Source organism: Thermogemmatispora tikiterensis, from assembly GCF_003268475.1.
GTDB classification, from domain to species: domain Bacteria; phylum Chloroflexota; class Ktedonobacteria; order Ktedonobacterales; family Ktedonobacteraceae; genus Thermogemmatispora; species Thermogemmatispora tikiterensis.
The window spans coordinates 4090742-4148412 of the sequence record NZ_MCIF01000002.1 but is presented as its reverse complement, the minus strand read 5'-3'; the positions used below and the strand labels follow the sequence as shown (position 1 = coordinate 4148412).

42 protein-coding genes and 1 riboswitch (2 of these 43 running past the window's edge) are annotated in these 57671 nt (G+C 60.8%); of the genes, 18 read left to right on the top strand and 24 right to left on the bottom strand.

Annotated elements, in window-relative coordinates:
• The 8 genes from A4R35_RS16575 to A4R35_RS25010 all read left to right on the top strand — a co-directional run.
• Positions 1-675, top strand: the final stretch of a protein-coding gene (locus tag A4R35_RS16575) for a TIR domain-containing protein (protein WP_112431277.1). It extends 1389 nt beyond the left edge of the window; the window shows 675 of its 2064 coding nt (coding positions 1390-2064); the start codon falls outside the window, past its left edge; its stop codon occupies positions 673-675.
• 619 nt (positions 676-1294) lie between these two features.
• The gene (locus A4R35_RS16570) at positions 1295-2242 is read left to right on the top strand and encodes a class I SAM-dependent methyltransferase (RefSeq protein ID WP_112431275.1); all 948 of its coding nucleotides are present in this window, start codon (positions 1295-1297) and stop codon (positions 2240-2242) included.
• 64 nt (positions 2243-2306) lie between these two features.
• Positions 2307-3239: a class I SAM-dependent methyltransferase gene (locus A4R35_RS16565; protein WP_112431274.1), complete on the top strand. Its 933-nt coding sequence runs from the start codon at positions 2307-2309 to the stop codon at positions 3237-3239.
• A gap of 78 nt (positions 3240-3317) precedes the next feature.
• Positions 3318-4265, top strand: coding sequence for a class I SAM-dependent methyltransferase (locus A4R35_RS16560; protein ID WP_189361941.1), 948 nt, complete (start codon positions 3318-3320; stop codon positions 4263-4265).
• Positions 4266-4305: 40 nt separating this feature from the next.
• Positions 4306-5235, top strand: a complete 930-nt coding sequence (locus A4R35_RS16555) for a class I SAM-dependent methyltransferase (RefSeq protein WP_112431270.1) — start codon at positions 4306-4308, stop codon at positions 5233-5235.
• A 78-nt stretch (positions 5236-5313) separates the two neighbouring features.
• Positions 5314-6243: a methyltransferase domain-containing protein gene (locus tag A4R35_RS16550; protein ID WP_189361939.1), complete on the top strand. Its 930-nt coding sequence runs from the start codon at positions 5314-5316 to the stop codon at positions 6241-6243.
• A gap of 477 nt (positions 6244-6720) precedes the next feature.
• A complete protein-coding gene (locus A4R35_RS16545) occupies positions 6721-7668 on the top strand; it encodes a class I SAM-dependent methyltransferase (protein WP_189361938.1) in 948 nt (315 codons plus the stop codon).
• A gap of 1248 nt (positions 7669-8916) precedes the next feature.
• Positions 8917-9045, top strand: coding sequence for a hypothetical protein (locus A4R35_RS25010; RefSeq protein WP_262982337.1), 129 nt, complete (start codon positions 8917-8919; stop codon positions 9043-9045).
• Between the two features lie 68 nt (positions 9046-9113).
• On the opposite strand, the gene A4R35_RS16535 is transcribed toward A4R35_RS25010, so the two are convergent.
• A complete protein-coding gene (locus tag A4R35_RS16535) occupies positions 9114-11801 on the bottom strand; it encodes a helix-turn-helix domain-containing protein (protein ID WP_112431261.1) in 2688 nt (895 codons plus the stop codon).
• 269 nt (positions 11802-12070) lie between these two features.
• Positions 12071-12235, bottom strand: coding sequence for a hypothetical protein (locus A4R35_RS24345; RefSeq protein ID WP_189361936.1), 165 nt, complete (start codon positions 12233-12235; stop codon positions 12071-12073).
• Positions 12236-12307: 72 nt separating this feature from the next.
• Between A4R35_RS24345 and A4R35_RS16530 the strand changes: the two genes are divergently transcribed.
• Positions 12308-12808, top strand: coding sequence for a hypothetical protein (locus A4R35_RS16530; RefSeq protein WP_112431259.1), 501 nt, complete (start codon positions 12308-12310; stop codon positions 12806-12808).
• A gap of 325 nt (positions 12809-13133) precedes the next feature.
• On the opposite strand, the gene A4R35_RS16525 is transcribed toward A4R35_RS16530, so the two are convergent.
• Both A4R35_RS16525 and A4R35_RS16520 read right to left on the bottom strand, forming a co-directional pair.
• On the bottom strand, positions 13134-13622 hold the full coding sequence (locus A4R35_RS16525) for an NUDIX hydrolase (RefSeq protein ID WP_112431257.1): 489 nt from the start codon (positions 13620-13622) through the stop codon (positions 13134-13136).
• Between the two features lie 132 nt (positions 13623-13754).
• A complete protein-coding gene (locus A4R35_RS16520; protein ID WP_146747243.1) occupies positions 13755-14342 on the bottom strand; it encodes a hypothetical protein in 588 nt (195 codons plus the stop codon).
• A gap of 525 nt (positions 14343-14867) precedes the next feature.
• Between A4R35_RS16520 and A4R35_RS16515 the strand changes: the two genes are divergently transcribed.
• The gene (locus A4R35_RS16515; RefSeq protein ID WP_112431252.1) at positions 14868-15554 is read left to right on the top strand and encodes an RNA polymerase sigma factor; all 687 of its coding nucleotides are present in this window, start codon (positions 14868-14870) and stop codon (positions 15552-15554) included.
• A gap of 301 nt (positions 15555-15855) precedes the next feature.
• Here the strand turns inward: A4R35_RS16515 and A4R35_RS16510 are convergent, their stop codons facing one another.
• The 3 genes from A4R35_RS16510 to A4R35_RS16500 all read right to left on the bottom strand — a co-directional run bounded on the left by A4R35_RS16510 (position 15856) and on the right by A4R35_RS16500 (position 18504).
• Positions 15856-16053 carry a hypothetical protein gene (locus A4R35_RS16510; RefSeq protein ID WP_052890818.1) on the bottom strand — a complete coding sequence of 66 codons (198 nt, stop codon included), beginning with the start codon at positions 16051-16053 and terminating at the stop codon, positions 15856-15858.
• A gap of 510 nt (positions 16054-16563) precedes the next feature.
• Positions 16564-16938 (bottom strand): DUF488 domain-containing protein, encoded by a 375-nt coding sequence (locus A4R35_RS16505; protein WP_189361934.1) that lies wholly within the window; start codon positions 16936-16938, stop codon positions 16564-16566.
• Between the two features lie 39 nt (positions 16939-16977).
• On the bottom strand, positions 16978-18504 hold the full coding sequence (locus A4R35_RS16500; RefSeq protein ID WP_223258371.1) for a gluconokinase: 1527 nt from the start codon (positions 18502-18504) through the stop codon (positions 16978-16980).
• 433 nt (positions 18505-18937) lie between these two features.
• On the opposite strand from A4R35_RS16500, the gene A4R35_RS16495 reads away from it, so the two are divergent.
• Positions 18938-21292: a xanthine dehydrogenase family protein molybdopterin-binding subunit gene (locus A4R35_RS16495; protein ID WP_223258370.1), complete on the top strand. Its 2355-nt coding sequence runs from the start codon at positions 18938-18940 to the stop codon at positions 21290-21292.
• A 246-nt stretch (positions 21293-21538) separates the two neighbouring features.
• On the opposite strand, the gene A4R35_RS16490 is transcribed toward A4R35_RS16495, so the two are convergent.
• Together A4R35_RS16490 and A4R35_RS16485 are read right to left on the bottom strand one after the other, a co-directional pair.
• Positions 21539-22114: a thiamine pyrophosphate-dependent enzyme gene (locus A4R35_RS16490; protein WP_112431250.1), complete on the bottom strand. Its 576-nt coding sequence runs from the start codon at positions 22112-22114 to the stop codon at positions 21539-21541.
• A 65-nt stretch (positions 22115-22179) separates the two neighbouring features.
• Positions 22180-22701 carry a thiamine pyrophosphate-binding protein gene (locus A4R35_RS16485; RefSeq protein WP_112431248.1) on the bottom strand — a complete coding sequence of 174 codons (522 nt, stop codon included), beginning with the start codon at positions 22699-22701 and terminating at the stop codon, positions 22180-22182.
• Between the two features lie 516 nt (positions 22702-23217).
• On the opposite strand from A4R35_RS16485, the gene A4R35_RS16480 reads away from it, so the two are divergent.
• Both A4R35_RS16480 and A4R35_RS16475 read left to right on the top strand, forming a co-directional pair.
• Positions 23218-24015 carry an SDR family NAD(P)-dependent oxidoreductase gene (locus A4R35_RS16480; RefSeq protein WP_112431246.1) on the top strand — a complete coding sequence of 266 codons (798 nt, stop codon included), beginning with the start codon at positions 23218-23220 and terminating at the stop codon, positions 24013-24015.
• Positions 24016-24380: 365 nt separating this feature from the next.
• Positions 24381-25757 carry a hypothetical protein gene (locus tag A4R35_RS16475; protein WP_112431244.1) on the top strand — a complete coding sequence of 459 codons (1377 nt, stop codon included), beginning with the start codon at positions 24381-24383 and terminating at the stop codon, positions 25755-25757.
• A gap of 67 nt (positions 25758-25824) precedes the next feature.
• Here A4R35_RS16475 and A4R35_RS16470 read toward each other — a convergent pair whose 3' ends face one another.
• Complete coding sequence (locus A4R35_RS16470; protein WP_112431242.1) at positions 25825-27042, bottom strand: acyl-CoA dehydrogenase family protein; 1218 nt, start codon at positions 27040-27042, stop codon at positions 25825-25827.
• 83 nt (positions 27043-27125) lie between these two features.
• Complete coding sequence (locus tag A4R35_RS16465) at positions 27126-27848, bottom strand: dienelactone hydrolase family protein (RefSeq protein ID WP_112431240.1); 723 nt, start codon at positions 27846-27848, stop codon at positions 27126-27128.
• Positions 27849-28038: 190 nt separating this feature from the next.
• On the opposite strand from A4R35_RS16465, the gene A4R35_RS23940 reads away from it, so the two are divergent.
• Positions 28039-28299 carry a hypothetical protein gene (locus A4R35_RS23940; RefSeq protein ID WP_146747242.1) on the top strand — a complete coding sequence of 87 codons (261 nt, stop codon included), beginning with the start codon at positions 28039-28041 and terminating at the stop codon, positions 28297-28299.
• Between the two features lie 348 nt (positions 28300-28647).
• On the opposite strand, the gene A4R35_RS16455 is transcribed toward A4R35_RS23940, so the two are convergent.
• Positions 28648-28866, bottom strand: coding sequence for a hypothetical protein (locus A4R35_RS16455; RefSeq protein ID WP_112431236.1), 219 nt, complete (start codon positions 28864-28866; stop codon positions 28648-28650).
• Positions 28867-29087: 221 nt separating this feature from the next.
• Between A4R35_RS16455 and A4R35_RS16450 the strand changes: the two genes are divergently transcribed.
• Complete coding sequence (locus tag A4R35_RS16450; RefSeq protein WP_112431234.1) at positions 29088-30296, top strand: helix-turn-helix domain-containing protein; 1209 nt, start codon at positions 29088-29090, stop codon at positions 30294-30296.
• Between the two features lie 202 nt (positions 30297-30498).
• Here the strand turns inward: A4R35_RS16450 and A4R35_RS16445 are convergent, their stop codons facing one another.
• Together A4R35_RS16445 and A4R35_RS16440 are read right to left on the bottom strand one after the other, a co-directional pair.
• Entirely contained in the window at positions 30499-33036 is a 2538-nt protein-coding gene (locus A4R35_RS16445; protein WP_112431232.1) for a DNA polymerase domain-containing protein, read from the bottom strand.
• A 441-nt stretch (positions 33037-33477) separates the two neighbouring features.
• A complete protein-coding gene (locus tag A4R35_RS16440) occupies positions 33478-34971 on the bottom strand; it encodes a hypothetical protein (RefSeq protein WP_189361932.1) in 1494 nt (497 codons plus the stop codon).
• A gap of 901 nt (positions 34972-35872) precedes the next feature.
• Here A4R35_RS16440 and A4R35_RS16435 point away from each other — a divergent pair.
• Entirely contained in the window at positions 35873-36280 is a 408-nt protein-coding gene (locus A4R35_RS16435) for a zinc-ribbon domain containing protein (RefSeq protein ID WP_223258369.1), read from the top strand.
• Positions 36281-36750: 470 nt separating this feature from the next.
• Here the strand turns inward: A4R35_RS16435 and A4R35_RS16430 are convergent, their stop codons facing one another.
• Complete coding sequence (locus A4R35_RS16430; RefSeq protein WP_189361930.1) at positions 36751-37854, bottom strand: phospholipase D-like domain-containing protein; 1104 nt, start codon at positions 37852-37854, stop codon at positions 36751-36753.
• Positions 37855-38140: 286 nt separating this feature from the next.
• Positions 38141-40408: a protease pro-enzyme activation domain-containing protein gene (locus A4R35_RS16425; RefSeq protein WP_223258368.1), complete on the bottom strand. Its 2268-nt coding sequence runs from the start codon at positions 40406-40408 to the stop codon at positions 38141-38143.
• A gap of 613 nt (positions 40409-41021) precedes the next feature.
• Between A4R35_RS16425 and A4R35_RS16420 the strand changes: the two genes are divergently transcribed.
• Complete coding sequence (locus tag A4R35_RS16420; protein ID WP_112431228.1) at positions 41022-42335, top strand: MFS transporter; 1314 nt, start codon at positions 41022-41024, stop codon at positions 42333-42335.
• A gap of 29 nt (positions 42336-42364) precedes the next feature.
• Here the strand turns inward: A4R35_RS16420 and A4R35_RS16415 are convergent, their stop codons facing one another.
• Positions 42365-45076, bottom strand: a complete 2712-nt coding sequence (locus A4R35_RS16415) for a BACON domain-containing protein (protein ID WP_146747241.1) — start codon at positions 45074-45076, stop codon at positions 42365-42367.
• 542 nt (positions 45077-45618) lie between these two features.
• Between A4R35_RS16415 and A4R35_RS16410 the strand changes: the two genes are divergently transcribed.
• Positions 45619-47700 carry a serine/threonine protein kinase gene (locus tag A4R35_RS16410; RefSeq protein WP_112431224.1) on the top strand — a complete coding sequence of 694 codons (2082 nt, stop codon included), beginning with the start codon at positions 45619-45621 and terminating at the stop codon, positions 47698-47700.
• Between the two features lie 43 nt (positions 47701-47743).
• On the opposite strand, the gene A4R35_RS16405 is transcribed toward A4R35_RS16410, so the two are convergent.
• The 7 genes from A4R35_RS16405 to A4R35_RS16375 all read right to left on the bottom strand — a co-directional run.
• On the bottom strand, positions 47744-50995 hold the full coding sequence (locus tag A4R35_RS16405; protein ID WP_112431222.1) for an ABC transporter permease: 3252 nt from the start codon (positions 50993-50995) through the stop codon (positions 47744-47746).
• A gap of 139 nt (positions 50996-51134) precedes the next feature.
• On the bottom strand, positions 51135-51827 hold the full coding sequence (locus tag A4R35_RS16400) for an SGNH/GDSL hydrolase family protein (RefSeq protein WP_189361928.1): 693 nt from the start codon (positions 51825-51827) through the stop codon (positions 51135-51137).
• A 460-nt stretch (positions 51828-52287) separates the two neighbouring features.
• On the bottom strand, positions 52288-52650 hold the full coding sequence (locus tag A4R35_RS16395) for a 4a-hydroxytetrahydrobiopterin dehydratase (protein WP_112431218.1): 363 nt from the start codon (positions 52648-52650) through the stop codon (positions 52288-52290).
• A 384-nt stretch (positions 52651-53034) separates the two neighbouring features.
• Positions 53035-53460 (bottom strand): flagellar biosynthesis anti-sigma factor FlgM, encoded by a 426-nt coding sequence (locus A4R35_RS16390; RefSeq protein ID WP_112431216.1) that lies wholly within the window; start codon positions 53458-53460, stop codon positions 53035-53037.
• Between the two features lie 305 nt (positions 53461-53765).
• Positions 53766-54749 (bottom strand): ABC transporter substrate-binding protein, encoded by a 984-nt coding sequence (locus A4R35_RS16385; RefSeq protein ID WP_112431214.1) that lies wholly within the window; start codon positions 54747-54749, stop codon positions 53766-53768.
• A gap of 147 nt (positions 54750-54896) precedes the next feature.
• Positions 54897-55194: riboswitch (cobalamin riboswitch) on the bottom strand.
• A 98-nt stretch (positions 55195-55292) separates the two neighbouring features.
• Positions 55293-56060, bottom strand: a complete 768-nt coding sequence (locus A4R35_RS16380; RefSeq protein WP_112434259.1) for a DUF72 domain-containing protein — start codon at positions 56058-56060, stop codon at positions 55293-55295.
• A gap of 350 nt (positions 56061-56410) precedes the next feature.
• Positions 56411-57671, bottom strand: the 3' portion of a protein-coding gene (locus A4R35_RS16375; RefSeq protein WP_112431212.1) for a PP2C family protein-serine/threonine phosphatase. 281 nt of this gene lie beyond the right edge of the window; the window shows 1261 of its 1542 coding nt (coding positions 282-1542); its start codon lies off the right edge, out of view; it ends in the stop codon at positions 56411-56413.

Sequence of the window (57671 nt, the reverse complement as noted above, 5' to 3'; positions counted from 1 at the left end):
TTACAGCAGGAGGAGCCAGGACGCGCTCGCGCCCACGACCTGGAGCGCTTCTTCAAGGAAAGCTGGCCTCAAGCCATCGCTTCCTATCCCGATCTGGCGTATCATCTCTTCTGTGATCCCACCGTTGGTGTGCTGCTGGCGGAAGATCCGACCCTTATTTTCTATCTACGCCACAGCAATTTGGAGCAGCTGGCTCGTAAGGTCGGCAAACGCCCTGCACCAAGCAGACAGCAAATCTTTATCTGCTATGCTCGTAAAGATAAGCGGTGGCTGGAGCGTTTGCGTAGCCATCTGGCTCCTCTTGAACAGAAGGGAGTGTTCGATGTCTGGGACGATACGCTGATCAGCGCTGGCAGCCGCTGGGAGCAGACACTGGAGGATGCCATCTTGCGCGCGGGCGTGGCCGTTGTCCTGGTCAGTGCCACGCTCCTGGCGTCCGACACTATCATGACTAGGCAGTTGCCAAGGCTTTTGGAGAAGGCCCGCCTTGCTGGCACCTTGATTATCCCTATTATTGTCAGCCCCTGCCTCTTTGAAGAGAGCGAGCTGCAGAGCTTCGAGCCTGCTAACGATCCCCAGAAGCCGCTTACTACTCTACCTCCTGCGGCTCGGGAGCAAGCGCTCGTGAGTATTGCTCGTCGCATTAGCGCTGCCGTGACTCAGCAGCCACAGTGATTCTAAGCTACTCTGTCATACCAGTTACAAAGCAGGTGCCTGCTCATCTCCCAGTTATTGTTTTGCATTGCTTTGCCACCGGCCACGTGCACTCTCATGTGAAGCCGTCCTGTCCCCGCTTCCATATCTCTGGCAACGGTGCATTAAAAATCTGTTAAAATTGATCGCATCCCTCGTTTTCATTATATTCAAATTGACAGATGACATTCATCTTTTCTAAACTCTAAGCGAAGAAGCCGTACCGGTCAAGGCTATCCGTTTTCGGCGAGAGCAAGCGATATCTATGGCCACACTGGCTCTATTGGGAGTGTGGGCGTTTCTGTGGAGAGGCAACAGTCTCTGGTGCCAGACTATCGAATTCTCAGATACGGCTCAGGCCAGGCAGCAAGCTATAGGCGGGACCAGACGAATCACGCATGATTCTCCCGCGAGTAGCAGAGCCTGGCTTCTCTTTTTTCAGCAGCGGTACACGAGCTGTCCTGGACCGCAAGCAACGCAGATGACCAGAGGAGTCTCTTCAATTGCCTGATCTGTTTCATAGAGAGCTATCGCTGTTACTCTTACGCAAGCGATTAAGAGTAGACTCAGGAGTGCTTTGAAGAAGAAAGGAGTCTGTTTCATGCCCTGGTGGTTCTTCCGCCGCCGCTCTCGTGGTTCTCTCTCCGCTGCTCACGTCGCCGACCTCGCTCAGCCTTCCAGTGGCTGGCTGCCTGGTGAGGTCGCTCTTCCTCGCCTGCAGGGGTCCCGCCGCTATCTGCAGGAACAGCCCTATCTGCTCCCCAAAGATTTAGGTGAGGTTAACCGCCTCGACTTTCAGCACTACGCCCTCCGCGCTGCCCTGCGCGGCAACTACCTGGCACCGATCGAGCAGCCGCGCCGCATCCTCGACGTCGGCTGCGGTACCGGCCAGTGGGCCTTCGAACTCGCTCACCAGTTCCCCCAGGCCGAGGTCGTCGGCCTCGACCTCGAACAGGTCAAGCCCTCGGCTTCCCCACCACCCAACTATCGTTTCGTTCAGGGGGATGTTCTAAAGGGCCTCCCTTTCGACAATGACTCCTTCGACTTCGTTCATCAACGCTTCCTTGTTCTGGCCATTCCTCAAGCGGCCTGGCAGGCGGCTGTCCAGGAGCTGGCTCGCATCACCGCCCCCGGCGGCTGGATCGAACTCGTTGAGGCAGGCACTGCTCTGCAGGATTTTCTTCCTTCTGGCCCCGCGACCCAAGAATTCCACACACTCTCAGCTCAGCTTCTCGCCCTGCGGGGACTTGACGCTGAGGGCCTTGTGATGCGCTCCCTAGCCCACTATCTGGAGGAGGCTGGCTTCGTCAACGTCCGCTACCAGCCCTTCGATGTCCCCCTGGGCGAATGGGGCGGGCGTCTCGGTTCCCTGCTGGCCCTAGACATGCGCGAAGCCAGGAAAGCTGTGAGTGCTCCAGTCGCTGCCCGGTTCGCTCGCTCTGAACAAGCCGTCCTGCAACTCATTGAGCAAGCCTATCAGGAGTGGAACCAGTTCCGAACACAGTTTCACTTCGCCGTCGCCTATGGCCAGAAGCCCTTGACACGCTGAGGCCGCCTGCACTCAGGCTCTCTGCCTCTCGACTGCTCATCGACTAGTAAGGAGGATTGTGATTATGCCCTGGTGGTTCTTCCGCCGCCGCTCCCGTAACACCGTTCGCACAGCTCCCTCTGCCCAGCCCTCTTCCGGCTGGCTGCCTGGTGAGGTCGCTCTCCCTCGTCTGCAGGGGTCCCGCCGCTATCTGCAGGAACAGCCCTATCTGCTCCCCAAAGATTTGGGCGAAGTCAACCGCCTCGACTTCCAGCATTATGTCTTGCGCGCCATCCTGCGCGGCAACTATCTGGCCCCCATCCAGCAGCCGCGCCGCATCCTCGACATCGGCTGCGGTACCGGCCAGTGGGCCTTCGAACTCGCCCAGCAGTTCCCCCAGGCCGAGGTCATCGGCCTCGACCTCGAACAGGTCAAGCCCTCTGTTTCCCCCCCTCCCAACTATCGCTTCGTCCAGGGGGACATCCTGCAAGGCCTCCCTTTCGACGACAACTCCTTCGACTTCGTCCATCAACGCCTCCTTGTTCTGGCCATTCCTCAAGCGGCCTGGCCGGCGGCTGTCCAGGAGCTGGCCCGGGTCACTGCCCCCGGCGGCTGGCTCGAACTCGTCGAGGTGAGCATTCATATCAGCGACCTTATCAGCCCAGCAGGTCCAGCTAATGAGCAGTTCGTATCGCTCCTGGGACAGCTCTCCGCCCTACGCGGGATCGACAGTGAAGGGACGGTCATGCGCTCCCTCGACCAGTATTTGGCCCAGGCTGGCCTCATCAATATCCAGCGCCATCCCATCCAGGTCCCGATCGGCGACTGGGCTGGACGCATCGGCGCCTTGTCCGCTCTTGACATTCACGAAGCATGGAAGGCGATCAGCGCTCCCCTGGCCGCACGGTTCCATCTCCCCGAGCAGGAGATCCTCCAACTCATCGATAGAGCCAGACAGGAATGGAACGAACTCCACTCCTACGGTACCTTCACTGTCGCCTATGGCCAGAAGCCTTGACCCGCTGACGCTTCCTGCTCCCAGCGCTCAGCCCGTCCGGCTGCCTCTCATCGACGACATAGAATGGAGGTCTGTACTATGCCCTGGTGGTTCTTCCGCCGCCGCTCTCGTGGTTCTCTCTCCGCTGCTCGCGCCGCCGACCTCGCTCAGCCTTCCAGTGGCTGGCTGCCTGGTGAGGTCGCTCTTCCTCGCCTGCAGGGGTCCCGCCGCTATCTGCAGGAACAGCCCTATCTGCTCCCCAAAGACCTGGGCGAAGTCAACCGCCTCGACTTCCAGCATTACATCCTGCGCGCCATCCTGCGCGGCAACTACCTGGCACCGATCAAGCAGCCGCGTCGCATTCTCGACGTCGGCTGCGGCACCGGCCAGTGGGCCTTCGAACTCGCCCAGCAGTTCCCCCAGGCCGAGGTCATCGGCCTCGACCTCGAACAGGTCAAGCCTTCTGTTTCCCCCCCTCCCAACTATCGCTTCGTCCAGGGGGACATCCTGCAAGGCCTCCCTTTCGAGAGTAACTCCTTCGACTTCGTCCATCAGCGCCTCCTGGTGGGTGCCATCCCCCTGGCCGCCTGGCCGGGCGTCGTCCAGGAACTCGCCCGCGTCACCGCTCCCGGCGGCTGGGCCGAACTCCTGGAAGTCGGCACCGCTCTGCAGGACTATCTGCCCTCTGGCCCCGCCACCCAAGAGATCAACAGGCTCGGAGCTCAGCTTGCTGCTCTGCGAGGCCTCGACACTGAGAGCATCGTTCTGCGTTCCCTAGGTCGCTATCTGGAGGAGGCAGGCCTTGTCAACATCCGCTACCAGCCCTTCTCCGTTCCCCTGGGCGAATGGGGCGGACGCATCGGCTCCCTGATGGCCCTGGACCTGCGCGAAGCCTGCAAGGCCATCAGCGCCCCTATCGCTGCCCGCTTCGGGCGCTCTGAGCAAGCTATCCTCCAACTAATTGACCAGGCGTACCAGGAGTGGAGTGAGTTCCACACCGAATGGCATTTCGCTGTCGCCTACGGCCAAAAACCTTTGACCCGCTGATGCTGCCTCTCACCGAGGAAATAGAAAGGAGGTCTTGCACATGCCCTGGTGGCCCTTCCGCCGCCGCTCCCGCAGCGGCTCTCGCCCAGCTACCCCCGCTTCGTCTTCCGGTGGCTGGCGCCTGGGCGAGGTCGCCCTGCCTCGCCTGCAAGGCTCCCGCCGCTACCTGCAGGAACAGCCCTATCTGCTCCCCAAAGACCTGGGCGAAGTCAACCGCCTCGACTTCCAGCATTACATCCTGCGCGCCATCCTGCGCGGCAACTACCTGGCACCGATCAAGCAGCCGCGTCGCATTCTCGACGTCGGCTGCGGCACCGGCCAGTGGGCCTTCGAACTCGCCCAGCAGTTCCCCCAGGCCGAGGTCATCGGCCTCGACCTCGAACAGGTCAAGCCTTCTGTTTCCCCCCCTCCCAACTATCGCTTCGTCCAGGGGGACATCCTGCAAGGCCTCCCTTTCGACGACAACTCCTTCGACTTCGTCCATCAACGCCTCCTTGTTCTAGCCATTCCTCAAGCGGCCTGGCCGGCGGCTGTCCAGGAGCTGGCCCGGGTCACTGCCCCCGGCGGCTGGCTCGAACTCGTTGAGACAAGCATCCATATCAGTAACCTTACTCCTTCTGGGCCAGCCAATCAGCAAGTAGCATCTCTCATAGGCCAGCTCGCTGCTCTGCGAGGCTTGGATAGCGAGGGCGTCGTCGCACGTTCCCTCGATCAGTATCTGGCCCAGGCTCGTCTGAACCAGATCCAATGTCATCCCATCAAGATCCCTGTAGGGGAATGGGGAGGCCGCATCGGCTCTCTACTCGCTCTGGACTTCCGCACGATGTGGACAGCAATCAGTGCCCCGCTGGCGGCTCGCTTCCAGATCCCTGAGCAGGACGTGCTCCAACTCATTGACAGGGCCTGCCAGGAATGGAATGAGCTGCATTCCAGCTGCTCTTTCATAGTGGCCTACGGCCAGAAGCCTTGACCCGCTGACGCTGCCTGCTCCCAGCGCTCAGCCTGTCCGGCTGCCACTCATCGACGACATAGAATGGAGGTCTGTACTATGCCCTGGTGGCTCTTCCGCCGCCGTCGTGCAACCAACGCTTCCGTCAATGCTAGCGCTGCCAAACCGTCTGTAGCCCGCCCGGCCTCCGATGAGGCTGCCCGTCGCTATCTGGACGAGCAGCCCTATCTGCTCCCCAAGGACCTGGGCGAAGTCAACCGCCTCGACTTCCAGCATTACATCCTGCGCGCCATCCTGCGCGGCAATTATCTGGCCCCCATCGGGCAGCCGCGCCGCATTCTCGACGTCGGCTGCGGCACCGGCCAGTGGGCCTTCGAACTCGCCCAGCAGTTCCCCCAGGCCGAGGTCATCGGCCTCGATCTAGAGCCGACCAGCGCTAAAGCTACCACTCCACCAGCTAACTATCGCTTTGTCCAGGGCGACGCCCTCAAGGGCCTCCCTTTTGAAAATGGGACCTTCGACTTCGTTCACCAGCGTTTTCTCTGGCTGGCTATCCCATTGAGGGCCTGGCCGGGCCTTGTCCAGGAGCTGGCTCGCCTCACCGCTCCTGGCGGCTGGGTCGAACTCGTCGAGTTTGGAACAGGAACCGCTGATTTTACCCCCGCTGGTCCTGCCACACAGCGATATCTACACCTGGCAGGGCAGCTGGCAGCCCTGCGCGGTCTTGACACTGAGGGAGTGATCATGCGCTCTCTCGACCGCTATTTGCGCGATGCCGGACTGGTCAGCGTGCAGTCTCAATCCTTTGAGGTACCACTGGGCCAGTGGGGAGGACGTCTTGGCTCTTTGCTAGCGCTCGACTTTCGCGAGAGTTCAAAGGGACTCAGCGGCACTATAGCGGCCCATTTCCAGATCTCAGAGCAGGAAGTCCTTGACCTGATCGAAGCAGCCGTAGGAGAGTTCGATGAATTCCATACTTGCTACCGGCTGGCCGTCGCTTATGGGAACAAACCACCAACCACTACCTAGACTCACGCTCATGAGAGTGCCACAGGAGCTGGCTGGCCCCGTCCCATCCTGGTGGTTAGGCCAGATTCCTCGCAGAAGGCCCAGTTTGAGGCTGAGGCTCTCGATCGAATAGCGACTGCAAGGTTTCACGCCTCCCTTAGCTCGCCTTCAGCGGCAAGAGATCTTGCCGCCACTCACTAGCAGCTTCTCGCCCTTCCCGGGGGCGAGTCAGGGGACATTGCCGCTTCTTGACCGCCTTCGCCCTGGGTGAAGCCCGAGAGATCATCAGTGTAGCCGAGCAGGTCGTTTCAGCAGATCTGAGCAGGAAGTGCTAGCCATCATTGACCATGCCTGTCAGGTCTGAAACCAGCTCCGAACACGCTGTTACTTCGCTGTGACCTATGGGCCAAGCCCATTCACGCGATGAACAAGGCGTTGCCTAATGCTGTACTATTTAGCTCGTATGAGGTTAAACTTGCCCGCAAGGAGGAATGTCTCATGCCCTGGTGGTTCTTTCGCCAGCGCCGCGTGACAAACGCTTCCGTCACTCCTGCTGATTCGGTTCAGCCTACGCCTCGTCCCACAGTTAGCGAGGCGCCCCAGACAGGTTCATTGGCCTCGCGCCGCTATCTTGACGAGCAACCTTATCTGCTCCCCAAAGATCTGGGAGAGGTTAATCGCCTCGATTTTCAACATTACGTTCTGCGCTCCGCGCTGCGCGGCAACTATTTAGCACCCATCGTCCAACCCCGCCGCATTCTCGATGTCGGCTGCGGCACCGGCCAATGGGCCATTGAAATCGCTCAGCAATTCCCCCAGGCCGAGGTCATTGGCCTCGATCTGGAGCCGGCCAGAGCCAAAGCCACCACTCCACCAGCTAACTACCGCTTTGTCCAGGGCGACGCCCTCAAGGGCCTCCCTTTTGAAGATGAGATCTTCGACTTCGTCCATCAACGCCTGCTCGTGCTGGCTATTCCCCTCGCGGCCTGGCCGAATGTTGTGCGAGAACTTGCTCGCGTCACCGTCCCCGGAGGCTGGGTCGAGTTGGTCGAGGCGGGTACCCATGTCAGTCATTTCAATCCAGCTGGACCAGCTACCCAGCAATTTCTCTACCTCATGGGCCAACTGGGTGCCCTGCGCGGCCTCGACAACGAGGGTGGAGTCCTCCGCTCTCTAGACTCTTTCCTGCAACAGGCCGGGCTGATCCAGGTCAACCGCCAGGATATCGATATTCCACTTGGTGATTGGGGCGGGCGCGTCGGTTCTTTACTCTCTCTGGATCTGCGCGAGGCCGGTAAGGCCATCAGCTCTCTCATCGCAGCTCGCTTCCAGATGGAGCAGCAAGAGGTCCTCGCCCTCATCGAACAGGCAGGTCAGGAGTGGAATACGCTGCAGACGCGCTACCATGTCGTCGCCGCTTATGGCCAGAAACCGTATCACGGTTGAGCAGTGGGTCCTCCCTGATTCACAGCGATGCTATTGCCCAATGCAGTAATGCAACCACCTGGGTCTGGGTGAGGACCATCTCCTCCGGGACCGCACCCCCTTGATTCCTTCCCTGGCTCCGCTCGCTCAGCCTGGCAAGCTGAACGAGCGGGGTGTGATGGCCAGGCTGTCTTCTTCAAGATTCTTCGTGAAGGCGATAGTACTTTCGATGGATTCCTTGGGGGAGATCCTGAAGGTTGGCGAATCATCGGGTAATCTTCCCGAGTGTGAGAGATGTGCGTATCGAGAAAACGGTACGCCAGGTTGCTAGGAAGGACTGAGCGGCCCGGATCTATCGGTGGGGAGGAGAAAGGCCGCTCGTGCTGGTCAGTCGGGGCCAGCTATCCAGGGTGCAGTGCCGATAGCGCTGCCCCACCCGCTCAGGATAGCCGGTCCGTCCAGACCAGAGTACCTTGAACAAGACGATTGCATCGTTGTGGCTCAGTTTGCAGGTCGGTCGTCGGTGGCGCGGCGGCTAGCTCTCCTCGCAGGGGCCTGTCGTCAGTGGTTCGCGCCACGGTGGTATAAGATCTTCGCCCCATTGGCTCCAGGGGCAGCCAATGGGCAGCCGGGATCAGGCCGAGGTAAAGGGCTGGCCAGTCAGCTGAGCAGGGTGAGCAGGCAATACCGGCCCTCGTTCGCAATTGCAACTGCGTTTGCCAGGCCGTCACGTAACCAAAGGGCAGGCCATAAGTTGGTTGGTCGGTCGGTCGGTCGGTCGAGTCGCCTGAACCAGTCGTAAGCCAGTGCATCATTACCACAGAACAGCCCGCTGGTTACGGAAAGTGGTCGCGTCGCGCCTTGATGGTGCAGCAGAGCAGTGGGGCTCGTTACAGCCGAGGGGCCGCTACCTTTGCTTGACTCAGTTCAGCTCAGCTGATCCGCTCGCTCGTCCGTTCGCTCACTCACTCACTCATTGAGCAACAAGCAGGCTTCTCCAGCAGGGCGTCGAGTGCCTGAGAGCTGAGAAGCTGAGCGCCTGGGACGTGGGACGAACCAGGCAGGGCCTGACCGCTAACGCTGCGAGGAGGGCTATCCGTGCGCGCCACCGCCGCCGGCCCTGGCCAGAGCCTGGATCAGGCAGGCCAGTCGCAGCTCGCTTACTCACTAGGTACGCCTGTTTGCCATACCATTCACCTCGCGTTCCTGCGAGGGTCTACGGCTCACTCTGTCGAGATTCCGTTATTTATCGATTGGGGAGGTTTTACAATGCTGAAGAAGAATCTGCGCTGGATCGTTCCGCTGGTTGTCCTGCTGGCCGTCGTCGCTCTGGCTCTGACGATTACACCGCTGGCGACACACGCGGCAAGCCCGAATATTGTCGTATGGGCCCGTTAGGATTCTCCAAAGAACGACAGGAGGAGGTCCGAATCCCAGTATTTTGCCTTTCGGACCTCCACTCTTCTCTAAATACTCTTTAATGATTTTAACCACTCAAGTACCTCCTTGGCACTTCTGTGGCCAAGAGCTTTCAGTATCGCGACGCTTTCATTAGCGAGTTGGCGAGCAATCTCAAGATGCCCCTCAGAAGCCTCTACCCTCGCTAGGCCATACTTAGCAAGAGCTATAGCATCGATTCCTCCCCTTGGAGCAATACTAATTATTTCAACAAAAGCATTCCTTGCATCATCAAAACGCCTAAGGAAGAGGCAGAGATTTCCATACTCATAGAGACCTTCGTAAAGAAGATAAGATATTCCTAAATTTCTGGCAATATTCAATCCCTCCTTAAAAGCAAGTTCTGCTCGCTGATAATCTCCCCGTTTCCGGGCCACAAGCCCAATGTTAAGAAGGAAAGCACTAATGTACTCTGGATGTTCTATTTGACGTGCTAATTGCAAAGCTTCTATAAAGAAGTGCTCTGCCTCATTATAGTCTTCTTGACCCAAGCAAATATCACCTAGATTATTTAATAGAGCGCTCATTAAACTTCTATGACCTATATCCTTAGCAATAGACAAGCCTTGTTCAAAATACTTTTTGGCACTAATAAACATTCCTTGTTCAGAAGCCGAAGCGCCAAGATTTAACAACAGTGTACATATACGCTCTCGATCACCAATTGCTTGGGCTAACAGCAAGCCCTCTTGCAGATAGGTGTCGGCCCGGACATAGTTTCCTTGGCGAGCTGCCAGGGCCCCTAGAGTCGCAAGCACTTCACACAATTGTTCCCTATTCCCGATGCTGCGGGCCAGCCACAAACCTTCCTGCAGATAGCTCTCTGCATGACCATACTCCCCGCGCTTCCACGATACCATTCCCAAATCCGCCAGCAGTGCACAAATACGCTCCTGATCGCCCTGGGCGCGGGCCAGCTGCAACCCCTCCTGATAGTAGCTCTCTGCGCTCGTATAATCCCCCTGGCGCAGCGCAATCTGCCCACGGTAGAGCAGTACCCCTGTCAGCCCGCGCTGATCACCCAGGGCCTGGGCCGCCGTCTGCGCGCGCTGCAGCCATTGCTCGGCCACACCATACAGAGCACGCACCAGCAAGAACGGCGCAAACGTCACCACCCCACGCACCAGCTCCTCCTGCCGTCCCAGCATATAGGCCGCCTCCAGCCCCGCCACAATCACCGCGCTCTCTCGATCCAATAACTCGTAGTCCGTGCGATGCTTCTCAGCATAAGCGATCGCATACTCCACCAGGCGCCCAAAAGGGGCCTGCGCCCTCGCCTCCTCCTGGGCCTCCAGGCGCGCCCGCGCATAATCGGCAATCACCTGATGCAATAGATAGCGATCGCCCCCGTTGCTCTCCAGCAAGCCGGCATCCACCAGCGCATCCAGCTCATCCGTCGAGCAGGCCGCCACCGCTAAAGCCGCCTCCTCAGAAAAACTCGCTGGCTTCGGCGGAAAAACCGAGAGCGCGTACAGCGCCGCGCGCGCCGCCGCGCTCAACTGCTCATCCGACACCGCAATCACCGACTGCAGCGACAGCGCCGGCTCCCCCTGCAGGCTCGAATGCACCTCCACCGGTCCCCGCAGCTCCGTCAACCCCAGGCGCACCCGCGCATCGCTCAGCCGCTGCAGCGCCGTCCGAATACGCCGCACCTGCCCCGTATAACTCTCCTTGCGCAAATAATTCCCAATCAACGTCAGCGCCAACGGCAAACCGCCGACCGCCCGCACCAAAGCCCGCACGCGCTCCGGCTCCAGATCCACCGCCGTCGGAGCCAACAAACGTAGGAGCTGCAGACTATCCTCCTCCCCCAACTCCGCGATCGCCGCCGCTCCCTCCACCGCGAACTCTGTCGCCACATGCGCAAAGCGCGTCGTCAACAAATGCGCACACTGGGCCCCGCCCACCTTCAACGCCAGCGCCTCCTCAATCCGCCAGGCATCATCGATCACCAGCAACATCCGCCGCGGCCCGATCGCCGTACGCAAAGCCCTGGCCCAGGCCTCCAGGCTCGTCAACCCAGCCACCTCCGTCGCCGGTAAACCCAGCAACGCCCCCCAACGGCTCAACAACCCCGTCATATTGGGACGCGGCCCGAGCGCCGCCCAGAGAATCCCATCCTTGAAATAAGCACGCACCTCGGGATCATGCGCCAGCGCCACCGCCAGCGAAGTCTTGCCCACCCCAGGCAACCCATTCAAGGCACTCAGCGCCACCGCCTCACCGGCAAAAAGACGCCCCTTAATACGCCGCAGCTCGGCATCGCGCCCCACCAGGCGCACCGGCGGCGGCAGAGGGATCATCGGATCAATAACCGCCTCAGCCGGACGCCCACCCGCGGCATCCCCCAGCGGACCAGAGTCAGGGCCACGTTGCAGATCTTGCTCACCCCGTCCCGTTCCACCACCACCCGTCTCCACCGCCACCCCATCCCCTACCTGCGCCCCCCGCCCCGGGATCTCAGGCCCAGCGGGCGCCAGATCCAGCTCCTCCTCCGTTAACCCGAACAGCCGGCACAACTTGCGCCGGAAATATGGATTGGGCTTCGTTACCCCGCGCTCCCAACGGCTCACATTGACATGCGTCGTCCCCAGTCGCTCAGCCACCTCCTGCTGCGACCAGCCACGGCTCATGCGAGCCTCCACGAGACGCACGCGGGGCCGCGGTGGCTCCTCCACCGACCGGTTGCTACTCATGGACAGGCCTCCCCCGACGCCCAAAAGAAGAGAACCCCTCGAAATGATAAAGATGTCTAGGGAAATGATAACATAAGTACTTTCTGATGTACATGGTCGCTCGGCATAATAAAGTAAAGAACACGTAGGGAAACGGTGGACGCCCTTTCAGGGACGGGGCGCCCGCCGCCAGGTGAGGCCAATGCCACCCGCCGCAGGACCACGGCGCGTCTCACCCCAGGGACCCTACCATTGACCTCGCCCCCTGCGTGCTCTTCTTCTTTTACCTGTCACGTGCTCACTCGCTCGTGCATTCTGGCGCCTCCTAGCAGCTCGCCAGGCAGCAGGAGCAGGAGCGGATTGTACCCGTAATCATGGCCACCAGCTGTGGCCCAGTAGTTGGCCAGCCACAAGCGCGAGGGATTGCCATCGCCGCGTCGCATCCGCGGCGCCACGCCCCGATCCGCGCGTCTACCGGTCAGGGAGTACTGTCCAGTCATATGCAGCAACGAACAAGGAGAATCGCCATGCAAATGATCGCTTGCCGAGAAGAGGCCCGCGTCGCACGTAAACTTGTCCACGATCGCGAGCACATCAAGCACTACACGCTGCATGGCGTGCTCTCAGAAGGATACGTCCTCGCCCTCAATACGGCCTTCGGCACCCTCTCCTGCCTCACCTATCTCGACAAACAACCAGCGCTGGTGCTTCAGCAGCAGTTCACCAACAACGAGATGAACGTCCTTCGTCCGCTGCTGGACTCCTACCCCTACTACTGTCCGTACGAGGTGCTCTTCGCCCACTTCTACCACGGCGAGGTCAACGAGCGCACCATTGAGCGCTGCCGCGCCAACCTGCTCAAGTCCCTCGAAGACGGCACCTGGGAACAGGCCACGCGCCCTATTCGCAACGTCCTTTCGCGTGTGCGCATCAAGCTGCGCATCTTTGGCATTAACATCGTCTCCATCTTAGAGACTGGCTATATACTCAAAGCGGCCCCGGCGCCGGCCTCAAGCACGGTCGCCTGAGAGGCCCACCAACTCACACGTCCGTAGCAGCGCCAGCCTAATCTGCTGGCCCTCTTCGGGGAGAGAAGAGAACATACCGGCGAGGACGGGGAAGCCCCCCAACCACGATGAGCAGATACTTCTCCCTTCTCCCCCGACGACCCGAGGCAGAAGGCTGCTCACCTCGCGTTCGGCCCCCCGCCGGACCGATGGGGAAGGTGAGCAGCCTTCTGTTGGTCTTGGCTGGCTCACCGGCGGTCCGCTACAGCGGGCAGGCCGCAGGCGGAACAAGATACCTCCTTCAGGCCAAGCCGCCGGCGGACCACCACCCTACCACTACCCTCACCTAAACCCGCACATACGACCAGCTCTGTGGCTGACCATTGTGATAAGGCATGCAGCCATGAAAAGCCCGCGGATCATCATCGAAAACCATCGACAGGAAGTAGCGATCGCCAGGCCAGAGTGGCAGCCTCTCCAGCTCGGCCAACGGCACCCACACCAGTGTCCCTTCATGGTTGCCAGCATGTGGCTGCCCAGACCAGCGCTCAATGCGGAAAATAAAGCCAAACCAATCCTCGCCATTCTTGCCAAAACCTGGCCAGGAGATCGTCCCCCGCAGGACCAGCTCTTCCGCCTCCAGGCCAGACTCCTCGCGGATCTCACGCCGCATCCCGCTTACAATGTCCTCATGCGGCTCCAGCCGTCCGCCCAGGCCATTGTACTTGCCAAAATGCAGGTCATCAGGACGCTTGTTGCGCTGAATCATCAGCACCTGCTGGCGATCCGGCGACAGAATATAGCCGAGCGTTGCCAAAACCGGTCGAAACAAGATCAGCTCGCTCCTTTACTAGCAGGCAGAATCCGGGCAGCACCCCATCAGACAGTCAGCCGACCAGCCAGCCCCTTCACCCCTACCCCACCGCGGCTGGCCAGAGCTGAACACCAGCAGCGGCGCCGCCCCGGCTTAGATTCTATCAAGCGAGGCAATCTTCCAACTCCCACCCAGATCCTTGAAAACCAAATGCGAGTGATAGGCCGCGAGATTGCTACGAGAAATCGTCATGATAATGATCGTAGGACTATTGGCATCAACCTCAGCCGAAAAAGCCGTGACCTTGCCCATCGTCTCATCCAGCGAGCGCGCCGTCTGCACAAAGTGATCCCTGGTCAGGGGCTGAGGACGATCACCCGTGGGATTAATGGTAACATCATTGGCCAGGTAACTATAGGCCCGAGCGTAGTCCTGGGCCTGGACAGCGGCATAAAAGCTCAGAGCCACGCTGACAATCGAGGCCTGCACCGGCCTCGTCGGCGCCGCTGTCGCCGTAGGCGAAGCCAGAGGAGCTGAGATCGGAGCCGCGGTCGGCGTCGGCCCCTCCCCACCAACAGGCGCAGAGGCCACAATCTTCGGCCTCACGCCCGACTCCACCGTCGGCGAAGTCCCCCTCCCCGATCCAGGCAAGGCCGGCAATGCAGCACTGCCACAACCGCTCAAGAGCACAAGGCTCGTCGCCCACCAGAGAAGCACCAGGTACAAGTTCCACCGTCGCATCTCTCTTTCCACCCTTCTTTCCTTCCTTCCTTCCTTAGACTCACCGAACCAGACCGGCGCTCCCGAGGCCGAGGCCGGGGAACGCCTCACACTTCCAACCATAATACAATTTTCCCACAAAATACTGCTAAAGTACAATAGTTTTCCAAGGCCCGGCTCTCCCAGAGCGTTGACAGAGAAGAAAAGCGTTATTTCCTGCAGACAGTCCTCGCTTGACAAACTCTTGCACATTCGGTTATTCTCGAAGAAAGTTCTGTCGTTAACTGACCAAATACCAGAGCAGGACCGGGGGCGCCGCTTCGCTCTACTCTTCTCTTCTTCAAATCTGGGGTGAGCACTATTATGCCTATAATGGATGAGCTATTGTATTTTTGAAATGGATCTTCCGTCATAAGATCCATAGATGCAGATCTTATTCTACCGGTAGATCCTTCCACTCCACAGAACCGGCTAAGCAGAGACTGCTGATTATGGCAATGCATCGTACTATAGGGCTGCTGAGCGAGAACAGCGGGGACAACAAACATGGAAGAGACGCTAAGCGAACTCAACCTCACCGTGCTGGCCAACTACTGCACCCTGGAATTGCAGCGTGCGCGCCGGCACCAACCAGGGGATGAAGGCTATTGCCTGGAGCTATTTCGCCGGGCGGTTGAGCAGCAGACCGACCAGGCCTGGACCTTGCTGCAGCAATGTCTGAGCGAAACCGTTCGCCTCTGGCTGCGCACCCACCCAGGTATGGGCCAGGCGCTGCAGCATGATTCTGAAGAAAACTATGTCGCTTTGACCTTCAGCCGTTTCTGGCAGGCAGTACAGGAACATCCCCCCGAATTCCCCAGCCTGAAGGCCGTGCTCAGCTACTTGCACGCCACGCTCCACGGCGTCATCATCGACATACTGCGCAGCTATCAACGTCGGCAGGAGATCGCCTTGCCTCAACCAGAGACCTCAGTGCTCCTCAATGAAGAGGAGGAATTCGACGATGAAGAAAGAAGCTATACCTGGGAATCGATCCAGAGCCTGCTCCCTCATGAGCGCGAGCGGCGCCTCGCCTACTTGCTCTACTACTGCGGCCTGAAACCTCGCGAGATCGTCCTGCGCTGCTCCGATGAGTTTAGCGATATCAAGGAAATCTATCGTCTCAATCATAATCTGATCGACCGCCTGCGCCGCAACCGCGAGCGTCTGCGCTGGCTGTTGGGCATCGATTAGGCAGCGCCGGCGTGCCTACCACAGCGCTCGTTTTCACCATCACTGCCCACCGCTCTCTGGGGCCAGGGCACGCAGTTCAGGTTCAGAGCCCCTTCGCCTCATCAATCCCGCTGTACTGACTGGCCAAGCAGGCAGCTTCAGACATGAAAGCGCGACAGAGAAAGAAAGAGACGCGCAGGGTCGGGCGCTCAGCCCTGCGCGTCGGCTGTGTGGCCAGAAGTGGGTATGATGTGGCGTCTATGATGGGTGAGAGACGGGCTTTCTCTGTCCTTGTTCTATCGTAGATCGATAAATCTGCGACTTACTCATCATCCAGGAGGCTCTGCATGATCAGCCCATTCATATCGGAAGAAAATACGTGCTGTCCTCCCATGCAATAATAGAGTACGTTTCCACGCTCATCCGTGACCGGAATGGACTCGGTCTCGGGATCAACCAGAATAATTCCTTCTTCATGATCCTCTGAGCAGTGGAGGTACTTGAATTGCTGGATTTTCATAATTTTCTCCCTTTCGTGCTGTTGCTTCACCAGTGCATCAACCACACTCTCTCTGGCGCCACTCGTGAGTCTACCGAGAGAAATTCCAGAATCCAACATTTAACTGGTCAGAGGGATAACAGTACTACCTCTCTCTGAGAAGGACGCTGCCACCGTGCTCGCTTCAGGCGCTGCGCCAGAGAGCCTGCTCCTTTGGTGCAGCGCCTGAAGCGAGAGAGACCTTCCATTAGAGTTAGAGAGCACCGTAGGAAAAGGAGCATCCATTATTATTGGACGTGAGCCGCCACCCAGCCGGGGAAGAGCCCAAAACAAAAGTCTTACACTGGCAGCAGGACAGCAGAAGTGGAGGGAGGAGCACAGCCCAGGCAGTCTGCAATCACTTGCTCGTACCCTAGTGAGCAGCAGCCCTGCCGTGGTCTTGACTGCCCACCTGCAGCGGATCAGGCCAGGGATCTGCAGTCAGCCGGCAGCCGGAATTCGCCTAGCCTCTAGCACAACTCAGCTCGGGGCCTATGAGCCACGCTCTAAGAGGTCGCGCAGGACCACCGCATTGTTATGCTCGCTATCTCGTGCCGAGTAGACAAGGGTCAGCGGCCCGCGCCGGGCCAGCTCCAGAAGATGGGCCAGCGCGGCACGTGCCGTCTCCTGGTCGCGCAGTTCCTGTTCATAGCGCCGACGAAACTCGGGAAATTTCTGGGGATCATGGGCAAACCAGCGGCGCAGCTCATCACTGGGAGCCACATCTTTGAGCCAGAGATCGATCCGCGCCCGCTCCCGAGAGAGACCACGCGGCCAGAGCCGCTCGACCAGTACCCGCGTTCCATCACTCTCCATCGCCTCCTCGTAGACGCGCTTGAGGCGAATCAGTGGCGCCTCTCCAGACATGGCAGGGCACTCCTTTCCTCTCATCAGCTCAGGACTGCGTCAGGGTGAGGTCTGGCCATCGCCGGCCAGAAGGAGATTGTAGAGCTGCTGCTGGCGCGCAAGGGCCTGGCGATAGCGCTCGCCGCGTGCGCGATCAGGCACTACAGGGGCCGCTAGAGGCGGAGGGAGCTGAGCCACGTCGGGGACGAGTCCCAGCGATTCTAGCGCCAGCAGTGCGACCCCACGCACGGCAGCCTCACGAACGCGCAAGGGATAGAGAGGCTCACCCAGTACATCAGCAATGATCTGCTGTAGCGTTGGCGAGCGCAAGAGCGCGCCCCCACTGCCAATGATTTGCGCTCCTCCCTCGCGCAGTTGCGGCTGAGTATTGAGGCGCTGGTAGACAACGGCCAGGCGGTAGGCCAGGGCCTCCATCGCCGCCCGCAGAAGATCCACCGGGCGCAGCTTCAGATGCAGACCCGAGATGGTCATGCGGGCCTCGGCATGCCAGCCAGGACTGCGCTCGCCCGCCAGAAACGGCAAGATGGTCAGACCGTGACTATCAGGCGGCACAGCTGAGACCAGCGGCTCCACTTCGTCTAGAGGAGGGAGACGCAGCACCTCCGCCAGCCAGGATAACAGGTTGCCACCCTCACTCAATGCCCCCCCTAGCAAGGCCCGGCGCGCATCCAGCAAATAGAGCCAGAGACCAAGCGGCGGCTCAACGCTGTCCGCCGGCACGGTCACCCGCAGCGCGCTGGAGGTACCAATGGTCAGAGCATAGCGCGCACTCACCACACAGCCCGAACCAACGTTTGCCGCCGCCCCATCACCAACAGCGGGAAACCAGAGCACATCTTTCAGCAGCGGCCAGCGCTGAGCATAGAGAGGACGCAGTCCCTGCAAGGCGTTGCGCAGATCACCGAGCGCCGGAAACTGCTCGCGACGAACCGCAAGGGCCTGCAGCAGGTCCTCATCCCAACTGAGGCTCCGCAGATTCAGCAGACCCGTCCCCGAGGCCATCGAGAGGCTGCAGACCGAGTGCCCTAACAAGCGCCGATGGAGAAACTCGCCAAAGGAAAGCCACTGGGCACTTTCCTGCAGGAGCGCAGGACGCGTTCGCGCCAGCCAGCGTAGCCGGGCCGGCCAGTAGCTGTTTTGCAGCGGAGCCCCCGTGCGACGGTGAATAGCCCGCTCGTCAAGCAGAGCGCGCAGCTCAGCCGCCGCCGCATGCGCGCGCGTGTCTTCCCAGGTGATGAGCGGCAGCAAAGGCTGCCCCTGGCCATCAACAGCGATCAGGCTGTGCCAGAAGGTGTCGGTCGCCACCGCGGCAATGGTCTGGGCAATCACTCCAGCGGCCTCCAGTACCCCATCGATCGTCCTGGCAACCAGCTCAACAAGCCTATCGCCATCGATCGTGGCCTCCCCTTCGGCTGAAGTGCTGAGCTGATAACGATACTGCGTCAGTGTTCCCGGTACCGCTTCGCCCCGCGCATCAACAAGCATGGCTCGCACCGAAGAGGTCCCCACATCGATGGCCAGCACTGTCGGCTCGGCCAGCGTATCTCTCGATCTGGCACCTTTCACGCTTCCTACGCTCCTTTTCTCGCTCTTCTTTCTTTGCTCAATACGTCATTTATAATGACAGGCATTTCCTGCCTCTGCTCCGTGCAGCAGATAGGAGGCTGGAAGGACAAAAGGCTGCTCCTCCCTTGCGGCCCCCTGTGGTGGCACCTCCACAGGAGCCGCCCCCTATGCTGACACGTTGCAACGGCTGAAAGATTAGTCAGGATTCCTGTTCTTCCCGTGGATCAGTTCGATCATATCATACGTTTCAAGATGCAGTACTCTGTTCTCAGCGGGTGGCGACAGACAGCCAGCGGGAGAGCTGAGTGAGAAGGGACAGTGTTCAGCCAGGTTGCTGCTAAGGAGAGACCGGATTGATATTTTATAATAAACTACAGCCCCTGGATGGATTCCACCTCTGGCCAGAGAAACATCACGCAGAAGGATCATTTGCATGAGCATGACCATGAAGCAGCCGGCAGAAATCCGACGCCGCCTAGAGGACTACGACCTGATCACCGGGCGTGCACGCTTTGTGGATGACATCAGGCTGAACGGACGCCCGCCCATACTGCATGCAGTTTTCGTACGCAGTCCTTATGCCCATGCCATCATCGAGGGTATCCGCCTCGACGAGGCACGTAGCCTGCCGGGCGTGGTAGCGGCTTTCAGCGCCGCCGATCTGACAGAGCTGCCGCCGATCTTTGCCGTACCTGTGCCTGGCGTCAAGCGTCCGGAGAAGCAGCCGCTGGCCAAGGACAGGGTACGCTACGTTGGAGAGCCAGTGGCGGTCATCGTCGCCGAGAGCCTGGCCGTTGCCACCGATGCCCTTGACCTAGTCGAGGTCGATTACGAGCCGCTGCCGGCGGTCAGCGACCCCGAGGCCGCTCTGGCCCCCGATGCCCCATTACTGTACCCAGAGTTTGGCAGCAATGTGGCCTTCGAGATGCCGCTGAAGGCCGGCAACGTCGAGGAGGCCTTTGCCCGTGCCAGCCATGTCACACGTCTGCGCCTGGAGAACCAGCGTTTGGCCCCTTCCTCGCTAGAGAACCGTGCCTGTCTCTTTGACTACAATCCAGAGACGGGCCAGCTGAGCGCCTGGCTCTCCTCGCAGGCGGTTTACCAGGCTCACCAGGTCCTGGCGGAAGCGCTGGGTCTGGATCATCGCCATGTTCATGTGCACAATGCCATGAGTGGCGGCGGCTTCGGTGCCAAAACGCGCCTCGGCGGCGAAGAACTGGTTTGCGCAGCCCTCGCTCACCGCCTGGGCCGTCCGGTGAAATGGATCGAAACACGGCGCGAGAATCTGCAAGCTCAGACCCACGGGCGTGGTCAGATCAATTACGTGGAGGCAGCCTATCAAGATGATGGGCGGCTGCTGGCCCTGCGCCTGCGCAACATTGCTGACCTGGGCGCTTTCCTCCTCGGCATCACGGCCCTTGTTCCGATCCGTACCCCACGCCTCGTCTGCGGTGCCTACCAGGTGGAGGCCGTCGAGAGCACAGTGATCGGCGTCTTCACCAATAAGGTTCCGACGATGGCCTACCGCGGCGCAGGCCGCCCCGAGGCGACCTATATCATCGAGCGCGTCATCGACCGCATCGCCGCCGAGCTGGGCCTTGATCCCGTCGAGGTGCGACGGCGCAACATGATCTCGCCCGAATCCTTCCCTTACGAGACCGTCACCGGCCAGCGCTACGATAGCGGCAACTATCAGGCTGCCTTTGACCGTCTGCTGGAGCTGGCCGACTATGAGGGCTGGCGGGCCCGGCAGCGCCAGCGCCGGGCCTCTGGCGATCCGCGCCTGCTCGGTATCGGACTGGCGACCTTTACTGAAATCTCTGGCGATGAAGGAAGCCAGCCACGCGAGGCGGCCACCGTGCGCATTCGGCCCGACGGCACCGTTGTGGTCGAAAGCGGCGTCTCCTCCACCGGCCAGGGCCACGTGACAGCCTTCACGCAGATCGCCTCCGAGGTCCTGCAGATAGCGCCCGAACACGTTGAGGTACACCTCAACGATAGCCGACTGCCAGCCTTCAGCATCGGAACCTTTGCCAGCCGCGTGACCCAGATGGGCGGCTCAGTAGTGCTACTGGCTGCACAGGCTGTGCGCGAGAAGATCCTGCGCCTGGCCTCGCACGTGCTGGAAGCCGCCCCCGCCGATCTGGTGCTTCAGAACGGACGCGTGATGGTCCAGGGGGCGCCAACACGCTCTCTGACGCTGGGAGAGCTGGCGCGCCTGGCCGAGGAACAGCCCGCTCTGCTTGAGCCAGAACCTCCCGACCCTCTGACCGGTCAGTCGATCACGGGTCTGGCGGCCCGCCGTGACTTCGCCTCCGGTCCCACCTTCTCCTTCGGCGCCCATATGGCGGTCGTCGAGATCGACACCGAGACTGGCGAGGTGCACCCGCTGAGTTACGTGGCTGTCGACGATGCGGGCCGCATTCTCAACCATACACTGGCAGAGGGCCAGCTACACGGCGGCCTGGCTCAGGGCATCGGCCAGGCTCTCTATGAGCAGGTACTCTACGATGAGCATGGCCAGCTCATTAGCGGAACTCTACAGGACTATGCGCTGCCCCTGGCGACGATGCTCCCTCCCTTTACCAGCGATTTTGTGGAATCGCCTTCTCCGAATAATCCGCTCGGCGCCAAGGGCATCGGCGAATCGGGCACTATCGGCGCCCCACCGGCCATTGTGAACGCTGTCCTCGATGCCCTGGCCCCCCTCGGCATCAAGGAGATCGACATGCCGCTAACGCCAGAAAAGATCTGGCGCACGCTGCAGACGGCACGCTCGTCGACCTGAGCCGGACCCTGCCGGACCCTGACCCGATACCACAGCCCAAGGGCACACCGGGGCGCGCCCACCCCTGGCTGCTCAGCAGTCTTACTGCTGGCACGTGAGCGCGCCCCCTTTCAGGCTATTCCATTTTTATGGGGAGTGGCTGATGAGGCAGACAGCAGAGGCGTACAATGACAAGGCCTGGCTCCCCCTATCGTCCAAAGCAAGAAAGAGCTTGGCCCGGTACCCTGAGTGTCTGCCATCGGTCAGTCAGGAGGAAGAGCGCAGCGAGTCGAGATAGCGCTTGAACTGAAAACGGTTTTCCAATAAATCCAGATCGAGTCGATACGAGGCCGGACCGCTCGCCTCCACTCTGGCCACCAGGGTTGTCATCCCCGGACGAGCCAGGGCCTGCGTCACCGCCGCGCGGAACTGGGCAGGTGTCTCTGCCTCCAGCACGCGCGGCACGCCAGCCGCCCGAGCCATCTCTGCCAGATTAGTGCCGCTGGCGGTCGCTGTGGGGAAGCCTCCTACCGAGACCAGGCTGCTATTGTCAAAGACAATATGGAGCAAATTCGGGGGCCGATAGCGAGCCAGCGTCGTGAGAGTGCCAAGATTCATCAACAGCGAGCCATCGCCATCGAGAACGATCACCTGCTGCCCCGGCAGGGCAAGGGCCAGGCCCAGACCCAAGGACGAGGCCAATCCCATTGAATGCTCCATATAGAAAAAGTTGGGTCGATGGCCAAGGGCATACAGCTCAGCGGCGACCGCCCCCATAATCGTGACCACAATATGCCGCTCTAGCTCGGGATAAATCTCCCGTAGGGCGTCCACACGCAACATGTTGTTTGCTCCCCTTCCGCTCGTCATCTGACTTGAACAGCATCCACACACGAGAAGACCACTGGCTACGGCTCCTCATCTTCCCAGAGCACTTCACGGGTCAACAGGACCGCCACCGGATGCAGGGCCGAGAGAGCCAGCGCCTGAGCCTCCTTGAGACGCCGGGTCAGATCATCCTCACGGCGCAGGCAGTAGTAGGGGATCGTCAAAGCTCGCAGCACTGGCTCTGTAAGCAGCCCTCCCTGCGTCTGCCAGGGGTCCCTTTCGCCCCAGGAGCCACGATAGCTGATCAGCAGCAGCACAGGGATTTTATACAGCATAGCCAGCGAGACCAGCGGATTAATGGCCGCCAGGAAGCCGTGGTTCTGCATCACATGGATTGAAGGCAGGCCAGCAAAGTAGGCCCCTGCCGCAATGCCGATCGACTCCTCCTCTCTGGCCACCTGCACAAGGCGCATCTCCTGATCCGCTTCTACCAGACGCAGCAAGGGGACGAGCCAGGTCTCAGGCAAAGCCGAGACCAGCCTGATATCACAGGCCTTGAGGGCCTCGTAAATGCGGCGCGCCCCCTCCAAAGAGACTGGCATCTTACCGTCCTCCTCTCTCACAGCGAAGCCTGAGTGAGTCGAGAGTCTGTCAGCTATATCAGCTATAGCTATATCAGCTATATAGGATACCTTCATGCATACATGCATGCATGAAGGGCAGAGAGAGGCAGCAGCTTTTAACTCTCGCTTTCTCTCTGGCTAGTATAGAACATCGGCGCATGACCCGCCAGGCGGCACCGCACTTCAACAGAGCCAGGCGCCAACTGGAAAAGCAGCGCTCCCTGTGGCATACTGCAAGAGGAGCAACCGCGAGCGCCGCCTCAGAGGAGGAACTGGCTGACAGGGCCTTCTCTCCTCAAGCTCATACAGCCAGCATGCACGACGCGCAGCGCAGGCGGCTCCCCACACTTTCGCTCGGTTCGGTTCCCCCACTCTGACGAGCCAGCGGGGCCTACTCAGCGAGCCGAACCAGCCCTAGCCAGTCAGTCCAGCGTGCCTGCCTCACCGAGGCATGTCACGGCGACTACTCATTGGACAGGAGAGGATCAGCCAACGATGACTGAGTTACTGCAGCACCTTCCACTGGCCGGCAAGCGAGCCGTTGTCACAGGAGCCAGCAAAGGCATCGGGCGCGCCATCGCCCTGGCCCTGGCCGAGGCCGGGGCCGATGTGGGCCTCTGCGCACGCAGCAGCAGCGAACTTGAGCAGCTCGCAACCCAGATTGAGGCCCAGGGTCGGCGCTGCGTCTTTACGACCTGCGACGTGACCGACCCGGCCCAGGTCGAGCGTATGGCCAACGAGCTGCGCACAGGTCTGGGCGGCGTCCATATCCTGGTTAACAACGCCGGCATTGCTGGCAGTCACAAGTTCCTCAACCACCCCGACGAACTCTGGCATCGCTTGCTCGCGGTGAATCTGACTGGGGTCTACTATGTCTGCAAAGCCTTTGTGCCAACGCTCGTCGAGCAGCGCTACGGGCGCATTATTAACATCGCCTCCATCGCCTCGCGCGTTGGCGGGCGCTACATTGCCGCTTACACGGCCTCCAAGCACGGCGTCCTTGGCCTGACTCGCGCCCTCGCCGTCGAGCTGCTGCCCTACAACATCACGGTCAACGCCATCTGCCCCAGCTATGTCAACACGCCCATGACCGATGCCAGTGTCAGCAACATCATGGCCCGTACGGGCATGAGCGAAGAGCAGGCCCGCCAGAGCCTGGCGCGCAGCAGTCCTCAGAACCGTCTCATCGAGCCAGAGGAAGTGGCCGCCATTGCCGTCTTTCTGGCCCTGGATAGCAGCAAGGGCATCAACGGACAGGCCATCAACATTGATGGCGGCGGCGTCATGTCCTGATACTGATAGATACCAGCGCCACGGGCAGGTACCAGCGGCCTCAGTCCCTGGTGATACCTGCCCTTCCAGGCCCTGATCATCCCCACTCCACCTCTGGCGAGGTCATCTGCATCGGACGCCTGCAGCCTTTGGTATTGCCCTGCGCTGCCCCATAAGCAGCAGCGCATCTGTGGCCAAGGTTGACGCTGTTCGTCTGCATCGGCTATCCTGAAGGAAGAAGCGCTTGAAAGCGCGCAAATGCCTGATCTCTGCAGGCACGCGGCCCGGCGCCGTGCAGTGAACCACCACAGCACACTCACAGCCAGATAGCCCATCCTGCGACATCAACCAACTCCGCCAGCTAGCTGGTGAAGCAAGGAGTCATCATGAGACATCTTGCAGCAGTGCTTGCCGCCTGCAGCCGGGTTTTGATCGCAGGCATCCTCTGGATAGGTGTCCGGCTCTTCCACAAGATCGAATTTCACGGCCTGGAGCACCTACCTGCACGTGGGCCTGTCTACTTTGCAATGGCCCACAAACGCGACGTCGACCCGATGATCGAGGTCCCCACCATCCTGGCACGCTGGAGCTGGCGGGCCGTCACCCACGATGTGCTCTTTGCCATCCGCAGCGACGCCTTTGCGCCACGCTTTCTCAGCCGCATCGTTCCAGAGCCGGGCTGGCTCTCGCGCCTGCTGGGGCTGTTGTCGCTGGGGGGCCTCCTGCGTTTCATCGGTCTGCGTCCGATTGAAAACATTCACCTGCGCCCAATCGAACTTTGGCTGCGCAATGCCCTTCAGAGCGAGGGAGATCGCCCGGCGGGCGAGATGCTCAGCCCTGCCTTCTTGCAGCAGTGGGCGCACAGCGTTGGCGAGCAGGCACAGCGCCTGGCCTCCGCACCCTTATCGCGCCTCCTCTCCTGGCATTATCGAACCATTCTGCGCCACCTGAGCGGAGCCGAAATCTTCCAGCCAGAGGTCTATCTACGCGTCAAGAACCGGGTGCTGGAAGAACTGAGGCAGCAGCTTACCGTTCTTTCAGCCTGGCTCGCCCGTGGCGGTTCGCTCTGGGGAGCGCCGGAGGGTCAGCTCTCGCCTGATGGCCGTGTTGGTCCAATTACCGCAGCCCCCCATCGCCTCCTGCGCGGGGGGCCGCCCGAAACTCGCGTGGTGCCTATTGCTATCATGTATGATTTTATGACCGTACGACGTCGCAAGCGCGTCTTTGTTAGCCTGGCCCCGAGCATCGAGCGCGCCCCACAGCTCCCACAGCGCGAGCTGCACGAGCGTATCCGCCGCGCCTGGCTGCTGAGCGCGCACTTCACCTGCACCCAGCTCGCCAGCGGCTTCCTCGTCCAGCGCAGCAAGGAGGGGCGTGCTTCTTTCACCCTGGAGGAGCTGGTCTCGGCCATCAACCGCCAGGCGCTGCAGCTGAAGCGGGCCGGCAGGCAGGTCGATCGGCGTCTGCTCAAGGCCCACAGCGTGCGCCGGCTTGCCCGCCACTATCTCAAATATGCCGCCCACAAGCAGCTTGTGCGCCGGACGGGGCGACGCACCTGGAAGGCGACCATCGGTAGCCTCAGTATCCAGGTGGGACGCGGCGAGGCAGGCTATCGTCAGGCCCCCCTGGCCTATGCCTGGAATGAGCTCCAGGACCTGCTCAGTGTCGGCCTGGCCAGCGCCGCCTCGGTCTCCGCTGCCAGTACCAGTACCAGTACCAGTACCAGCACCAGCACCGCCCGCCAAAGCGGGCAGGCAAGCTGAGACCGGCGAAGGTGCCGGTCTCAGCACTGGTGAAGGTCGTGGCCGCAGCCGCCTCCAGTCCGCTCGGCTACGCCTGCGGAAGGCGCTGCTCGCGCAGGAGCAGACGCGCCAGCGAGCGCTTGTGCACTTCATCGGGGCCATCGACGATGTGCAGGGTACGTCCGTGGGCCCACATCGAGGCCAGCGGGAAGTCATCGCAGAGGCCCGCTGCACCAAAAACCTGGATTGCCCGATTTACAACGTTGGTCATGACAGTGGGCGCGACAATCTTGATCATGGCGATCTCTTTCTGCGCCGCTTTCTTGCCCAGGGTATCCATCATCCAGGCAGCCTTGAGCGTCAGCAGGCGCGCCTGTTCAATCTCCAGGTGCGACTGGGCAATCCATTCCTGAATGACGCCCTGCTCCGCCAGCGGCTTGCCAAAGGCGACCCGCGCCTGGGCCCGGCGGCACATCAGTTCCAGGGCATACTGGGCCGCTCCAATGGCTCGCATGCAGTGGTGGATGCGGCCCGGCCCCAGGCGCGCCTGGGCAATGGCGAAGCCGCTGCCCTCTTCGCCAAGCAGGTTGCTCGCTGGCACGCGTACATTCTCAAAGCGGACCTCGCAGTGGCTCTCGTTATCGAGATAGCCCATCACCGGCAGGCTGCGTACAATGGTGACGCCTGGCGTGTCGCGCGGCACGAGAATCATGCTCTGCTGGCGGTGACGGTCGGGGTGATGAGGGTCGGTCTTGCCCATGACGATGAAGATCTTGCAGCGCGGGCGCGCCGCCCCCGAGATCCACCATTTGCGCCCGTTAAGGACGTATTCGTCTCCCTGACGCTCAATGGTCAATTGAATATTGGTGGCGTCCGAGCTGGCCACATCCGGCTCGGTCATGGCGAAAGCCGAGCGAATCTCACCCTCTAGCAACGGTTTGAGCCATTGCTCCTTCTGCTCCGGTGTGCCGAATTCGGCCAGGATCTCCATGTTACCGGTATCGGGCGCAGCGCAGTTGAAGACCTCCGAGGCCCAACTGACGCGTCCCATGATCTCGGCCAGTGGAGCATATTCCAGGTTACTCAGGCCCGGCCCGTAGCGCGGATCGGTCATGAAGAGGTTCCAGAGGCCCTCAGCTTTGGCTTTTTGCTTGAGTTCATCAACGATCTCGGCGTGGTGATGAGGATTGCCAGAGGCCGCAATCTGTTGCCGGTAGGTCTCCTGGTTGGGATAAATATAGCGCTCCATGAAGTCAAGGAGACGCTGTCGCAGCTCGTTGACTCTCTCCGAATAGGTGAAATCCATTGCTTCTTGCTCTCCTTATTGGGGGACGGAACATACCTCGCAATGCCATGCGCAAGCCTATGCCTCAATTCCGTTTGGCCCACTCACTGGAGCGCCTGGGAACGAGGCGCCAGGACATGCTCGCGGAAGAAGCTCAGTACGCGCTGCCAGGAGTCTTGCGCAGCGGCGGGGTGATAGTTGGAACCACGATCGTTGAAGAAGGAGTGTTTGGCTCCTGGATAGATCTTGATATCGTGCGGGATCTGGTAGCGATCGAGGACCTCGTCGAGCTTGCGACCAGCCGCCGCCGTGAAGTCTTGCTCGGGATAGGAGCCAACCACTGGACAGGCGCGCCTGACGGCTTCCAGGGGGCGCGGATTCATGCCGTAGAAGGGGGCGATCGCCCGCAGGCGGCTGTCGGTACAGGCCCAGGCGATGACCAGACTCCCCCCCATACAGAAGCCAATGGCTCCCAGCCGCTGACCATCGACCGCCGGCTGCTGCGCCAGGAAATCGAGGGCATGCCGCAGGTCGCGCACACCGCGATGATTGAGCGAATTGAGGATGAGGCCGCTCATCATACGGAACATGCAGACGGTGCGGTTTCCTGCCGAGAAGAGGTCGACAGCCAGAGCTGCGTAGCCCTCGGCAGCCAGGCGCAGAGCGATGTCTTTGATGTTATCGTTGAGACCATAGATCTCGTGGATGACCACTACGCCGGGATACGCTCTCTCTTCCTGGTCGCTACCTCCTGGCAGCGCCAGAAAGGCGGCGAGATCTCGCCCTTCCGAAGGGAATGTGACCATCTGCGTCACAGGTTGAGCCATCTGGGGTCTCCTTTGTATGGCCGCATAGTTCTTTGCCTGCTCCAATTATAGCCTCTTCCTGCCGACCGGCTTCAAGTTAAGCTCGCTCGGTTGTCGCCAGCTCAGGCATGAGCAGCCGCAGGGGAGCAGGCATGAAGGGAAGGCAGCAACCAATGCCGGGCTGGCGGAGAGAAACCAGGGGAACAGCGTTATGATCCGATCTGCATGGTTGCGCGAGGAGGTAGCAGCCAGGCTGATCAGCGCAAGCTGCCTGGCCACGGCCCGCAATCGGCTGCTGATCAGAGCGCCGATGATCACTCACCAGGCACAAGGCCCGGAGAGCGATCGGAAGGGTATCGTCCAACCGGAGCCGGCCTTCTGCCAGCATGCCGCTGGCGAGCGGTCTGTCCAGGCTACAGGGATCAGCCGGAGGAGTCAGCGTCAAGAAGAGGGGGCCGGGAAGCAGGTGTAGATTGGGCTGTGCAGGAGCCAGGCCAGGCTGCCCTGGGCCCATCCTGCTCTGGCTCCTTCTGCGGTCGCCCGCCGATCTCTCAGCAACGGCTGCCCAAATGAGTCAGCTGGCCTGGGGAGCCTGCAGGCTTTTCACCGCTGGAGATGGCCGGAAGTGAGCGGGGATCACCGCCCCGACAGCGTCCGTCCTCTTTCCTGTCCCCTGATGGCGAGCCGTGTGAAGCAGGTGATCCCCTCTGTTGATCAGCAGCGCGAGACCTGGCAATAATCATGGAATCGGTGAAATAGAGGAATGGACAGCGAGAGCATCGAGGCGGGGACTTCTGAGCAAGGGTCAGCTCTGGGAGTTCTATCTGGCCCGCCAGACCTCCAGAGCGATCGCCGTCGCACGCTCCTCGCCAACCAGTTGGGCCAGGCGCTTGTGGCAGCGCTCCATGTTGCGAATACGGGCTGTAATAAAGCGATGCTGGGCTGCCCCTGCAGCCAGGCCCGTCAGGCCGCGACGAGCGGCCTCATACTCGTCCTCCAGGCGCTTTCTGAGCCGTGCGATCTCGCTCTCATACATCATTTTGCCTCCTGTTACACAAGATGCCCACAGAAAGCATAACTTTCCTATCATCGCCAACTATGCTACAATCCTCATCGGAGCATGCGATGGCTTCTATACAGAAGCATAGAATCCCTTTACATCTTTGCATACAAACAGACTAGTTAGTACGGAGAAGGCCCCTGGGGAACAACAAACCTGCTATCTGGTCAAGCGAGCAGAAGAGAAGAAAGGAGACCGGCATGAGCGCGGGTGGCTACCATTACGGCAAAACCATCAGGCACTATCGCGAGCGACGCGGCCTGACGCAGCAAGAACTGGCGGAACGCTGGCCACGGGCTCGCGGAGGAGTGGGCGTCGACTGGCGCTATGTGCAGGCCATTGAATATGGCAAGAAACGCATTGCCGACCCGAACACCCTTCGTCGTCTCTGCGAGCTGCTGGAGATCCCTCCGTGGGAATTCGGGCTATCCTCCTATGATCCCTTCAATCCCCAGGACTCCCTCCCCAGCAAAAACCATCTTTTTGAAGAGAGCCTCTCTGTAGCCGAGGCCCTGCTCAGTCAGACGCTGGCCATGAGGCGCCTGGCTCCCCTCACGGAAGTAGAGCAGCAAGTGCAGCGTCTCGGGCGCTTTCTAGAGGCCAGTCGTAGCGAGCTGCCCCCACCCCTGCGTCTAGAGCGTCGCCTGCAGAAGCTGGTCATTGAGTACTACAGCCTCGTTGGCCTCATGCACTACGAGCATCGTCGCTATGAGCGCGCCCGCAGCAGCTTTGCAGAGATGCTTACTGCGGCGCGGCAGGCTGAGGACCCGGTGCTGACGGCTCACGCCCTGCAAAAGCTAGGTGTAGAGCTTAAGCGTATCGGGCGCCGCAGCGAGGCCATCAATGCACTGGAGGAGGCGCGCGACCTCGCCCTCAAGATCAGCAGGCCGCTAGCGGCTTTCACCAGCGCCTACCTCAGTCAGATGTACGCCATCGCTGGGGACGCGCTGCGCTTTGAGCGTACCATCGAGCACGCCATTGCCCTGGCCGAGCCGCTCAAAGGTGCCTACGGTGACGGGACCGACTTCGTCTTTCACAAGCTCAGCGGCATCTTCCTCCTGCGCTGCCGCGGCTACCTCTACACCAACCAGCCGCAGAAAGTGCTGGAGAGATACGAAGAACTACGCCGGCAAATCTCCCTTGACAGGAACCTCTGGCTTGATTATCGTCTCCATCTTTACCGGGCCCAGGCCCTTCTGCGGCTGCGCGAAATTGAAGCCAGCCTCGAAGAAGCCCGAGCCTTTCTGCAGGCTGTCACCGGCTGGCAATCGCCTCACCGCCTCGCCAAAGGCTATGAGCTGCTGAGTGAGATCGAGCGCGCTGGCTATGGCGACCTGGTCATCGTGCGAGCCTTCCGTCAGGAGCTGCTGGAGCAGCTAGAGCAAGCTCGCAGTCAGGCATCCCAGTAGGCCAGTATAGATCAGCTCGCCTCGCCTCGCCTCGCCTCGCCTCGCCTGTCAGCTCGTTGGCAAGCCAGCCTGGACAGGACGGAGCCACAGGCGAGGCCCTGCCAGGAGCGAATTCTTCCCGCCGTCAGGGCCAGGATGGCACCAGGCTGAGCGAGATGCCGTCTCTTTCTTGTCGCGTCTCATCAGCCCTCTCAGCTTCCGCTTAGTCAGACCGTGGCAGCTGACAGCGAATCCAGCGCGGTTGAATCTGCTCCAGCGGCTTCGTCTCGGCGAACAGCGAGAGCTGACGGTCCTCACGAAAGAGTGCTTCGAAATCCTCGGGCGCAAACGCCTTACGCAGGCGCGCGGCGTAGGAGCTGGTCAGCAAGCGGATATAGTACTCGACATCGTAGTCGCGGCGCTCAGCCAGCTCCTTACTGCTCTGGCGCACGCGCTCCATTGTCGTCAGCGGCGTCTCCCCCTCAGCCGAGGTCGGCGCCAGCGCCAACCATTCCTGACCAGCGGGCACCTCCTCCGTGTTCTCATCGGGCAGCCAGACATACTGCTTCTCAGCGGTCCGGTAGAAGCGCACGCGCTCGCCCGGGAACCACTGGCGCCGGCCCGCCTTGATCAGCGCTTCATAGGCCGGCTCCTGATGGGACTGGCGCGAAGCAAAATACGTCTCAGGCGTCTTCGTCAAGCGCACCTGGGTCGCCACATCTGCCGCCGGCAGCGCCCGCGCGCGCAGCGCCTCGACCGTCTCCAGATAGGCGGTCCGCACCTCATGGACCCTCCCCAGCATCGTTGCCAGCAGAGCACGCCGCAAGAAGCGCTCACCGAACGGCTCCGCGCGGCTAGAGCGGAGGGCCACCCCGTGGACGATCAAGCGGCCATCGTAGGTCAGCAGGGCATAATTCTTCACCTCGTGGCTGAACATCGCCCGATAGCGCCCCTCGTACTCCAGGCGAATGCCCGACGGTAAGCCTGCCCCGATCTCGGTCACCAGGGCCCGCTCTTGCTCTTCGCTCCACTCGGGCGGAACCGCGAAATAGACGCCATCGGTATCGGCCTCAATCAAAGCCAGCCCGCGCCTTCGCAACGCTTCCACCACCTGATCCAGAATCGCCCGCCCACGGCGCGTCACCTCAGCCGCGGCCTGAGCATCGGCGAAGAGCGCCATCTTGCCCGCCCCCATATAGCCGTAGGCCGCATTGATCAGGATCTTCATCGCCGCCTGAGTCGCGGCATGATGATTGGCCTCGATCGAGCCTGGCGGAGCCTGACGGGCCGCCTCCTTATGTTGCAGGCGTAGATCTGTCAGACGTCCCAGGATACTCAAGAGCACCCCCAGGCGATCGCAGCGCGGACCGATAGCAAAGGTGCGCATCAGCGAAGGATAGAGCGAAGCCACATCCGCCTTGACCACATGCTCAGCCACGCCCGTGGCAAAGAGATGCACCGCTCCCCCCTCGTACAGGCCATCACTCCCGGCCTCCTGCTCTGAAGGGCGCGGCAGCGCCGCCCCGGCGCGCAGGTAGCTGCGCACCAGAATTGGCTCCAGCACGCCCATCGCCGGCCCCGCCGAGACCAGGCGCTCGTAGCGGCGTGGCGCCATACTCGCCAAGGCGAAAGGGGCCCCCAGCAGGCGACGCGACAGACCATCCACCTCCTCCACATCATCCAACGCATAGCGACGCACCCGCTCAGGATCACGCCGATAGGTCTCTACAATATCCATCCCGGCAATGTAGGTGCGCTCCGCCGAGGCAATACCGAAATAGCGCGCCACATCTTTCAAGGCATAGCTCGGCATATCGCGCACCACAAAATCATGGCGACGCACGGCATCGAGCGTATCAACCAGCTCACGGCCCGCCACACTATAGCGCAGGCGCCGACGCGCCTCCGGCCCAATCGCCAGCGTCTCCTGATAGCGACGCAGCCGGCGCGCTGCCTCCGGCGCGCCCTGGCGCCCAAGCATCAGAGGCACTCCCAGCACCCGCGCTCGCTCCTCTAAGAACGGCAGATCAAAGCCAAACAGATTATGATTCTCAATCACATCAGGATCGCGCTGGCAGATCAAGTCACACAGATCGCGAATCAGACGAGGCTCATCCTCCTCACGCGGCGCCTCTAGCGTTGTCGCCAGGCCGCGACTATCGCGCACTGCCGCCAGGAAAATGCGTCCTCGATGAGGATCAAGCGCCGTGGTCTCCAAATCCAACTGTAAGCGATGGAGATGTTCATAGGCCAGGTCACGAAAATAGACCTGGCCTGTCTGCATCAAATACTGCTCTACCGGCCCGACCGCGTAGTAATCCTCCAGCTCAGCAAGCGACGCCAGCCGTCGCCCCAGACGACGCGCCGCCCCCCGCAGCAGCATGCGCTCCAGACGGCTCTGATCAGCGCAGAACAGCAGGAAACGATACGTTCCCTCCGGCCCATCCAGCTCGCGATAGTAGATCAGCCCTGGTGACGCCTCCGACAGCGGTGGAGGTAGCACTGCGACCCGGCACAAACGCCCACCCACGGCGGTCAGGTCCGTCAGAGAGGTCGCCAGCACCCACGGCCAGAAACGCTCATGCGAACAGTGAACGCGCTCGCCTTCGCGACGCCAGACCACCGCCTCACCCTGGCGATTCGCCCAGACCGAAACGATACCTGGCGTTGGATTCCAGCCAAAGAGGTACGCATCTTCTTGCTCTTGCGAACAGAGCAAGGCCGCCGGACTATTGCCGACAGCACTCTCAACAGGAGCCATAGCCGTTGCTCCTCCCACCACTCGCTGGCGAGAGTCCAGTAGAAAGCCTTTAACTTTTGTTCTAAGCTTAACACGTCCAGGCGTCAGCGCGCAAGAGACCAGACGTTTTGTCAACTCTCTGGCAGGCAGCTCGCTTGAGAGAAGCAAGCCCGAGAGACGCCAGGCGAGATACTGACGGGAGAAGAGAGGAGAAGGGCAGGGTAGCCGGAGCAGAAGGCTCACAGCAGGTGTGAGTAAACTTCTACTCCGGCAGTGGAGAGGGAGGCAGACCGCCGAGAAACCAGTGAAAGGAGTAAGAAATCTGCTTACCTTCCAGCCCAAAGCCACCAGACCAGCGCAGGTCATCTACAGAGCTGAGCTGCTGGCTTGACCTCCACCCCCAAAGGCGGTCTGCCCACTATGGCTGGTGAAATCTGCTTTAAGTCACAGCGCAGCCTGAGGCTACTGTGGCTGGACCGTGCCCCGGCGCGTACACTGGATGACCACCTGATGGTTGGCCTGATCCAGCGCCAACGTACACGGAGCGCCATTGATCGTCACCGTGCCAGAGCAGCCCTGAATGACGCGACCATTGACCGAGCAATTCACGGTTGTTCCCTGGCCATTGCCGTTGCCGTTATCCCCACCATTGCCGCCCCCATTGGGGACATTAATGGTGGCATCCACCGCCACGCCATTGGCATCGGTCGTCACCGTAATCGGATCGGGCAGGTTAATCAGCGCCTGACAGTTCAGCTCCTGATAGGTAGTCACAAAGCGCTGGGCCAGGAAGGTGAAGAGCGAATTGGCCGCTCCCGCATCGGGCGAAGGACTGGCCTGGGTAAATTGCTGATCCAGTTTCAGGCGCGCCGGCGCCACATTGACCAGATTCTGACAGTAGGTAGTCGTGCTGGCCTGATTGAGTGAACCCACAGGAGCCTGGTCCACCCCAACGCGATAGGCATTCAGCTTGCGCAGATCGGGCTGGCCGTTGTTAAGCACCATCGGATCACCGGCGGGCACCAGAGCCACAGGTTGTTTCTGATAGAGGGCCGCCTGCAGCTCGTTGAGCGGCAAAGCAGCAACCGTATGGCCAGGATCAGCCAGATCGGGCGCCATCCAGGGGGTGCAACCGAGAGCGCTGTCAAGGCCAATCGATAGCAGCCGCTCATCGCTGCCGTTGGTTTGCACCTGCGCTCCCTGCAGGGCCGCCGCATTGGCGGCAGTCATCTGAGCAATGCGCCCATCAGCGGTCACCAAATACTCAGTCACCACATTGTCGCTCTGATCCTGATCGACCAGGCTGAAATCGCGCGTCGTCGGACAGGGCTGGCCGTCTTTGGCTGTACCAATCGGAGGAACCTTCAGCCGTCCACTGCGGATCGCATAATTGGCAGCGGCGAAGAAGGCCGGGGCGTTACAGTAAGCAAACTGGCCAAAGATACTACCGTTGACTCCGTTGACACAGCGCCCCTGCCTCAGGCTGCCGTTGTTATCAACCAGGGTCAGATTGTTGCCATTGAAGCCGAACCAGAGCGCAACCACCGCCCCCTGTGGCAGCTTGGGCGGGGTCGGCTGGATCGCCGGCTGCGTGCCCTGGTCGACAACAAGCGGATTATAGATAGAGATCTGCCCAGTACGGGGGTCCAGAACGGCCCCCTGGACAAAGGCCGCCTGCGCCGGGTTGGCTTCATGACATGGCCCATTGGCGGGATTGGTGGCAACCAGTTGGTAGGGCGTCGCCAGCCCCTGGGCGCTCAGTGGATTAGGCGGCACGATGAGCGAACAATCGGTATTGTCGTCAGCCGCCCGCGAGGTCAGGTGTGGCAGCACCACAACCCCCGCCGCAATCAGCAGCAGGAGCAAGGGAATGCTGACCCCCACCAGAATCGGCCAGCGGCGACGTGCTCTCCGTGATCCCTCGTACATCGATAACGGTGCTTGCTTCCGGGACATAGTAGCTGGTTACCTTTCCTTTCCACAGGATGATGCCGCCCCTCAGCGGATATCGCCAGTGTCATACGAGACACCTGGTAGGTAAATACACAAAAGGTAAGAACAACGAGAACCTTCACTGCAGCGCACTCCGCCGCCCCCTGTTCAACCACTGGCCTCCCACCTTTCACAACCCCACCCCGAGCCGGCAGAGAGCACTACGACACAGTCTGGTTCCTGTTCAGCTAGCCCTATACAAGCATAGAGCAGGTGATACGATCTATATGCATCTATCAATCCGAAGCTAATAAAAAAGTACCGGTACAGAGTTAAGAAATCTTAACCTCTCCCCTCGTTTTTTCAGGAAAGCAGTACCAGGGAAAAATTTCCTGTAAAGGAACCGCAACTTGAACGTGTAAAGAGAGCTGCCTCCTGGCAACGCGAGCGCAGGAGCGCATGCCAGCAGAGGCCGGGCCTGATGGCGGTGATAGGGGAGGACCGGGGCATCGGATTGATCACCCAGCGGCGCGCCTACAAAACGGTTGATCAATCGAGAGCAGAGTCGGAGAGGAAACCTGTTTTTCCATCTATCCAGGGGGAACAGGTTCGTCCAGGCTAACCTTGTGTGCCTGAGCACCACCAGGCCAATCTCGAAATTCATGAAAAGTTAACGCCCTGGCTGATTGTATTTTAGGATGGGCGTGGTATAATGTGAGTGTGATCGGGGATCTAACAATCCTTCAGTAGCAGCTCAGGTGCTCCTCACCTGCCGCTCAGGACTTCCCCATAAGAGATCACCACAGGCAGACCTTCTGGCGGGAACCAGGCGAATAATAACTGCAGCCGGACCGTAACAGTCGGTTCATTCAGCCCAGTGTGTTCAGAGGAGCGAACACAGAGTACAGAAGAGGTTTTTTTACCCATGATGTCTTACGAGGATTACCAGGATCGTGTTCTTACCTGCCGTGATTGTGGTCAGGACTTTGTCTTCTCTGCCGGCGAGCAGGCCTTCTTCGCCAGCAAGGGGTTAACCAATCCCCCGGCGCGCTGCCCTGACTGCCGCGCCGCCCGCCGCAACGGCTCCCGAAGTCAGTCTTCGCCCCGTTCCTCTCGGGAGCAGTACGAGGCTGTCTGCTCCAACTGTGGACGTCAAACGACCGTACCTTTCCTCCCCCGCGAGGATCGTCCCGTCTACTGCAGCGATTGTTACCAGGAGGTTCGCTCCTCCCGTGGCGGGCGTCGCGATGAAAGCCGGAGCTATAGCTACTCGGGCAGCTATGAGGGAGGCCACGGACGCGGGCGTGAGCGCCGCGGTGGGCGCCGCTGGTAGCTAACGCTCCCGCCTTTCTCGCTGTCTGGCTGAGGTCCTGTCTCTTTGGCGACAGCCGGCATTTGCTCTAGCGCCTCTTGGCGCCGCCTGGCTCCGCCCGTCACCAGCAGTCCCTCAACCTCCACAGCAGGCAGGAACGAGCTATCCTACACAGCTGGTTGATCCGCTCACAGCAGAACTCAGGAGGCAGGACAGAGGGAGTTGACCTCTGTCCTGCCCTCGCTTTTCGCCCAGGCTGCCCAGGCTGCCGCCTGGCCTCAATCCCTGTCCTGGCACAGCCCCTGGCCGGCTCGCGTCCGCAAGGAAAGGTTGCGTCACTTACTGGCATGACGGCAGCCGCTTCTTTCCTGGGCGACCCGGACAATCTAATAGCTGGCCGACTGGCTGGCTACCTCCACTGAGCAAAGCCGAGCCGAGCCGAGCCGAGGCGGCCAGAGACATCCCAACGTTGGCCGCTCTCCAGACGCTCTCTAAGACAATCTGGAGACAACCTGCGATGCACTCCAGTCGGCCTGAAAGGTCGTCTGTAATGTCGCCAGCACCTTCCCATCGGCCACCAGGATGCCCACCTCGCGATTGCTCTCCAGGCCCGGCGGAGAGCAGTTTTCCGAGCCGACAAAGGCCTCTCGCCCGTCTACAACGAGCATTTTGGCATGCATATAGAGCTGGTCATCCTCGCGTACCGCTACTCCCCCCTGCAGCAGCCTGGCAATGCCCTCGGCATTGGGATCATTCCCTCCGCGCGGGGCCGGCAAAACAACTTGCACTCTCACACCCCTCCGCTCCGCCGCGACCAGAGCAGCCTCGATCTGCTGATCCCGCATCTCTTCCTCTTCAACGAGCAATGTCTGTTGCGCCTCGCCAATCAGTCCTTGCAGCGAGGTCCGCGCGTTGCCCGGGCTAATAACGAGGTTGGCATCGTCGATCAGGGAGCCGCTGGCCGTGCGCTGCCAGTCGGCCTCAAAGAGCGCCTCCAGGTTGCTCACGTCCTTGGGCCAGGGATCGATAATGCCATACTCGCGGTTGGCAACATTGCGATTTCCTCCCAGGGCCGCCCGCGTGAAGTTGCCGGTCATGATATAGGCGCGCTCTCCGTCCACAATCATCAGTTTCGCATGGGTGAGCGGGAAAGCAGGATTCGCATAGCGCGCCTCAACGCCAGCAGCGCGCAGTTGCTGCATGGTTCCATCGGGAGAGCCTCCACCGTAGGGATGAGGCTCTAGCATCACGCGGACCGTCAGGCCTCGCCTGGCCGCTCTCTCAAGGGCCTGAATGACGCTGCGGTCGGTGAGCAGGTAGATCTCAACAGCCAGCGAGCGCTGAGCCTCAGAGATAGCCTGCAGAATAACCTGCTCGCCAGCTTGCGGCTCGACAAAGATCTGAACCCCCTTGACCCCAGGACCGGGCGCAACAGCAACCGGAAGAGAGGAGAGGTGGACGGCAGGCGACTGACTCGCCATCAGGGCTGTTGCTCCCGCGCCCGGCGACAGTAGCGGCTGGAGGAGAACCGAGAGCGTGAGCGAGAAGAGAATGGCCGGCAGCCATTGCCGGCCTCTGCTCTCAAGATGCGACATTGCCATGCCTCCTGGCTTCAGGGATGGGTGTGTGACCGTCGCTATGGCCTGCGTGACTGGGTTGGCTGATCGCCCGCCCAGCAGCGGCGCACCAGCTAGATGAACTACAGCCAGTATAGTTGACCATCCCAAGGCCAGAGCAGAGATGGATGGCCCACAGCGATCATCATCGGCTACACCCACCAGCCCAGCCATGAAACGAGGGCGGAGCGCCATTGCTCCGCCCTCGCCGAATGGATTGGAGGCAGGCTCGTGATGAGCCACCACTACCGATCAGGAGGCTCGCTTAGGAATGGGTATCGTTCAAGGCAACGTCGTCGACAAAGAAGTTGGTGACCAGTGACGAATCGGTCGTCCCCTGGAAGTAGACTTGAATCTGTTGCCCGTAGTAGCTGCTCAGCGCCGAGGTCAGATCAAAGGTGTACTGCGTCCAGCCCGAGGCATTGGCGTTACACCTGGTTTGCACGGTCGTGATCGTCGAGCCACTGGAGGTACGAATGCGCGCGTAGAAGTAGTCGTAGCAGGTACTGCCCGACTCCTGCGTGCTGATGTAGAGCCAGTAGCTCAGAACCACCTTGGTCGTGGTGCTGGGCAGGGTGACCGTCTGCCAGATCTGATCATTACAGCCGTTATAGCCGCAGAGGTAGGCGCTGTAGCTGCCCGTATGAGGATTCGTAGGGTCGACGATCTCATAGCCTCCGGAGGAAGATTCCTGCCAGGGGGCGCTGCCGCTCTCGAAGCCGGGATTGCTTAGTAGCTGCGTGGTGGTACCGCCGCCACCACCGCCACCACCGCCGGAGGTGCCAGCGACATCACGGGCAAAGTTCCAGACATCGGGCGAGCCAATGCCGGTTGCCAGATCGTAGCCGGTGGTGGCCGAGTAGTAGAGGTTATTACCGCTGGTGATATCGTGGTAGGCGCTATAGGTCTGGGTCGTATTGTAGAGGCGGTAGATGGTAGCGCTGGCCGAGCCGAGGGTGGCTTTGCCCTGCGAAGTCAGGTATTGATTGACATCAGCCGCCACACCGGCCCACAGCGGCGCGGCAGCACTCGTACCGCCGACAGTCAGCCAGCCGGAGCTGGCGCAGCCTGCCGCAGTGACCGTGCAGTAGACTGAGTAGCCCGTGGCCGGATCAGCGTCAGCCGAGACATCCGGCACCATGCGATTGGCATTGGTCAGATTCGGGCCGGTCTGATAGGAAGGACGGGCGAAGTAGGAGCTGATGCCACCACCGCCACCCGAGCCATGTGGGCTGCGCTGCGTGTCGTTAGGATTCGACCAGGCCGACTCGCTGCTGTAGGTGCCACCACTTCCAGTGACCAGATGCGTACCACCAACGCCCACTACATAGGGATCATCGGCGGGCGAGTCCACGGCCAGGCTGTTGTTATCACAGTCGTAGGCGCCCGAGTCGCCGGAGGCCGCGAAGAAGGCCTGGCCCTGGGCCGCCCCCTGCTTGAAGATGTTGTCAAGCGTGGCCAGCTCTGAGGTGCCCGCCGCCGCTTCACACTCGCCCCAGCTGATGCTGACAACCTTAGCCAGGTTGTCGGTCACAATGCGGTTATAGGTGTCGTTGACTCCAGTGTTCGTGTTGGGTCCAATATAGATTTTCTGGTTCGCTCCAGGCGCGATCGCCGAGACGACTTCCATATCCAGCTCGACCTCGATCGCCCCCGAGCCAGCGGTGTTGGTCGCCCCATCGACCAGCACATTGGAATATTTCGCTGATCCGAGGCCATAATAGCTCAGGTAGGCGTTGACATCAGCGGCCCGGTAACCGTCCAGCTCAAAGATGGCTACGGTCTGGCCACTCCCGTTGCTTCCCCCGTTGATGAGCGAGTTCATGTCATAAGCGGTGCGCAGCTCGCTCGGCGTGTAGCCACCGCCAGGACCGGTGTGAGGCACCTGACTGCGGCTGAGACGCTGCAGGCCCAGGGGATGATAGTGGGCAACGTTATCGAGGCCAGCAATGTTGAGAATCAGGCCGCCTAGCTGCGCCGGCACAGATGGCTCGTTGGTCGGGGCGTAGACGGTGCGATTGCCCACCTGATAATCGGCCAGCGTGATGGCAAAGGCCTGCTCAATCTGGGACACACTACCGCTGGCGCTGATCAGTGTACGGTTGGGCGAGACACCGTTGACACGCAAACCCTGGGACCGCAGGTAGGCCACCACGCGGTTGACAGTCTCGGGCGTTGGCCCGAATTGCTCAGTGAACTGCTGCGGCGTCAGGTAGTGGTGGTAAAGCGGGGACTGCGGGTCATTCTGCGCCGCGAGCAGGGCATCGAGTTGGGCTTCGTTGCGTAGCTGGAGCGCGATCGAAAGCTGAAGGGTGCGGTTGGCACTCTCACTGTGGAGTGGCTTGTGATTCCTTAGCAGCGGGACCATGTGCCCACGGATCAAGCTCCGATTGGTCGGAGCCTCTCCATGTAGCTGGGCATAGGCAGCGGATGGCACCATCAGAAGGAGCAGAGCCGCCACGCCGCTGGCGCTGAGCGCAAGCAGGAGAATGGCAAGGCGGCGCGCAGATCGGAAGAATGTTGCGATGTTCATCGGCACCTCTAGCTTGTAAGATCGGTACGACTGTGTACCGCTAGACTTGGCCGGACAACATGGTCAGAGACAGCCTATCATTAGGTAGTACAGGCAAAAGGTGGATTGGATAAGAGGTCGACCAACGGACAACCTCCACCAGACACAGGGATAGACTCCAGGGGTTGGGGAAAAAACACCTCCTTTGCTCACAGAACACCAGTCTCGCTCGTCAGACAGCTGAATATCCGTAGCAGAAGAGGCTACAGACATAGAAGAAGCTCTACTGGTGGTCCACGCGTTGGAAGCAGCTGGCACCGGGGAGCCACGCGTCCCCGCTTGCTTCCTTTATACAAGACGAGCCTATAGTTAATAATACCGATGCAGATCACGTCTGTCAAGTATATAGGACCCGGACAGAGATACCGTCATCTCTTCCGTTTGCACAGAAACGCTAAAAAAGAGCAAGGAGACCAAGAGGAGGAGGAGCGCGCAGCCAGTGTCAGCCTTTGGCAGCTTCTGGCTTCCCGGCGTCCTGCGTCTCACACAGCATCAGGGAGAGTACCAAAACGTATAATTATTATCAGATGCAGAGATACGCCGGTGAGTACGAAAGAAAGAGCGTCCCACGTCCGTGAACAGATCGCCTACCACTGCCACATCAGAAGGCAACGCGCTCGCCAGCAAACGCCAGCGGCTCAACACCTTTCGCGCCCTGCGCCATCGCAACTATCGCCTGCTCTGGATCAGCCTGGTTGTCTCCTCTGTTGGGACCTGGATGCAGATTGTTGCCCAGAGCCTGCTTGTTCTCAAGCTGACCCATAATTCGGCCCTCGCCCTGGGGATCGTTTCCCTGGCTCAGGCCGGCGCTTTTCTCCTCTTTGCTCTTATCGGAGGAGGAGTAGCCGATCGCCTTGATCGTCGCCGGCTGCTTCTTTGCACGCAGAGCAGCTCAATGGGGCTGGCCTTCCTGCTCGGGCTGCTGACCCACTTTGGCGTCATTCAGGTCTGGATGATTGTCCTGATTGCCTTCTGCAACAGCGTCGTCCTGAGCTTCGACCAGCCAGCGCGCTCCTCCCTCATTCCGCAACTGGTGCCGCGCGAAGACCTCATGAACGCTATTTCCCTTCAATCTGCCGTCTTTAACGGAGCGGCGGTCATCGGTCCCTCGTTAGCCGGCCTGACCATCGGCCTCATCCACTACGCGGGCAACTTTTTCCTCAACGCCCTGAGCTATCTGGGAGTACTCATCGTTCTCTTCCTCATGCGTGTTCCGGCAGGTGAAGGTCAGACCGCGGCGTCGGGCGCGCCTGCCAGCGATCTGCTGGACTCGATCCGTGAATCGCTGCAGGTTATCGGGCGTGACGCTGTCCTGCCCTGGGTAATCGCAGCCTACGGAGTCCTGCTCTTCTTCAATCCCTCGGCGGCCATCATCTTACCCTACTTCTCCGTGCAGGTGCTTCATCTCACGCCGTTGCAGCTTGGCCTCCTCTTCTCCGCTTCTGGCGTCGGCACGGTAGCGGGGGCACTGGGGCTGGCCTCCCTCGGAGAAGTCAAGCGCAAGGGGCGGGCACTCATCCTGGCTTTCAGCCTCTGGACCGTGGCCTTGCTTGCATTTGCCCTGAGCCATCTCTTCTGGCTCTCGCTGCTGACCCTCTTCCTTGTCGGCGCTATGCAGAATATGATTGCCGCCACTACGATCACGCTGATGCAGACACGCGTTCCTGCTCAGATGCGAGGACGGGTCATGAGCCTCAACACGCTGATGATCATGGCAATCAGGCCCCTGGGAGATTTCTGCGCCAGTGGCCTGATTGCGCTCATTGGTGGTCCCCCGACCGTAGCCCTAGCTGGGGCCATCGTCGGCCTGCTCAGTCTCCTGCTCGTCGGCGGGCGCCCAGCCGTTCGTCGTCTCGCCGAGCCAGGCGCTCGCCCACCCCTATCCTGAACAAGCCCCCTGAGAGGCAGAATTTGGCCTCAGCCTGGACTGACGGTGACGGTGATCACCTGGGGGCTGCTCTGCAGCGGGTTCTGTCCGCCATCGCTGGCCGTAATGGTGATCTGACCCCGCAGCGTCTTCAGCAGCAGGCGCGGAGGTGTGACGTAGACTGCGATGGTCGTTCCCGAACCGCTCTCGCTGCCACTCGCCTGACTCAGATGGAGCCACGACGCGCTATCGCTATCGACGCTGGCCACCCAGGCCACCGGGCGGGGGCAGCCTCCGTCGATGCGCAGTGAGAGCATCTGCGGGGGGGGATTCGGCTGCAGTAGCGAGCTGCTAAAACTCAACCCGCTCGGGGTCACTTCGAGCACACAGGGAGCCAGGACTGTTAAGGTAACTACCACCACCTGCACCAGTTGGCTGGGATTGGCCGGCACTCCATCGGCAGGCTCCAGTGAGACACTGAGCTGGCCGCTATAGGTCCCCGGTGTCAGGCTCGTCACGTTGACACTGACACTCAGCTGCGTTGTCTGGCCAGCCGCCAGTGTGCCGTTGAGGGGCGCCACGCTCAGCCAGGGAGTTGACTCCGTATTGAGCGTCACCGACCACAGCAGCGGATGCTGGCTAGCGCTCAGCAGGACAGAGCGCGCTGCCGGTGGCTGGCTCCCCTGCTCGACCGTAAAGCTCAGGCTGCCAGGTGAAAGGGTTGCCCCCAGAGGAGTACGACCCGGTCCCCCTGTCCCCGCTGTTGTGGTAGCACTGCTACTGGTGCCCCCCGGGATCGCTGAGGTGAGCAAATTCAAGAGAACCGACACCGTTTGCGTCCGTTGTTGCATCGAGAAGAGAATAAAACCGCTATAGGTACCGGCATTTAACTCGCTGAGGGCCACACTGACCTGCACGCTCATGCCGTGGGTCGCATCGACACGGCCACTGGTCGGATCGATGCTGAGCCAGCTCGCCGAGGTAAACGCCTGCCAGTTCAAGCCGGAAGCACAGCCCGGTGCTAACCCCAACTCAAGCGACTGATCGCTGGCCGTACTCTGCCCTGAGCCAATGGTGAAGGTCAGGCCCTGGGAGCTTAAGGTCAGGCGACAGGCAGGCAGGACTGTGAGCGAGGCTGCCAGCACCTGGGTCGCTGTCGCCGCAGGGGCAGCAGAGGGTGAGCTGCTCACCTGGACGATGGCCAGGTAGAGGCCGGGCAGCAGATGCGTCCCCTGGGCTGTTACCGCCAAAGGCACACTCTCACCAGCGGCTAATCTCCCCTGGGCCGGTTTGAGCTGGAGCCAATCGGCGCGCGCCGGCAGCGGCGCATCCTGGCTGGCCTCGGGCGGCACCACCAGGTGGCTGGACCAGACCGCCGTCCCACGTGCAGGATTAGCCAGAGTGACAAACTGGGCCGCGGGCGCTGGGCCACCATCGCTGAGCGAGAAGGCCAGAGCCGCTGGCGTCAGCGTGAGCGGCCAGGTCTGTCGCTCGTTGGCGGTAGCTGGGGCTGCTTCGACCTGCATTGTCACCTGGACACGCATCGAGGGGCCACTATCAGCGCTGAAGGTGATGGTCCCGTGATAAACCCCTGGTCGTAGACTGGCACGCGATCCTGCGATCAAGATCGCCTGGCGCTCACTGAGCACTCCTTGCGTCGGGGTAGTCAGTAGCCACGGCTGATCGCTGCTCGCCGTCCATGAGAGGCTTCCATCGCCACCGTTGCTCAGCCAGAAGGGCACCACGCTATTGAGACCTTGCACCGCCGCTCCCAGATCCAGACTGCGGCGACTGACCTCCAGAATCGGCGAACGCAGCGGACCACTGGCCAAGACCTGAACCGTCGTACTGGCCGTATAGTGTGTAGCGATATCCTCAGCCTGGATAGTATGGCCGCCAGGACTCCAGTCGCGCCCAATGATGATTGTCACATCAGCGCTGCCCGCCGCCCCCAGGTGAACAATAGAGGCCATACCCACGGGCGCCAGAGCCTGGCCAACATCGTAGCTAAAATAGATCTGAGCAAAAGCCGGGAAATGATCCAGATGGAGATGCACCGCCTGACCGGCATGGACCAGCGTCGGTGCCGCCGTCAAGAACGGCGGCTGGCCTACCGGCATGGTCGGCTGATGGACACCAGCGAAACGTGAGCGGATCAGCCAACCATTCAAGCCAATGAGCAGAAGCGCCAGAATCGTCAGTCCTACAAAGAGCCAGCGCAACCAGGGCCTGCGCCCCGGCTGTCTCCACCACGACGACCTGCTCCGGTCCCCCAGGAGCCAGCGACCCGACCGGGCATCCCTCAAGCCATTGGGATGAATGCCAGATGGCGATCCGCCAGATGGTGCGCTATCACGCCCCCCGGAGGCAGGCAGATAATGCGCCTCCGACGTCGCTCGCAGCGATTCCAGCCTCCCGGCTGGCTCGCTGCCGCGTTGCTGAGGCCACCCCGCTCCCTGCACCTCAGCTGCTGCGGAGGAGATCAGTTCCTCAGACCAGGCCTGACGCCGGGCCTTCCAGGACCAGTGCCACGCGGGCCGGTCCAGGTCCTGGTTCACACCACCTGGCTCAAGCGGGGGAAAACTGCCCTGGGTCCCCTCCCGACCTGTTCTCTGCTCTGATCCCGAAGCCAGCGCAGAGCGCGCCCGTGGATCAGCGCTACCTTCCTCCTCCCAAGCCCCATCAGCGGCACTCATCGGCACCGTCGGGAAGCCACGTAGCGAGGGCGGCGGCCAGCCATTCGCATCTGAAAGCCCAGCCACCTGCCGTCCTTCACCTCTCGGTGGAAAAAGCACTTCTTGCTCAGCGAGGGCATGACGTTGCAACAGCAGTGCCCGACACTCGTCGCAAAACACCACCCCTTGCTCACATGGCCTGCTGCAGTAGAGGCACCGATTCATTGTCACCAGACCCTTCCTACACTCTCAAGCCGCATCCTATGACCAACACAGTCCAAATGGGCAGCTCTAGTACTGCTATGAATAGATAACGAAGAATTCACGGGTGAGTCACTCTAGAAGAGGCTACAGCCCATTCGTCTTGATATTATCAGGCACGGGGAGCGATTGTCATCCCCCATTTCTCTCTTTCATTGACACCATGCAGAAGTGCCAGTTATACTCTCTTTGCCCTGGAATGAGGCAGCCTTGTGAGTATGCGCCAAAGGCAAGCAAGCGAGGAAAGAAGGGGGAAGTACGATGTGGCAAGAGGTTGGAACAGCACCCCTGGTCAGATGGAGCAGTGCCCTACAGCAGCAGCAATGGTCGGCTGTGGATGACAGTCCTCGGGCCCCGGTGGAGGAGCTATGCGCGAGCGCAATCGCTATATCGATAGAGTGATCGGTCACTATCGAATCATTGCTGGCCTCGGCAACCGGCCAGCGAGCAGCGCCTACCTGGCTCAGCATCTGACAGCCCCCGGCCACACGGTGGTGATCAAGTTCTTTCACCCGCCTTTCCCTCGCCATCGCGAGCAATATTTCCGTGAGGTACGCCTGCTGAGGATGCTGCGACATCCGCATCTGCCCCCTCCGCTGGAGAGCGGTGTCGACCAGGACGAAGTCTATTTAATGAGCGAATACGCGCTGCGCGGCTCACTGCGCCAGCGACTGGCGCGCCAGGGGACGACCCCACTGAGCGTGGCCGAGGCTGGTGCCTTGTTACAACAGATCGCTGAGGCCCTGGCCTATGCCCATCACTTCAACGTGATGCATGGCAACCTGAAGCCGGAGAATATCCTCTTCAACGCCAAGGGAGAGCTATGGCTCACCGATTTCAGCTGGGCCACAGCGACCGATGGTGAGCCACAGCTGCGCCCTGGCAGCTGGCCTTACATGGCCCCTGAGCAGTTCGAAGGGATGACGAGTCGCGCCAGCGATCAGTACGCCCTGGCCTGTATTGCCTACGAGCTGCTGACCGGGCGGCCCCCTTTCAGCGGCACCGATTTTGCAACGCTGGCGCGACAGCACAGCCACGAGCAGCCAGTGGCCCCGACACAGCTCAACCTGCTGCTGCCACGCCGGGTGGATGAGGCGCTGCTGCAAGCCCTCGCCAAAGAGAGCGACCAACGCTTCCCTACCGTCAAGGAGTTCCTCAATGCGCTCTTCCCGGCAGCTGCCTCCCCTCCCACAGGTAGCCTTCCCACCTCTGCCAGCAGCAGCGCCCCGAACCTGCCAGCGATCAGCGAAGTGCGTTTCCTATCAGCCGGACGAACCAGGCCGTCCCCTCTTGAATTCTCTCCGGCGAGCAGCGAATTGCTCCGCCCCAGCGATGCTACCCGTGTTCCCGAGAGTTCCAGCTCCAATCTCGGCCACCCTCTCGCTCCCGGGGGGGGTCAACCCGCCGTCCCCGACGCTTCAACTGCGAGCGGAGAGGCCAGCATTTCCCAAGAGCAGGCAGGCACTTTCACCGGCCACACATCGACAGAGGAAGAAATCTCGATCCACGAGCAAGAGACCATACCACAGCCAGCACTGTCCAGCCAGAGTCAGCCGTCGATCCCAGAGCAGGGTCAGGCCGCGCCCCTTTCACCAAGCCAGGAGCCTGTTGTCGGCTCTCCTCCTGAGTTGACGTTTGTGACAGCTGGCAGCGGCAGCATCCTGGAACCAGCAGATGGGGTGTCTCAGAAGGCCAGCGAAGCGGAGGAGGCAGAGGCCCCAGCCACACCCGTCCTACCGTGGAACGAGCAACCCACGGTCATCAGCGAGAGCGTCCGACCAGCCGTTGGCAGCGCAGCAGGTCTCGCTGGCATGGGAGCCGGTCTTCGCGGCAGCCCGGGCCAGGGCGTGAGCTATCGGCGCGAGGCCAGGCAAGGACGCTGGATTCTAATGGGCGTGGTCAGCCTCGTGGTCATCCTGAGCCTGCTCATCATTTTGCTGCTGCCACTGCTGTCAGCCGGCCTCTGGCGACAGACCGCCCAACTGACTCCCACGGTTCCAACGAGTACCGTCATCATCACCGTGGCGCCAACGCCGTCGCCCTCACCCAGCCCGACGCCTACTCCCTCGCCGACGGCCACACCGACACCATCACCTTCGCCGACGCCCAGTCCAACGCCGCACCCGACACCCACGCCCTCGCCGACGCCCACTCCGCCGCTGCTGACCGTCAGTCCAGCCCAGCTTAACGGATCAGACGATTGCAGCCACGACAGCTTCACCTTCCGCTGTCAGGTCACCCTCTCGCTTTCCTCCGCGGCCAGCGACACTACCCAATGGTCGGCCAGCAGCTCCAATGTGCGCGCTTTCTTCGCACCACAGCAGGGCTGGCTAGAGCCTGGCAGTCAACAGCAAATTACCATCTACATCTACGCCTCCTGCCCGCGCCAGGGTCAGCTGCTCTTTCGCACCCAGGACGGCACTGCCACGCAGGTCACCTGGACCTGCTAGCCAGCAGACCCGGCAGGGCGGGCGGCAGGGTCCGGCACCTCCTTCACTGATAGCGCAAGGCCTCGATCGGCGTGACGCGTCCTGCCTGCCAGGCCGGCAGAAGTGCCGCCACCAGCGAGGCTACCAGAGCAAAGCCAATAATCAGAACCAACTGGCCCCAGGGAATGACAAAGACCAGACCAGTCTGATAGCGCTCAAAGAAGTTGGCAGCAAACAGATTGCGCGCCAGCAGCAGACCCAGCACCAGACCAATCAAGCTACCAAGCACCGCCACCAGCACAGACTCACCCAGAAAGGCCGTCCTGATCAAACGGCGGCTGCACCCCAGCGCACGCAGCATCCCAATCTGTTGGCGCCGCTCAATCACGGCGCGCGTACCGGTAATGGCCAGGGCTGCAACCCCGAGTAGGAGCGCCAGCCCGACAATTCCGATCATAATATCGCTGAGAAGGATGCGGGGCCCGCGCACCTCCCAAATGGCATCTTCCAAGACAGTGGTCTCAAGACCCTCGTCGAGAAAGGCCGAGCCAAGGCGGAGGGCTAGCGCGCGCTTGTCCTGACCCGGCGCCACCTTAAAGTAGTAGGCCTGGACCTCGGGATTATTCGGATCGGGCGCAATCGAACCGTAGAGCCGCTGCGAGATGTAGAGTCCAAAATGATCGCCGTTGCTGTTATCAACCACCCCAATAATGGTCAGCTTGGCAACCGAGGCATTGAGCAAGGCAGAGAGGCCGTCGCCCCCCGGCGAGCGCGTCACCCAGATGCTTTGCGGCGTGAAGTTCGTTTCTCCCAGCGAGATCCCGCTGAGGGCAAAGGTATAGTAAGGGTCCAGACCGGGCGGCGTGAGTGGCACCCCGGCCTCACTGGCCGTCGGCGCCGAGGGATCATAGACCCCAGGCGAGCCACGGGCACCCAGACTGGCCTCCAGCGCGCTGCTATCGATCAAGGCATAGTTCGGATGCTCCTGCAATGCCTGCCAGACGGCAGCATCGCTGCTGAAGCCGCGCGCTCGCGCCACCAAATGCAGGCCATAGCCCTGGAGAAAGCCCCCACTGATCACCTGAGCCGGATAGAGCCGCCAGGCCGGCTGAGGAGCCGTCGGCTGAATCACCCCCACCAGCGTTGTCGTCCGCACTCCAATGGCGCTGAAGGCCCCGGGATCAATGCCATGCCGCGCCAGAATGGCCCGCAATTGCTCATCAGGAGTCTCCTTTCCTTGACTGGAGAGCAAGGGCCGAAAATAGGGAATGGCCTGAATGTCATAGCCCCCCGTCTGTAGATTAATGTCAGCATAACTGTGCTGCATGGCCGCCGTGATCACCGTCATCACAGTCAAAGCAAAAACGACCAGACTGAACATCGTCACGCTCAGCCCCATGCGAAAGCGATAGTGCAGCGGATAGGAGGCCACCAGACGCGCCAACAAGTGCAGGCGCGGGCGTACGCGCGAGAGCGATAACAGAGGTTTGACAAGTAGATCGCCGTTGGCAATGAGGGCCCAGACAATCCCCAGGGTCATCATGAAGCCGGCGAGAAAGAAGACTTCGATGCTGGAGCGGAAACGTACCAGACCCAGCGAGGCAAAGAGATCGAAGGGAACAGCCCAGTAGGCGCAGATGGTCAGGCCAGCAATAGCTGGCACCAGCCGATCGCTCAGACGGCGTATCTGCGGCCTGTATCTGGCAGGACTGAGCGCGATAACGCCAGTCTTGAGGAGCAGGCAGCCACCAATGACCAGGAGCGAGAGACCCAGGGAGAAAGGTGCTACCAGCCGCTCTGTCAGGCCATAGAAGAACAGCCAGAGGCCCGCCAGCAGCGGGAGCAGGCCCGCCAGGACCAGAGCACGCCCACCCTCGATGAGCAGCTCGCTGAGATAGCTGAGCAGGCGACGACTGCGCTGACGCAGAGCTTTCCCCACCAGTCCAAGCAGCCCCCTCAGTTCCGCAATGGTGCGCGGTCGCCGCTCCGGCTCTGGCAGATTGCGCAAAGCCTCCACCACAGTCATACGACTTACCAACCAGGCGGAGACTGTGACGGCGCAGAAGGTGAAAATGGTACCAAGACAGTAGGCGATGAGCAGGCTGCGCGGCTGAAAGGTCAGCTTGAGCGGGAAGTCGAAGCGTTCCAACACCGGCCCAAGCAAGAGCACCAGCAAGGCCCCAATGGCCACCCCAAAGGCCAGCCCGACGCAAGAGGCCAGCAAATCGTAGATCGCCCCTTCGAAGAGAAAGGTCAAGACCAGATGACGACGCAGCACTCCAATAGCTCGCGCCATCCCCATTTCAACCCGCCGTTCTGCTGCCAGCAGCACGAAGATGAGAAAGATCAGCAGCATCCCAATGGCTACAATAAAGAGGGCAAACAGAACGAAGATGCGCGAGAAAATGTCTTGCGCTTTCTCCGAATTCAAAATGGCCAGCTTCTTGACCTCAATGACGTGGACATTGCGCGGAATGAGCCGCTCTAGCTTCTCTTCGACACGATCGGAGATAGCGATGCTATCAGGCCCGTCACTACCGCGATTGGCCACAAAGATCTGTGTGATGGCATCGCCGCACTGCTCAATCTGCCGAAACAGCTGCACCTGACTCACAATGAAAGGAGTATCGCCTATCATACCGCTGCTATCGGCAATAGCGCGCACACGCACCTCATAGCGCCGTCCCGGCCAGCGTTGCGAGTAGAGATAGAGGCGATCGCCCGCATGAGCGTTTAGAAGCTGCGCCAGCGTCCGATTCAGATAGACCTCGTTACGACCGAGCGAGGCAAGATGCAAGCGGCCCTTGCCATCCTCAGCGACAATACCCCCAAAACCATCTTCGCTGCCCGGCAGAGCGGCCAGCGCTGTCACACCTGAGCGCACCTGGCGCGAGGTCTGGTCGGCCACCAACAGATCATGTTCCATGATGGCCGCTCCCAGGGCGGCAATATCAGGATCGCCCCTCACCTGCGCACGCAGGCGGTAATAGATCGCTTCATCGAAGAAGCCCAGATCGCCGGAACCGCCCTCTATCGTCTCATCAACGTTGCCTACATTATAGGTTGCAACGCTGCGCACCGCTCCCGTCATGACATCGCCGGTCGCCAGGGCGCTAGAGAGCAGGGTGGTCGATAGCATGAGCGCGAAGATGATCAGCATCATCTGCGTGCGCCGCCGCGGGATATTGCGCACACCGATCTTAAAAAAAAGCCGATTGCGCAACGCCAGTACCAGGACCAGCGCCACAATCGCCAGGGTGATGATCAGCAGGATCGTGCTGAGCGTATCAAGCGGGATACCAAAAAGTTCCGTCATGCTACTTTCTTGCAAATTGACTGAGCCTGTCCGGTACCTCCTGTCACAGCTGCCCCCCTCCCTGGCAGCCTACCTTACTGGCCGCCTGAGCTGGTCGCGCCTCCTGTTCCTGCCGCTCAGCCAGGCGTCAGGCCCGGCCTCAGCGCAGAGCCTGATAAAAGAGATCAGCCAGAGCCACGTAGCCGATGTCGCTCGGATGAAGACCATCGTCACTCACATACTCAGGATGACGGGCCAGGTTGTAGCGCTGCTGTGATAGATCAACCAGAATCAGATGATGCTTGCTCACATTATCAGCAATGGCAGCGTTATAGAGCTGGATCTGAGAGCGCAGCCACTGCTGATCAAAGGTGCGAAAATGTGGGAGCAGCGTCAGGTCAGGCACATTGGCAATGGCAATCCTGGCCCGCGGCGCCCCTGCCTGGAGGCGCGTGAGGAGCAGATCCAGGTCGCGCGCGTAGGCCGTCACCGGCACCTGATCAGCCAGATCGTTCACCGCCAGCCAGATCGTCACGATGTCAGGATGGACATCGAGCGCGATGGGCAACTCCAGACGCAGCGCTTGATGGAGGTGGACGCCGGGAATGCCGAGGTTGACCAGATGGACGGATGGGCCAAGCTTATGGGCTAGATCAATAGGCCAGTTATCGGCGTAGGGATCAGCGGTGCCAAAGCCAAAGGAGTCAGAGGCGCCAATGGCGACGTAGACGAGACCTCTATGAAGAGTTCCTAGCTCGTCAGCAGCAGCGGGCGCTTCATTCGTCGGGCCGCAGGCGCTTAGCAGGCAGAGACCACAGAGGAGGCTGACCAACAGCCACAGGCTGGTTTTCATCCAAGAGTACTGGCCTGACCGCGATCCAGGCCGCCAAGACCAGGCCACTGGCCAGAGCCGCTGCTGGCTATCCTTGCCTTGGCCACTGTCAGGCCCAGGCTGGCTTGCACCAGCCAGGGGAGTCCAATCCTTCGTTTTCGACCTCATGCACAGGCACGTATGCGATTTACTCTACTGATAAGCTGCCTCTCTATGTGGATTATATCATCTTTTTGAATATCATACTATGTCAATTTAGCGACGTCAAAAGGCAGTGGCGACAGAGCAACCAGGAAAAAAGTACCTGGCGCAGGCAGAGAAAGGTAGCCCAGAGAGGAGAGGCAAAGGCACCAGCACGAAGGCGAGAGACCGATCTCTGGTCGATGTCGAGTGAGCGAGCCGAGACCGCGCCTCCCGCATGCTGGTGCCACGAGCTGGGGATTGAGCGCCTCTAAGCCCAGCGGATCGCCAGACGAGGTGCCTAAGACGTCTTGCGACCTTCGGCCTGAGCAAAAGCCGCCTCAGTTTTGGCCGCCATAATAAAGTCATTTTGATGCAACCCACCCACCGCGTGAGTCCAGAAGGCGACCTTCACCTGCCCCCACTCAGTCACGAGCTGCGGATGATGATCCTGTTCCTCAGCGAGTGCACCGACCGCATTCGTGAAAGCCAGAGCGTGGGCAAAGTTATCAAAGTGGAAAGTCTTTTCGATGCGCTTGATCCCATCCACCTCGACCACCTGCCAGCCTGGGAGCTGAGATAGCAAGTTATTGATTTCCGCATCTGACAAAGCCGGTTCGCCGCCACGGCAGGGTACACAGCGCATCTGAGCCAAATCCTGCATAGGTACCTCCCATTTTTCCTTGCGAGGAACCTGACGAACAACGGGAACAACAAACTCAATGGAGCGAGGTCACGCAAACCCGTAAGAGTGGCCTCTCTTACGTGTTACAGACCTGCCGGTACTCTAGAAGAGTATAGCCGAGGAGGTCCAGCCCCTGCCACTGCCAAAAAAGGAGAGCGTCCAGACCTTCCCACCCCCGCCTGGCCTGGCGGACCTCTCGCTGGCCGATCTTGGGCCAGCAAGTCCGCCCCCAGGGCCAGGGGCTGGCCCGGTACGCTCCCCACCATGCCCGACCACGTCGCAGCTTCCCCACGGGATCGCACCACACATACGGAAAGAGCAGCCCATTCCCGGCGCTGGCTGCCGCTCAGCGCTCAGCCGTCCCTAGTGATAGCCCAGCATCCTGCGGGCCAGCGCGACACTATCAACCTCGTACGTACCCGCGGCAACACGCGTCTTCAGCACCGCCAGCCGCTCCGCACGCTCCTGCTCGACCACAGCTGCCAGATCCGGCCCGGACACCTCCCTTTTAGCGGGGCACGCCTGTGGCTCATCAGGCGTCCCCGGTTCGTCCGGTCCAACCCTGGCAGGAGAGGAATGTCGCCTGCGAGGCAGCGCGGGCCGCAGATAGCGCTCATCATCGTACTCGCGCTCGCCCAGCCAGGGCCGCCACCCGGTCCCCCTATCTGGCAGAGACGTGGGCTGCCAGCCCTGCCCCGGCGCACTGGCCTGGGCCGCGTCAGCCTTTGAGCGCGTCGCTCTGCCACGTCCCGACTGCCCGCTCGCCCGAGTCACGTGCCGAATGCGCATGGTGATCAGGACTCCTCTCTTCTTTCTTCCATCACTACGTCGCCAGCGATAGCCAACGGACAGCTTGCCACGGGCACCCGGACACCGGCGACGGACGACCTTCGCTCCCCAGCAGGGAGCCTATGCCTCTTTCCAGTGTAAGGGTCGGCACCTGCCCAGGTAAGGGGTATTCGTCGCTAATTCGAGAGACCAGAAGTCCCTGATTATCATCACCCACCTCCTATCGTTATCCGCCCTAGCCTTCCATCTGTGCTGTGCTGTGCTGCTCTGCTCTGTTCCGCCCTGCCCTGCCCGCCTCCTCTCCCTTACTGGCAATAGGCCGGCAAGGAGCCACTAAAGACTGCAGGATGCAGCAGCTGGGCCAGACACTGCAGACCATCAACGAGGCGCGGCCCCGGACGCTGCATCAGATCCGTATTGAGATGATAGACATGGTGTAACTTGAGGGCGGTAATCTGGCCCCAGTTAGGGCGGCGATAGACCAGCTGTGGATCGCCACCATAGCGCGGGTCCTCGGTGAGGATAATATATTGAGGATTGGCGCGGATCACCGCCTCATCAGTGACCTGGGGATAGCCGCCATTGCTCGTATTGTTGTGGAAGACATTGATCGCATTAGCATCCTGGAGCAGCTCGTCGCCAAACGTACCACCCCCAAAGACATAAGGCTTGCCAGGAGTGCTATCGTCGGCCTCCAGCATCACCGTCGGCGGCGTGGTCCCCTTCACCGCCTGGCGGATCTGAGCGATGCGCTGCTGGAGCTGCTTGACCAGCGCATCCGCCGTGTTCTCAGTGAAGGTCAGACGCCCCACCGTCTGAATCTCAGCCAGCATCAGAGCAATGGTATTGTCTGGCAAATCAACCACGTGCAAGCCCAGGCGTGTCAGCTGCGCATCGTACTTCTCTGTGAGACCGCCAGAGCTAAGCACCAGATCGGGATGCAGAGCCACAATGCGCTCTACATTATAGTCGCCGTTGGCATCCGAGATACGTGGAAGACGGGTCAGTTGCGTCGGGTAGTCCGTATAATAGTCGACCGCCACAATACGGCTCTCCAGGTGGAGGGCGGCCAGAATCTCGCTCATGCTCGGCACTAGGGAAATAAGACGCTGCGGGGCCGTCTTTGGGAAGACCACCGGAGTGCCGTAGATATCGCGCACTACCGTCGGCGTGGGACTTGGCTGCGCCGCGCTGCCGCCATTCTGACTCTGTCCACAGGCAGCAAGTAAGAGGAAGCACAGAACTAACAAACAAGGGAAAAACCATCTGGAGATGACACGGATGCGCATAAAACTCACTCCTCCACAGCAAAAGATAACCGTCCATTGTCACCTCGCGTAGAGGGGGCGCAACCACAACACAAAAGGACCGGAGAAGCAGCGGGTCAGCTCGGTTTGGTGGTTGATAGTACGCCTGCTCCTTTGACGCGAAGGAACATGGGCCACTGGCATCAGGCAGGTCTCCTGGCTTCTGGCTCAAGCGCACCTTGACGCACCTTCCCATTCCCCGGCCTGGCCCGCAGACTTACGCAGCTTTGCCCTTACGCAGGCCCGCACAGGAACAGTGGCTTGTTCACTAATCGACGCGCACCCGCCCGCAGCGGAGAGCGAGCGGACGGGTCGCCAAGGTGCTCGCCAGTCACAGTAGCGCGACTGCGCCGGATTCTCACCGGCTTCCCTATTCTGCCGGAAATGAGCGCAGGCATTTCCGGCCACCTGATGCGTCGCACGATTCACTGCTGGCAGAGGAAGTATATGCAAGAGGTTGCCTGGCTGTCAACCCAGAGTGGTCGCTGTTCCGGGACAGAAGCCACGCCAGCCGGCAGTGGCACCCTAGAAGGCCACCGCCCCGACGCCCAGACGACCAGTAACCAGCTCGCGCAGACGCGCGGCATTGCGCAGGGCATATCCTTCGCTATCATTATTGAAATAGGCATAGCACTCACGCCCCTCTCTCGCCTCCCTGCTCAACCACTCGGCCCAGAAAGCCAGCTCCGCCTCACTGAAGCAAGGGCCAGCCTGCCCACTGTGGAAGCGCAGATAGCGAAAGGCCGCTGTGGCCGGCAGATCCACCGGCGTGGGCAGTTCCCCCCCGACTGCCAGCACCAGGGCACAGCCGGCCCCGGCCAACAAAGTGCACAAGCGCTCACCCTCGCTCCCCTGCAACCAGGAAGGGTCACGAAACTCAAAAGCTACCGCCAGTCCAGGCGGCAGCAAATGGAGAAAGTCCTCCAGACGCCCCAGGTCGCTCTTCCAGTGAGGCGGAAGCTGGTACAGCAGCGGGCCCAGACGCTGACCCAAACCGCGCGCCGCCTCCAGCAGACGCGCCTGTGGTTCAGCCGCATCGCGCAGCTTCTTCATATGCGTCAGATAGCGACTGGCCTTGACCGCAAAGCGAAAACGCGGATGGAACCTCACCTGCTCAGCCCAAAGGGCAAACTGCGAACGCGGGGGCAGGCGATAGAAGCTCCTGTTAATTTCCACCGTGGCAAAATGCCGGGCATAATACGGTAGATACTCCTGCGGCGGCAAATCAGGCGGATAGAAGCGGCCCACCCAGTGCGGATAGAGCCAGCCAGAGGTACCAATCCAGATCGTCATCGCTCGTTCTCCGCTCGCGAGCACCAAGCGCTCCAGGCAAAAGAGCCTTGTCATCCGTGCCTTCCCATCAGCAGCCAGAACCAGGAGAGCCCGGGCAGAGCACAGCCACCTCAGACCAGCCCAGGCCATCCACTGGCAGCTATCTCTATTCTATCCTCGCCATCGAGCGTATCCCCTCGTCGAGCGGAGACAGGTCCAGTCGCCCCCCAACAGTTCCAGTGAAACCGAGCAGGGAGCAAGCCAGCAGGAGAAAGACCTCGAGGATAGCGGGCGGACTGGCGGACGGGCAGGCAGACAGATAATGGAGGCCACACGAGCCTGCCGCAGGGGACAAGTGGACCAGTCCGACTTCAGGCAGCGATCTGCAGCACCTCAACCACGATCACACTCACATTATCGTCACCGCCGCCATCGAGTGCTGCCTGAAGCAAGCACTGGCAGATCGTCACAGGATCAGCAGTGAGGCCCAGGAGATGCTCAATCTGAGGGTCGCGCACCATCTCCCACAGGCCATCAGAACACAGGAGCAGCTTATCGCCTCGCAGCAAAGGCACAGCAAAGACATCGACCTCGACCGAGGCCCGATCTCCCAGGCAACGATAAATCTGATTGCGCTGCGGATGTCGATAGACATCCTCGCGAGAAATAGACCCCGCACTCAATAAGCGGGCCACCACCGAGTGATCCTGCGTTACCTGGGTCAGGCCCGTTGCCGGGCGATAGAGATATGTCCGACTATCGCCCACATTCAACACATAAGCGGTACTATCGAGGAGAAGGGCCGCGGTCACCGTTGTTCCCATGTCGGCCTTCTCAGCGCGATTCCGCTGATAAAGCTTCAGATTAGCATGTTGCAGGGCGTCAACCAGAATGCCGGTCAAGAAGGTTTCGTCATTCTCGACCGAATTGGTCAGCGCAGGCAGCGCCAGCTCGCAGAAGGTCTCTACCACCAGGCGGCTCGCCTCACGGCCATTGGAATGGCCCCCCATTCCATCAGCCACCACACAGAGACCAAAGGTCTGGCCGCTATGAGTCCGCTGCTGCTGAATAGCCACCAGATTGTCCTCATTCGGCTTATGCTTGCGTTTGAGGCCGGGATCAGTAACGGCTCCCATACGGATGACCAGCGTTCCTTTCGACGGCAGGCTCGCCAGCGTCTCTGTACGTCGTTCCTCAGCCCTTTTCCCGGCTGGCGCTGGCCAGTTGGGTGTGGGGGTCTCAAGGGCCTGAGCCTCCGCAGGAGAGGGAAAAGCGAGCTGCTCCTCGACAGGGGCAGCCATCAGCGCGGAGAGAGCAGGCGGTGACGAGAGAGAGAGGTCAACCTGGGTGGGGAAATTAGCCCAAAGAGCACGTCGCGCTTCCAGGGAGGGGGCTGCATTTGGCTCAGCAGAGGGAGAGGGACCAGAGACAGAGGCCAGCGGGCGCGTCAGCAAGTCGGGAGAGCCAGAGGTGGGAGCCAGCGGGCGGGAGGTCGACAATGGTTGCGAACGGGACCGTCCCCCACCGCCGGGACGATAGCGCTTCACAGCACGCGTTGCCTGGACCTCGGCCTCGCGCAGCTGCTTAAGCTCATGCTTGAGCAACTGGCGCTCCTGCCAGGAGTACCAGCAG

Coding starts and splice junctions, on each gene's coding strand:
- A4R35_RS16570 (WP_112431275.1), top strand. CDS start 1,295: ATGCCCTGGTGGTTCTTCCGCCGCCGCTCTCGTGGTTCTCTCTCCGCT.
- A4R35_RS16565 (WP_112431274.1), top strand. CDS start 2,307: ATGCCCTGGTGGTTCTTCCGCCGCCGCTCCCGTAACACCGTTCGCACA.
- A4R35_RS16560 (WP_189361941.1), top strand. CDS start 3,318: ATGCCCTGGTGGTTCTTCCGCCGCCGCTCTCGTGGTTCTCTCTCCGCT.
- A4R35_RS16555 (WP_112431270.1), top strand. CDS start 4,306: ATGCCCTGGTGGCCCTTCCGCCGCCGCTCCCGCAGCGGCTCTCGCCCA.
- A4R35_RS16550 (WP_189361939.1), top strand. CDS start 5,314: ATGCCCTGGTGGCTCTTCCGCCGCCGTCGTGCAACCAACGCTTCCGTC.
- A4R35_RS16545 (WP_189361938.1), top strand. CDS start 6,721: ATGCCCTGGTGGTTCTTTCGCCAGCGCCGCGTGACAAACGCTTCCGTC.
- A4R35_RS25010 (WP_262982337.1), top strand. CDS start 8,917: ATGCTGAAGAAGAATCTGCGCTGGATCGTTCCGCTGGTTGTCCTGCTG.
- A4R35_RS16535 (WP_112431261.1), bottom strand. CDS start 11,801: ATGAGTAGCAACCGGTCGGTGGAGGAGCCACCGCGGCCCCGCGTGCGT.
- A4R35_RS16530 (WP_112431259.1), top strand. CDS start 12,308: ATGCAAATGATCGCTTGCCGAGAAGAGGCCCGCGTCGCACGTAAACTT.
- A4R35_RS16520 (WP_146747243.1), bottom strand. CDS start 14,342: ATGCGACGGTGGAACTTGTACCTGGTGCTTCTCTGGTGGGCGACGAGC.
- A4R35_RS16515 (WP_112431252.1), top strand. CDS start 14,868: ATGGAAGAGACGCTAAGCGAACTCAACCTCACCGTGCTGGCCAACTAC.
- A4R35_RS16510 (WP_052890818.1), bottom strand. CDS start 16,053: ATGAAAATCCAGCAATTCAAGTACCTCCACTGCTCAGAGGATCATGAA.
- A4R35_RS16505 (WP_189361934.1), bottom strand. CDS start 16,938: ATGTCTGGAGAGGCGCCACTGATTCGCCTCAAGCGCGTCTACGAGGAG.
- A4R35_RS16495 (WP_223258370.1), top strand. CDS start 18,938: ATGAGCATGACCATGAAGCAGCCGGCAGAAATCCGACGCCGCCTAGAG.
- A4R35_RS16490 (WP_112431250.1), bottom strand. CDS start 22,114: ATGTTGCGTGTGGACGCCCTACGGGAGATTTATCCCGAGCTAGAGCGG.
- A4R35_RS16485 (WP_112431248.1), bottom strand. CDS start 22,701: ATGCCAGTCTCTTTGGAGGGGGCGCGCCGCATTTACGAGGCCCTCAAG.
- A4R35_RS16480 (WP_112431246.1), top strand. CDS start 23,218: ATGACTGAGTTACTGCAGCACCTTCCACTGGCCGGCAAGCGAGCCGTT.
- A4R35_RS16475 (WP_112431244.1), top strand. CDS start 24,381: ATGAGACATCTTGCAGCAGTGCTTGCCGCCTGCAGCCGGGTTTTGATC.
- A4R35_RS16470 (WP_112431242.1), bottom strand. CDS start 27,042: ATGGATTTCACCTATTCGGAGAGAGTCAACGAGCTGCGACAGCGTCTC.
- A4R35_RS16465 (WP_112431240.1), bottom strand. CDS start 27,848: ATGGCTCAACCTGTGACGCAGATGGTCACATTCCCTTCGGAAGGGCGA.
- A4R35_RS23940 (WP_146747242.1), top strand. CDS start 28,039: ATGATCCGATCTGCATGGTTGCGCGAGGAGGTAGCAGCCAGGCTGATC.
- A4R35_RS16455 (WP_112431236.1), bottom strand. CDS start 28,866: ATGATGTATGAGAGCGAGATCGCACGGCTCAGAAAGCGCCTGGAGGAC.
- A4R35_RS16450 (WP_112431234.1), top strand. CDS start 29,088: ATGAGCGCGGGTGGCTACCATTACGGCAAAACCATCAGGCACTATCGC.
- A4R35_RS16445 (WP_112431232.1), bottom strand. CDS start 33,036: ATGGCTCCTGTTGAGAGTGCTGTCGGCAATAGTCCGGCGGCCTTGCTC.
- A4R35_RS16440 (WP_189361932.1), bottom strand. CDS start 34,971: ATGTCCCGGAAGCAAGCACCGTTATCGATGTACGAGGGATCACGGAGA.
- A4R35_RS16435 (WP_223258369.1), top strand. CDS start 35,873: ATGATGTCTTACGAGGATTACCAGGATCGTGTTCTTACCTGCCGTGAT.
- A4R35_RS16430 (WP_189361930.1), bottom strand. CDS start 37,854: ATGTCGCATCTTGAGAGCAGAGGCCGGCAATGGCTGCCGGCCATTCTC.
- A4R35_RS16425 (WP_223258368.1), bottom strand. CDS start 40,408: ATGAACATCGCAACATTCTTCCGATCTGCGCGCCGCCTTGCCATTCTC.
- A4R35_RS16410 (WP_112431224.1), top strand. CDS start 45,619: ATGCGCGAGCGCAATCGCTATATCGATAGAGTGATCGGTCACTATCGA.
- A4R35_RS16405 (WP_112431222.1), bottom strand. CDS start 50,995: ATGACGGAACTTTTTGGTATCCCGCTTGATACGCTCAGCACGATCCTG.
- A4R35_RS16400 (WP_189361928.1), bottom strand. CDS start 51,827: ATGAAAACCAGCCTGTGGCTGTTGGTCAGCCTCCTCTGTGGTCTCTGC.
- A4R35_RS16395 (WP_112431218.1), bottom strand. CDS start 52,650: ATGCAGGATTTGGCTCAGATGCGCTGTGTACCCTGCCGTGGCGGCGAA.
- A4R35_RS16390 (WP_112431216.1), bottom strand. CDS start 53,460: ATGCGCATTCGGCACGTGACTCGGGCGAGCGGGCAGTCGGGACGTGGC.
- A4R35_RS16385 (WP_112431214.1), bottom strand. CDS start 54,749: ATGCGCATCCGTGTCATCTCCAGATGGTTTTTCCCTTGTTTGTTAGTT.
- A4R35_RS16380 (WP_112434259.1), bottom strand. CDS start 56,060: ATGACGATCTGGATTGGTACCTCTGGCTGGCTCTATCCGCACTGGGTG.